The sequence below is a fragment of the Nitrobacter sp. 62-13 genome (assembly GCF_001896955.1).
Classification (GTDB): domain Bacteria; phylum Pseudomonadota; class Alphaproteobacteria; order Rhizobiales; family Xanthobacteraceae; genus Nitrobacter.
In genome coordinates, this window is sequence record NZ_MKRN01000189.1 from 400 (window position 1) to 44,353 (window position 43,954).

Genomic DNA, 43,954 nt, shown 5'->3' on the forward strand with positions numbered 1-43,954 from the left:
GCCGCCAGCGTCACCAAGGGAGTGCCGACCAATGGCCGCATCGCCAACGGCGCCATCGTCGAACGCGAGATCGAGTTCGCGCTGAACAGAATGCCGAACGTCCGGCTGGCGCTACGCAATGCCGACTTCACCACCGCCAAGCGCATCGCCGCAGCGGTGAACGATTTCCTGGGCACGAAGACCGCCGAGCCGATCGATCCCTCCACCGTGCAACTTTCCATCCCGTCGGAGTTCAAGGGCAACGTCGTTGCGCTTTTGACGGAGATCGAACAGTTGCAGGTCGAACCCGACATCGCGGCAAAAATCATCATCGACGAGCGCTCCGGCATCATCGTGATGGGGCGCGATGTTCGCGTCGCCACCGTCGCGGTGGCGCAAGGCAACCTCACGGTGTCAATCTCCGAAAGTCCGCAAGTCAGCCAGCCCAATCCGCTGTCGCGCGGACGCACGGTGGTGACGCCGCGTAGCGCCGTCGGCGTCAGCGAGGACGGCAAGAAACTCGCGCTGGTCAAGAACGGGGTTTCCCTCCAGGAACTGGTCGATGGCCTCAATGGCCTCGGCATCGGGCCGCGCGACCTGATCGGCATTCTGCAGGCGATCAAGGCGGCCGGCGCGATCGAAGCCGATATCGAGGTGATGTGATGCAACTTCAAATCGACAGCAGCCTGATCGCGAGCGCCTATCGCAGCATCCCGCGCAAGGCGATGATGCCCATGCTGAACGGCCGCCCCGACCCGCAACTCCAGCAGGCGCTGGAGAAGGTTTCTCCGCAAGCCATTCAAAAGGCCACGACGACGTCGCAGGATTTCGAAGCGATGTTCCTCAATTCGATGTTCTCGCAGATGACCTCCGGTCTGAAGGGCGAAGGTCCGTTCGGCGACACGCCAGGCACCGGGGTGTGGCGCTCGATGCTGACCGAGCAGTACTCCAAATCATTCGCCAAGGCCGGCGGCGTCGGCGTATCCGACGCGGTGTTCCGCGCACTCATCATGCAACAGGCCAGCGAAGCCAAGCCGGCGCCGAAGGAGGCCGCATGAAGCCGAGATCCCAGGAGTCGCAAGCGTCCCCGGTTCCGCCGCCCGTCGCGACGCCGGCCGACGCCCGCAGACTCGCCGACGGCATGCTCGACACCATGAATGCGCTGCTCGCCGTTATCGAGCGCGAAACCGAACTGGTGCGCGCCGGCAAGATTCGCGAGGGCATGGCGCTCGAGAAACAGAAGAGTGAGTTGTCTCGCCGTTACGCCGGCGCGATCAGCCAATTCAAGGGCAGCCAGGCCTACATGATGCAGTCGACGCCGGAGTTGCTCGCCGCCCTGCAACGCCACCACGACATGTTCCGCGCCATACTGCAGGTGAACCTGACGGTGCTTGCGACTGCGCACGCAGTCTCCGAAGGCATTGTACGCGGCGTCAGCGCCGAGGCGCAGCGCCGCTCCATGCCGCAAACCTACACGGCGAGCGGAGCGCGCAGCGCGCCGCCGCGCCAGCACACAAGCCCGATCGCCGTCAGCCGCTCGCTGTAGAGTCTTTCTGCTTTGATGGACTCAATGATCCGCCATGCGCGGACTTGATCCGCACATGGCCCTCGCCCCATCCCGCCCTCCTCGGACGCGAGGGAGAGATAAAGGACAAGCGAGCGTAAGCGACGCAGTTCTTCGTCCTGCGGCTATGTCCGGGCAATGACGACGACAGAGACGTTTCCATCATAAACGATGCAATGCCAGACGGACGCTGATGCGGCTTCGCAGTCGAGCGCCTTCGGTGCGCTGCTCTCGCTCTCCAAATCCAATTTGATTCAAATTGCTGCGTTCACATCAGCAGACCATTGAACACGTTCTCTAACCCAACGTTGAGAGACGGACGCTAGACTTGCGATCAAAAGGGGGTTGGGATTTGACTCGAAGGTAGCCCGGAGGAGGCGACCATGGGTACGGATTTTAGCATCAAGCCGGTCGGTGCACCGGTCGCAGCGCCAGCCGTTCAGCCGGCGCCCAGCGCCACTGTCGACGCGGTAGCGACTCAACTTCCGCCGAGCCAGAGCGTCACGGCGGCCGACGTGAGCGCGCGCGTCCGCAACGAACCACACGCCACGACCGATACCCTGTCCCATCAGGTGATCGTCGATCGGGACGCTGCATCGATGGTCTACCAGGTCGTCGACAACCGGACCAGTCTGGTCGTGAAGCAATTCCCCGACGAGGCGATGCTGCGGCGGCGCGCCTATTTCCGTACGCTCGATATGGTGAAAGCCGAACGCGAGCAGTCGATGGCCACCGACCGTCGGGCGTAACCTCCGCCGATCAATTTTGATGGACGTACGCGGTCTCGAGCGTGCTCGCACCCGTCGCCGGATTGGTCATGACGGTGTTGACCTGCGCGGTTCCGGCTTTTGTCAGCGTGAATTTTGAATCGCCGACCCGGAACGCGTTGTTCTTGATCAGAACGTCCTGATACTTGATCGTGCTGCCGTACTGATACTTGGCCTTGGCGCGGAAACCGTTGACGTTCGAGATCGTCACCGAAAACGGCTTCTGGTTGGCGTACTTGCCGCTCCAGGTGCCTTCAAACGCCTTGGGATCGACGTCGACGTACTTTCCGGTGTTCAGATTGACGTTCTGTCCGACCGTCGTGTAGTTCGATGCCAGGATGCTGAAGACGTCGGCCATGTCACGGCTCCGTCATTGACGCTCGGCGTTATGCCCGCCCGGACAGACCTGCCGCGATATTACAGTTGATGTCGATCAGCGGCTTCAGTTTCGCGGGATCGGGATTGACCTGCATGTCGACCGTCTGCTTCATCACGAAGACGCCGATATTGGCGATGTTCTGGCGAACCTCCAGCGGTTGCTGGTTATTGTCGCTATCCGCCGCGCTCATGAAGATCGACCACAGACGGCGGTTGAACAGCAGAGCGCTATGCATGTTCTTGTCCGGGCCGTTCCAGTTGTCGTGGATTTCCTGAAGCTGCCGCGCCGCCTTTAGCAATGCCTGAGCTTCGATTTCACGGGGAGAAGACGAGGTATGAGCCGTGCGGGCGTAGGCTTGAGCAGCATTCGACATTCAAAACCTCGGGGAAAACAGCGAGCGCGCGGGCTTCGGCGCCGCTCATATCTCTAGCAGCACTGCCTTTAAAATAGGTTACCCCGCGTTTTCATATGCGTCTAAAAAATGGCGGGCGAACGTTGCGGATCGTGTCGCCGCGCAACAGACGCCACGCTGTCTCTGGCCTCTTGCGGCTATCGCTAACGCCGCGCGCGCCGCCTTCAGCGGAGCAATTGCAGGACGCTCTGCTGCGACTGGTTCGCCAGCGCCAGCGCGGACACCGCGATCGACTGGCGAGTAGCCAGCGCCTGGCTGTTCGCAGCCTCCTCGTTGGTATCGGCAAGCGTCAAGTTCGACGAGCCGGTCTGCAGCACGTTGATCAGGTTCTTCGAGAAGTCCTGACGGATCTGCACGATTGACAGATTCGAGCCGAGCGTCGAGGCCTGCGCGCGCAGCGTGCTTGACGCCGTGTCGAGGCTTGCGATCACGTTGTTGGCCGAACCGTTGTCCAGGAAGTCGGTGCCCACCGCCAGGGTCGACAACCCGAGGCCGGCTGCATTCATGTTGGTGCCGTTGATGGTGAGGACGGATTTTCCTGTCTCGTTGAAGATCAGCTTCAGCGTGTCGCCATTGAGCAGGTTGATGCCGTTAAAGGACGAGTCCTGCGCGGTCGTGTTAATCTGCTGAATGATGTTGTTGTACTGATTGACGAGACCGGCGCGCGACGCCTGGACTCCGGCATCCTGAACCGGTGCCGCCGCGACAAGACCGTTGAAGGCATAGCCTGCGCCGGCCGCGGTCCCGCCGATCGCCCCGATGGTCGAGGCGGCGGCTTCGTTCGTGGTCGAGATCGTGATCACACCCGCCGAGTTGATCGTGGCCTGAAGATTATTGGTGGCGAGCTGCGCGTTCAGGTCATTAAGGGTCCTGACGGTTCCGTTGGTGCCGTCGCCGAACGTGATGTTGGTGGCGACGCCGCCGCCGGTCGATCCGATCGTCAGCGTCTTGCCGTCGAGGTTCCCCGCGCCGCCGCCGCGCGCCGTCGTCCCGGCGGTCAAGCCGAGCTTCGCGAGCACACCGGCCGGCGTGGAGTCCGTCAGCGTCAGATCTTGAGCGATGCCGGTATTGAGCGCGATCTGGCCGCTTCCGTCGACGGCCGACGCTGCGGCCGTATTGCCGTGCAGAGTGTCGATCACGCCTACCAGCGCGCTCAGGGTCTGATCGATGCCGATGGTGACGTTGCCGCTTGGATCGGTTGTTGCCGCGCCGGACGCGGCGAATGTGATGGTCTTGCCGTTGACGGAAAAGCTGTCGCCAGCCACCGGGCCGGTCGGCGTCGCGGCCGCACCATCAGTCAGCGCGCTGATGAGGGTCGCGCCGGTTGCGAGGGCATTGGCGGTTCCGGTCTTCAGGGCGGTGCCGGGCGTGGCTGCGGCACTCGTAAATGCCGTCGTGCCCCTCAGGTCCAGCGCGGTGGCACCCGTGACCGGCAGAGTATCGACCGACGATTTCTGCGAATAGCCGACCTGGGACTGCAGAACCTGATTGGCGACCGACTTGGCGGTGTCGACCAGTTTCTGCAGCGAGGTCAGGCCGGTGTTGGCCGCCTGCAGCACCTGCACGCCGTTGCCGATGCCATCGAGCAGGCTGCTGATGTCATTGGCGCGGTTGTCGAGGGCGGCGGCGGTGAAATAATTGGTCGGATTGTCGAGCGCCGTGTTCACCTTCTTGCCGGTGGAGAGCCGGTTCTGGGTTCTTGCCAGCAGGTCGGCGGTTGACTGCAGCGAGAGCAGATTCTGGCGAACGGATGCCGAAAGAACGATGTCGGTCATGTCTGGCCCTTCCATACCGTGGACGGTCGCCGACTCCGGGGCGAGCGCCGGTCCTGGCCGGAAAGGTGAACGAGACGTTTTAATTTATGGTTAACAGGAGATTAACCGATCGATCCTCGCAGCCTTCGCCTCCGCTTGGTGCATCTACGGCGCTACCTGAAGTCGAGCGGCGAAACGGAAGGCAGCCGAATGCTTTGGCGCAGTGTGCTCGGTACCGGATCAGGGAATTCGAAATCGCGTCTCGGGACGGTTCTGGCTCGCTCCATCAATGGCTTGCCTGCCATCGCTGACACTCCGGCTCAGGGCAAGGTTTTGGTATCAGGAAACGCAAAACGGCGGGGTTTCCCCCGCCGTTTCCGTCTGATGATGTGGCTGGATCAGCGGAGCAGCTGCAGCACGCTCTGCTGCGACTGGTTCGCCAGCGCCAAGGCGGACACCGCGATCGACTGGCGGGTGGCCAGCGCCTGGCTGTTCGCCGCTTCCTCGTTGGTGTCGGCGAGCGTCAGGTTCGACGAACCGGTCTGCAGCACGTTGATCAGGTTCTTCGAGAAATCCTGACGGATCTGCACGATCGACAGGTTCGAACCGAAGGCCGAAGCCTGCGAGCGCAGCGTGCTGGACGCATCGTTCAACGAGTTCAAGACTGTGTTGATGTTGCTGTTGTCCAGGAAGTCCGTGCCCTTGGTCAGCGATGACAGGCCGAGGCCGGCCGGATCGAAGGTCACGCCCTGGATGGTCAGGGTGGACTTGCCGGTTTCGTTGAACACCAGCTTGAGCTGGTCGCCGTTGAGCAGGTTGACACCGTTGAAGGACGAATCCTGCGCCGTTGTCTTGATCTGATCGATCACCTGGTTGTACTGGGCAATCAGGCTTGCGCGGGTGTTCTGCGAATTGGCGTCCGCAACCGGGGCGGACCCCGCACCGGCCGTGAACAGCCCCGAACCCGTCGCCGTGCCGCTGAGCGCGCCGATGGTCGCCGAGGCATGGTCGTTGGTCGTGGTGATCGTGATCTTGCCGGTCGAATCGACCGACGCGGTCAGGTTGCTGGTGGCGAGCGCTGTGTTCAGTTGGTCGAGCGTCGAAACCTGGCCAGAGCCTGTACCGAAGTTGATGGTGGCCGCCGGGATCGCACCGTCGGACGACGCGGCAATGCTCAGGGTCGTTCCGGACAGACCGCCGGTGGTGCCGGCGTCGGCGCCGTTCGTCGTGGTGACGGCAGACGAACCGAAGCCGCCGTCAGCGCCGCTGGTGGTGCTGGACGCATCGACGGTGAAGTTCGATGCCGTGCCAGTTGCCGAGTTGGTCAGCACGATCTTGCCTGCATCGGCGCCCGTGCCCACGGCTGCCGTTACCGTGGAACTGGTGGCGCCGAGGTCGTGGTTGATCTTGGCGACGGCTTCCGCGACCGTATATTTGTGGTTGGTGCTATCGGCAATGGCCGTCGTGCCATCGGTGGTGCCGTCGAACGTGACGGTTTGGCCGTCGATCGTGATGGTGTCGTTATTGGTTCCGTCGCCGACAAATTCGTTGCCGGCATAAGCGCTCGCCGCCACGGTCGAGGCCGCGACTGCCGCGGTCGCCGTTCCGCCGAGCAGGTTCGACGAGGTTGCGCCGGTGATGGTGGCGGCGGCTTCGGACTTCGTGGAATAGCCCGTCGGCGTCTGCAGCGCCTGGTTGGCGATGGACTTGGCGGTATCGACCAGCTTCTGGATCGAGGTGATGCCGGTGTTGGCGGCCTGCAGCACCTGCACGCCGTTGCCGATCGAGTCGAGCAGGTTGTTGATGTCGCTGGCGCGGTTGTTGAGGCCCTGCGCCGTGAAGAAGTTGGTCGGATTGTCGAGCGCCGTGTTCACCTTGTTGCCGGTGGCAAGGCGGTTCTGCGTGGTCGAGAGCAGGTCGGCGGTGGACTGGAGGGAGAGCAGATTCTGGCGGACCGATGCGGAGAGAACGATATCGGACATTTTTCATACCTTTCTGGTGTGAATACACTGACGCGCATACGCCGAAGTTATTCCTTCGGACGAGGCGCCACAGTGATGCGAAGACTCTAAGAAAGCATGAAGCCGATAGTGGACTTCCGAGCCTTTCCAGGCGCGGGCGCACGGCCGGATTGCGACGTCGTGGCCGTGGCTTAGACGAATCTGGCAGCGGAGGTCGCAGGCGCCATTTACCAATCGTTAACCACAATGGGAAAGGATCGCGGCAAGAACGTACCGCGGTGCTCGCGCCGGCTCGGCCGTCCGCCACATTTTGCGCGGCGAACGGCGCTACCGTCCGTCCGGCACGCTCCTTTTCACGGCAGGAAAACCGCCATGGCGCTGAAAGTCGAACTGAAGCCGCACGAACGCATCATCATCGGCGCCTGCGTCGTCACCAACACCGATCAACGTGCGCGGCTCCTGATCGAGGGCGACAAGATTCCGATCCTTCGCGAGAAGGACATCCTGACGCCTGAAACGGCGGACACGCCCGCCAAGCTGGTCTATCTCGCGGTGCAATTGATGTATCTGTCGCCGGAGCCGCAGATCAACCACGGCACCTATTTCAGCCTGCTGCGCGACGTCATCACGACGATGCCAGGCGCGTGGCCGATCATCGAAGGCGTCAACAACGACATCCTTAACGGCGACCTCTACAAGGCGCTCAAGGAAGTCAAGAAGCTGATCGCCTACGAAAAAAAGCTGATGGAGATGGACGAAGCCACCGCGCCCCGCGTCGACGTCCGGCAGAAGCGCTCAGCCTGATACCACGCGCAGCGCGGGGCGTATCGCCTCAGCTTCCGGTTTTGCGGGCTTTGGTTTCGCGCGCGCCGAATTCAAGCACCGCCGCCACCAGAGCATCGATGTCGCGCGTTCCCGTGCGATGGTTGACGATCGCCGCGCGGATCGCCAGCCGGCCATCGAGGATCGTGGTGGACGGCGCTGCGATTCCCGACTCGTGCAGTGATGCGACGATCGCCGCGTTGATCCGGTCGGCGTCATTGGCGCGATAGCGGAAGCACACGATGTTCAGTTGCACCGGCGCAAGCAGTTCGAGCTTCGGCTCGGCGGTGATTTTCGCTTCCAGATAGCGCGCCAGCGCGCAGGTGCGGGCGATCATCGCGCCAAGCTTTTCGGTGCCGTAGGCCTTCAACGTGAACCACGTCTTCAGCGCACGGAAGCCGCGCGACATGTCAGGTCCGTACTCGCAGGGCCACGGCGAGCCGGCCGCGAGCCCGCGCGTCTCCCGGCGCAGATAGGCCGCAGGCGCCGCGAAGGTCCTGCGGTGCTGCTCGCCGTCGCGAACAAGGAGAAAGCCAGCGTCGTAAGGTACTTGTCCCCATTTGTGAAAGTCGAAAGCGATCGAGTCGGCGCGTTCGAGACCGGCGAGACGCGGCGCGATCTCCGGCGACAGCACGCCGAGCGCGCCGTATGCGCCATCGACATGCAGCCACAGATTCTCCTCGCGGCACACCGCATGCACCGCCGCCAGATCGTCGATCGCGCCGATGTCGACCGTGCCGGCCGAACCGATCACGAGAAACGGTTCAAGACCGGCGGCACGATCGGCAGCGACCTGCGCACGCAACGCGTCGATCTCGATGCGATGACACCGATCGACCGGAATCCGCCGCAGCGCGTCGGTGCCGAATCCGGCGAGATCCATGGCCTGCGCGACGCAGCCGTGCGTTACGACAGACGTATAGGCGGTCAGACCGCCGCCGCGATCAGGCAGCCCCCGCTCGCGCACAGACGGTCCGAGCCGCGCGGAGCGGGCCACCAGAACGCCCATCAGGTTGGCCATCGACGTTCCCGTGACAAAGATGCCGCTCGCGGTGTCGGGAAATCCGAACATCTGCCGCATCCACAGAACGATCTGGCGTTCGACCTCGATCGGAATATGATCGCGGCCGCCGAGATTGGCGTTCAGCCCCGCAGCCAGCATTTCGGCAAGCATCCCGACTGCGGTGCCTCCCCCGTTCACCCATCCCATGAAGCCGGGATGAACGTTGCCGGCGGCGTACGGTGCAATGGAGTCGGAAAATTCCCGATAGATTTCGTCGAGGTCGCCGCCTGAGCGCGGCAGTTCCTCGCGAAAACGCGCGCGCACGTTTGCGGGAATCGGTCGCCATACCGGGCGCTCGCGAACGCCGGCGATGTAATCGAACATATCGTCGAGCATCCGGTGCCCCTGCGCGCGCAGTGCGTCCCAGTCGTCGGGATCGAGCGTCTCGCTGGCGTCCCGCGGCGAGTCGGATGGCGCTTGGGTCATGCCGAGAACTCCGGGCGGCTGCATGCATGCAACCGCGGCACGCCTCCGAGCGCGCCGAACCTTCCCCGCGGCGCAGCGCGGCAACCCAGCGCGCGTGAAATATCGAAACGGAGCATGAAATGGTCTTCCTCGCAGCGCGCAGCGGTCGCTGGCGTCCAGCATTTCCGTACGTCTGATGGTGTTGGCGGTGTCCCTGCGCCGTTTCACTCAAAGGAGCGCGCGCGGCAGCATAGCCGAATTTCCTGCCCATCGCAGGCCGCCATGATTAGCGTAACGCAGCCCGTTTTGGAACGGCTATTGCCGCTCCTTCGCCATCACGCATTGCCGGTCAGCGCCCGGCCTGCCCGCACCATCAGAGGAATTTCACCAGGCTGAGCTGGGACAGCAAGGCGGTGGTCTGGTAGGAGGCCTGCAGATCGGTCTGCAACGCCAGCAACTGGCTTGCGACCTCATCGGTAGAAACGTTCTCGGCCTGATCGACGACGTTCTGCATCGTCGCCTGCGTCAGTTTCTGCCGCGCAGTGGCATCCTGCATCACCGTCTGCGCATTGGCGAGATCGGACTGGATGTCCTGGATGCTCTGCTTGCCGGGCGTGACCGTCAGATTCTGCGCCACGCGCGAATTAAGAGCCGAGATCTGCCCCGCACCGTTCGGATCGGTCGGCGATGTCGTCACAGCCGCGAGAAGCGCAACCGATTCCATCAGCGAACGGATGGCGTCCTCGTTGGCGCGGATGCCGTATTGCACCGTCGCCGAGGGATCGATCCGCACCGTCGAAGTCGCACGTGCCGACCCCGTTCCGGCATCGCCGGTGTACCACTGCACCGTGTTTGCAGCCGTGCCGTTCACCGCGGCCGTTGCCGTGGCCAGCGTCACCGGCGGCGTGAGGTCGACGCGCTGCGGCGGCTGGTCGAAGAAATCATGCGTCGCGCGGATGGCGGAGGCCGCCACCAGCGAGGTCTTGGCCAGCGTTCCGATCGAGCTCGTCAGCGCGGCATTGAGATTGGCTGCGGTCGCCGTCGGCGTCGCACCGATCGCGAAGCTGCCGGCCGGCGTCGGCACCGCGCTCGAGGCCGTCAGTTGCACGGTTTCGCTGGAGCCGTCCGGCAGGTTGAAGGTGAAACTCACCGTGTCGCCGTCGGCCGGATTGGCGGCGAGGTCGATGGAGGCTTGCGCCGGCGTGATCGTGACGCCTGCCGCACTCGAACTGACCCCGGTCAGTTGCGCGCCGAAAGGAGACGCACTCGCTTCGGCGGCGGTCAGCGCCGCATTCAGGTTGGTGGCGGTCACCGCGGCCGATCCGCCGATCTCGAACGATCCCGCGGGCGCCGGCACCGTGGTCGTCGCCGTCAATTGAACGGTCGTGCTGGTGCCGTCCGGCTGCAAAAAGGTGAAATTGAAGGTGTCGCCGTCCGCCGGATTGGTTGCGAGATTGACCGTCGCCGGTGTGTTGGAGACTGTCGCGCCCGTCAGCGTCGAGGTGACGTTGCTGAGCTTCATGCCGTAGATCGAGGGCGACGCATCTTCGGCGACCGATACCGACGTCGCGGTCGGCGAGGAAACGATAAGGCGGCCGAGGCCGCTGGCGCCAAGGTCGGCCTGGTTGCGCTCGGAGATGACCTGGTTCAACCCGGCCTGCCCTGCTCCATTGCCGTTCAGGATCAGGTCGGACGAAGCGACCGGCTGGGTGTAGATCGTGCTGCCGGAAAAGATGTAGCGGTCGCCGGCCTGCGTATTCAGGATGCCGACGACCGACGAGAACTCGGCCACCGCGGTCTGCTGACCAGCGGTCTGTCCGGCGCTGTTCAGCGCCTGCGATCCGCTGTTCGCCGCGTTCTGCAACTGCGTGCCGATATCGGACAGCGCCTGCAACGCGGTATTGGCGACCCCGATATTGGTGTTGATCTTGGTCATGGTGTCGGTATACGCGGCGATGTTCGACAGTTGCGCGCGCGCAGCGATCGCAAAACCTTCGTTGGCGCCCATACCCGAATAGGTCGTCGACTTCTTTCCGCTCGTGAGCTGGTTCTGCAGATCGGCCATCTGCGCCTTGAGATTCTGGACCGAGCTGCCGAGGATGGTGTTGCCGAAGCTGATGCCGTTGATCGCCATGCGAACCGCCCTTACACGTTACATTTGAGCCTGCAGCAGAGTCTGCATCATGGTCTGCACCACTGACATCACATGCGCGTTCGCCGCGTAGGAATTCTGCAGCGCGATCAGATTTGTCATCTCGGTGTCGATGTTCACGCTCGCCTTGGCGTTGAACTTCTCCTGCAGTGTATTGACGACGATGTCCTGCCCCTGCGCCACCTGTTTCGCCGTCGTCGCCGCGCTGCTCTGCACGCTGACGAACTGCTGCAGGAACGATGGCAGGGTGCCGGTGAACGGCGAAGCCGCGGACCCGAGGCCGGTATTCGGCGCGTAGCTGAATGTGGCCGAGGTCAGTTGATCGAACAGGAAATCGGAGCGCGTGGTGTCGCCTGCGGGCGTCACGGGCGACGTATTGTAGACCGTCAGCTTGGAGGGATCGGCAAGCAGCGCGGCGTTGACCTGGATTCGTCCCGCCAGTCCCGTGATCTGCGACGCGGTGCCGGTGATCGCACCGGTGTAGAGCGAGGCGCGGTCGGTGAAGAACGGCAGTTGCGGATTGCCCGACGTCAGCGACTGCATGGTTGTCGTGGTTGAGGCCGCGGTCACCGTCGATGTGCCCGAGCCGTCGCCGGTGACGCGGAGCAGCGCACCCGACGCGGAAAATGTCAGATGCGCCGGGCCGCCGACTTGCGCATTCAATTGCGCCAGGATCGAACCGAGCCCACCCGAGAAATTGACGCCGATCACCTTGTCGTTCGGATTCGAGGCCGTGTTCGGAATCGGCAGCGCCGCGGGGTCGTCCACCCGCACGACAGTTATTGTATGAGAGACGTTGCTCGAGTCGGTGTAGGTGACGTTGAACGAGTTGCCCGGCAGCACATTCGACAGATCAAGGTCGAAACCCGATGGAGGGCCGGCGACAGGCGTGCCGCCGGTCGTGACATCGGACAAGGCGCTGGCGAGCGTCGCCGCCATCTGGTCGATCTGGTTCTGCGCCTGCACCAGCGTCTTGTCGCGCAACTGCACGTCGGCGGCGATCTGGCCCGAGTTGATGCCTTGCGAGGCGATCATGTCGATCTTGGCGCCGTTCGGAAGCTGGCACATGATGGTGCCGACGCTCGACTTGCCCGGATCGGCGTTCCATTGCGAATTCGCAGTCAGCGACGACTGCGCGTTGAATGACAGCGTCGAAGCCTGCACACCACCGACGAGCTGGATTCCCGAGGTCGTGAACACCGACGTCTGATTGGAGCCGTCGGTGACGGCGCGAACGTCCATCAATCTGGAGAGCTGATCGATCGCGCTGTCGCGCTGATCCATCAGCGTCGCGGCGGCCGGATCCTGGGCGCTCATGCCCTGCAGCTTCTGATTGATCGCGGCGATCTGTTGCATCGCCGCGTTCGCCTGCGACACCGATACCGAGAGATCCTGCTCGGCGTTGGAGCGCAGCGTCTGGATGCCGCTGGTGGTGGCGTTGAGCTGCTGCGCCAGCGCCTGCGCGGCGTTCAGCACCGAGGATTGCGCCGCCGTGTTGCCCGAACTCGCGGACAGCGCCTGCAACGCCGATGTGAAGTTATTGTAGGCCGCTTCCAGTGTTCCGTCGTTGCCGGGCGTTCCATAGACATTCTGCAACTGGCCGAGCACGTTCGCGATCTGGTCGGCATAGGCGCCGCCGGCGTTTTCCGTGCGCAGTTGCGACTGCACATAGGTATCGAGCGTGCGGTTGACGCCGATGACACGAACACCGGCGCCGGTACCGCCGGTGATGATCTCGTCCTGCACCAGCGTCTGGGCGACGTAACCGGACGTGTTCGCGTTGGCGACGTTGCCCGAGACGATCGACAGCGCCGCCTGGTTGGCGCGCAGGCCTGACATCGCGATGGAGAGGGCCGAACTCAAACTCATCTTATTGCCCGCCTCGAAAGAGCATCAATCCGCTCAGCGACCCCGCTTTTCGGGGATCATGCTCTAGCGCAGCACGTTCAGGAGATCCTGAACCATGCTGTTCGCCGTGGTGATGACCTTGGTGTTCGCCGAGTAAGCCTGCTGGGTCACGATCAGCTTGGTGAACTCGTCGGCAATGTCGGTGTTGGAGCCCTCGAGCGAGGAACCGCTGATGTGTCCGGCCGCGCCGGCGATCGCAGGTCCCGACTCGTCGGTCACGGCATAGGCCCCGCCGTCGAGCGCTTTCAGGTAGTTGGTGCCGTTGAAGTGCGACAGCGACACCTGCGCGAGCGAGAGGTTCTGCCCGTTCGAGAAGGTGCCGACCACGATGCCGTCATTGTTGACGGCGACCGACTGCAACTGGCCGGCGGCGTAGCCGTTCTGGTTGATCGCATTGACGGTCGCGTTGCCGCCGCTGCTGGCATACTGGGTGAGACCGCCGCTGCCGAGATTCAGCGTGAGGTTGCCGAGCGACTGGGTTCCGACGCTGACGCTGGGAATGGTGATGGACGTCCCTACCGGGCTGGAAAGCTGGCCGTTGGTGCCGAAGGTGAAGTTGGTGCCGACGTTGACCCACGCCGCTTGCGTGCCGGTGGCGTTCGGATTGGCCTGATAGAACAGGTTCCAGGTATCGGAATGGCCCGCGCCGAGCGAGGCGCTGTCGGTCTTGGCCCAGCGCAGTTGCAGGTTCACCGCGGTGCCGGTCGCGTCGTAGACCGTGACCGCGCCGCCGCTGATCGATTCCTGCTGGAACATGGTCTGGTCGTTGGCGATCACCACGCCGGCTCCGGGCGTGCCGCCGCCGCCGCGCGCGACGTTGGTCGTCGCGCCGAAGCCCATCGAGGTCCACCCGCCCGATGAACTCGTCACCGTCAGGTCCTGCGCGGTGCCGCTATGCAGCGTGATCGCCCCGGTGCTGGCGTCGATCGTCGGGGCCTGACCGGTGATCGCGCCGATCTTGCCCAGAAGATCGCCGACGGTGTCGTCGATGCGAACATGGGTCGCGTCCTGCGCGCCGGGCGGCAACGCGGTGCTGGCGTCGGTAAACGTGATGGTGGTGCCATCGACGGTGATGGTGTCGCCGACCGCAAAACCGGTGGGCAGCGAGTCGCTCGGCGCAGTACCGGACAAAAGCGTCGCGCTGGTGATCGCGACCGGCGGCGTCTGCTGGTTGTTGGCCGCCGAGCCCGTGGTGGTGCTGTCGGTATAGGCCGGCGCCGGCGTTCCGACCACCAGCGGATTGAAGCCGTTGGTGAAGTCCGACGGATTCAATCCGCCCGCCGCGGTGATGGTGCCGGCGGTCGCGGTCGAACTCGCCAGCGTCGTCGGCACGGACGGAAGATTGGCGGCGTATTGCAGCGTCGTGGTGGCCTGCGCGGGAATGAAGTTGTTCTGGAACTGCAGCACCTGCGGCACATTGCCCAGAGGGTTGCCGGTCTTGGGATCGACCGGCACGCCCATCAGGTAGTAGCCGGCGCTGTTGACGAGATTGCCGTTGGCGTTGACCTGGAAATCGCCGCGCCGCGTGTAGTAGGTCACGCCGGAAAACTGAGGTTGATTGTCAACCACGCCGGTCGGCGACTGGACATTGAAGAAACCATCGCCGGTGATCGCCATGTAGGTGCCGATCGTCGAGGCCGACACCGTTCCCTGGCTGCTGATGGTCGCGACCGCATAGGCCGTCACGCCGCCGGCCACCTGACGGTTCGGCGTGGTCGAGTCGGGGATCAGATCGCAGAAGGCGGTGGCGATGCCCTTGTAGCCGGTGGTCTGGGCATTCGCGATGTTGCCGGAGATGTTTTGCAGCGCAAAGGACTGCGCCTGCAGACCGCCGACAGACGTATTCAGTGCGTCGAAAATACCCATCCCATCGTCTCCAACTCGATCCGGGCGGCCAACCGGAGGTCAGCGAGAACCACAGCCGCGGTCGGAAACGACGTCGCAAGCTCCGTGCCAACGTGAAAGATAAGCTATTTCAGTAAGTTGGGATTAGACCCCGGCCCGCGCTCCGGGGCATTCTTGCCCGAGAGAGGCAACTCTTGCCGGGAGGATGGGGGATTTTCGAGCGAGGAAAAACTCGTCAACTTCCGGAATCCATACCCCTGACATCAACATTTCGAACAAAAACAGCCACAGGGGCCATGGATTCCGGGCTCGGCACTTCGCGCCGCTCCGGAATGACGCCAAGATTTTACGGGAGCGTCGCCTAAAGCGGCGAAAGTCCTACGTAGTCGACGATGCCGGATGGAAGACGAGCGCCAGCCCGTCCATGCAGTAGCGCAGGCCCGTCGGCTTCGGGCCATCGTCGAAGACATGGCCGAGATGCCCGCCGCAGCGGCGGCAGTGGATCTCGGTGCGGGCCATGCCGAACGTCGTATCCCGGGTTTCGCCGACCGCGTTGTCGAGCGGCTTCCAGAAGCTCGGCCAGCCGGTGCCGCTTTCGAATTTCGTTTCCGACGAATAGAGCGGAAGGTCGCAGCCGGCGCAGGCGAAGATGCCCTTGCGATGCTCCTTGAGCAGCGGGCTGGTGAAAGGCGGCTCGGTGCCTTGCTGACGCAGGATGCGGTACTGTTGCGGCGTGAGCTGCGCCCGCCATTCGGCGTCGGTCTTTTCGATCTCGAACCTCTCGGCGGCTTTTGTCTCGGCCGCCCGGACAGGCTCTCCGCGCAACCAGCGAAAGCCGAACAGGGCTGCCAGGCCGGCGGCGGATGCGAGCAGGGTACGGCGGTCGATCATGGCTATCTCCGGGGTCGAGCGGGCTGCGCGGTTCAGATCAGATATGCGGCAGCCTGCCCTGAGGTTACCCTGATCTTGCGGAGCTCCGCTCACTTTGTCGCGATAGATTTTGCTGAAGGATGCATATCCGCTCAACCCTACGCCTGCGGAGACCGAAGGGTCAGGCGCCCTCCTGGTCCGGCGGCGCGCGGCGAGCGGCGGAGCGCGGCGGCCGCGTTCCCGCCAGACGGTTGGCCTCGGCGAACCTGGCCTCGCGCGCCCGCGCCCGGATGCGCGCCTGTTCGCGATAGCGCGCCAGCGTGCCGGCGGCGGCTGAACGCGCCTGCTCCGCCAGGCCGATGGCGTAGCCGGCGGCGCGGCCGGTCGTTCCGCCGGCCCACACCAGTTCGAACGGCGAAAACAGCCGCCAGCGGTCGTCGCCTTCCAGCATGCCGCCGGCGATCAGTTGGCCGGCCATCGCCGAGGTGTTCAGTCCCTGCCGCCCGAATCCGCTCGCGACCCACAATCCGGGCGACAGCCGGCCGATCTGCGGCATGCCGTGCACGGTCTGCCCGATCGCGCCGGAAAACATCGTCGCGATCTCGACCGCACCGAGTTGCGGAAAGATCGTGCGGATTCGCCTGCGGATCGCCGCGGCCTGGCCCTCGGATCGGGCATCCCAGGTGGTTTCCGGGCTGGCCCATATCAGCCTGTCGCCGCCGACGATGCGGAAATGGTCGATGCCGTCGGTGTCGATGACGGAGCCATGAAACGTCACCGCCTCGGCAAGCCGCTCGCCCAGCGGCGCGGTGACGGCGGCATGACGCCAAACCGGCACCAGCGTATCGGACAGCCGCTGCATCGCCTTGCCGAGATGGATGTTGCCGGCAAGCACGACGTGAGATGCCCGCAGCCGCGCTCGCGGCGTCACGATACGCTTCCGAATCCCGAACGGATCGATGCCCACCACCGGCGTGTCCTCGAAGATGCGCGCGCCGGCGTTGCGCGCAAGCTCCGCGAGACCATGGACGTATTTGCGTCCGTCGATCTGGAAAGCGCGCGGATAATGCACCGCATGAAAATACCGGCCGGTGCGCAGGGTGTCGCGGACGCGGTCGACCTGCCATCCCTCCGCCTCGGTCGCGAAATCCTCGGACAGCATTTGCAAGCGGCTGATCAGCCGGTCGCCAGCGTCGACATTGGAGACTTCCAGGACACCTTCGGTCAGTCCAAGGCCGGAAATGACGTGTTCGGCGGCATGGGCCCGAACATAGTCGGCGCCCGCTCGCGACAACGACCAGAGTTCGCATGCGTCGTCAAAACCCACGCGCGCGATCAGATCGGAAAGCGGAAGCGCAAAGCCCGGCATCACCGTGCCGAGATGATGGCCAGAGGCGCTCCAGCCGGCCTGGCGTCCTTCGAGAACGACGACATTCGCGCCTGCCCGCGCCGCCTCCAGCGCCACGGTAAGACCGGCGAGACCTGCCCCCACCACGCAAATCTCGACGTCGAGATCGACGGTCAGACCGGCGCGTTGCGGCGCAGCAGCGGCGGCGGACGCCGTATCGCCGGGACCATCGGCCGCACCTGTGCTCTCCGAAGTCATCGCGTTTCCTTGCGGAGTTCTGGATTTGACATTCGCGTCCGGTGACTTTGCGGCGAAGCGGGCCCCCTCCACTACCTCCGTCGCCTTGTCCGGCGCAAGGTTGTGGATTAAGCCGCAAGAATCGGAACCTGTATCCCGCGTTCCGGGTCATGCTTCAACGCTGAACCGAGACTGCGTCATGCGCCGCCTGCTGCTGCTTCGACACGCCAAGACCGAAAGCGATGCCCCGAGCGGCAGTGACCGGGATCGCCCGCTCGCCGCGCGGGGGCGCAAGGATGCCGCCGAACTCGGCGCATGGCTCGCCGGACAGCAGCCTCTCCTGCCCGATCTGGCGTTCGTTTCGACCGCCGTGCGGGCGCGCGCGACCTGGGACATCATCCAGAAACAGATGTCGGACGAGGTGCCTCAAGAGCTTGCTTCACATCTGCCGGAGCTTTACGGCGCCCAGCCGACGCAACTATTGGCGCTCATTCGTTCCGCTGCCGCGCGGAATTCCAAGCGATTGATGATCGTCGGACACAATCCCGGCCTGCACGAATTCGCGCTCGGGTTGATCGGTGGCGGCGACGCAGCCGGGCGCGCGGCGTTGACCCGCAACCTGCCGACATCGGGACTTGTGGTGATCGATTTTCCCATCGAGAGGTGGGATGGCATCGCGTTCGGAGGCGGACAACTCGCACAATTCGTCAGCCCGAAACTGCTGAAAGAGGCTTAGTACAGAACGCTCGCGAGCGCCGCTCATGGCAGCAAATCCTGCGGCAGCGCATCGAAGGTGTAGACGCGCGGCCGGTTGCGACGCATGAAGCCGCCGATCTGCCAGCCGAACAACGCCGACAGTCCGGCGATGAACAACGCACCCGCCCATTCGCCGGTGACCAGAGCCCGCCCCAGCAGAGCGGCCATCGATACAACCAGCAATGCCAGTACGCCCGCGCCGGCAAAATAAAGCGCGGGATTGAGGCCGGCAACGAGCGAAGCGTGACCGCCATGCTCGGCCAGCCGCCGGTGCAGTTCGACGATAAAGGCGCGGTAGTCGTTGTCCTGTGCGGCCATCAGCGCCAGCGTCTGCCAGGTGGTGGACATCGCCACGATACGGCCGCCGTCGCGATGCTCGATGTCGGCGCGGAATCGCCGCGATTGCATCGACATCGGCCGGTACGACATCCGCACCACGGCGACGTCCGCATAACGCCATGTCCCCGATCGGCGGCCAACCTGCCAGGATATCCCATCGTCCTCGAGCGCGAACCGATGCGCCGACCCGATCAGCGACGCCCTGTAGGCGTAGCTGAGACCTGTCTGCGCAATCTCTGGCGGCGGCACGATCGCGATCCTTCGTTCAATTTCCCGCCTACAATTTCTTGCTCGCGGCGCGGGTTCTATCCTACAAATCCTTTATGGCTGAAACGGCTTATTTTCCGCGCCACTTGATTCTCGGCGGCGCGATCGTATCCGGCATATTGCTCGCGCTTGCGGTACACATGCTCGCCGCGCAGATCGGCCTCGACCTCGGCGGCCTCTGGCGCGCCGATTCAAAGGATTTCATGCCGGCGGGCGCCGCGATCGCATGGTGGCTGGTGGCAACGGCCGGTTTCTCCGGCAGCTATTTTATCGCGACGCTGATGCACAGCGCGCCGTCCGGCCGCATTCAGCAACGGTTGCGGCAGTTTCTGATCGCCATTGCCGTGTTGTTCCTGGCGGGTGCGGGACAGGCCGCCTCGGCGCCGAGCGCAGTGCCGACGCTCGCAAGCCTCATAACCGGGCTCGCCGTGCTCGGCCTTGGCGCGGCGATGGCTTTCTGCGGCGCGTATTTCGCGCTACGCAAGACATGACGCGCAGAAACTTCACGGATTGTGTCCGGCGCAACAAGCTAATGTCATGCAACCCATGCATCAATACGGCGGACCTTGTATGTCTCCGGAACAAGGTTCAAATCGGCCATGGAACCGGCGAGGTTTTATGCGTATATGCTCACGATAATCATTTGCTGGCACTCCGCAGCAAGTGCATGTCCTGATGATTTCGATCGTGAAGGCGCATGGACCGCCTTCGAACCATGACCAAGCCTCGTTAGGCCAACCCGCCGTTTTGCCTTATGGATTTTTCGCGTATGAGTAACCGAGCAGCCGCTTGCCATCCCTCTCCCCAATCGGCTCGAAACGTGTCGTGATTTTAGGTTTCGACGGTTCGGACGTTCGCTTCATCGTCGAGCGAACCGCAAACCGCTCCGGAACGATGGGGTTACCGAGAATGACGAGGTGCCTGGTGTCGCTGGATTTCCAAGTTCGCATGAGGGGTTTTCGCAAGGACAAGCGAACTTCGAATTCGGGGCGTCAGCGGGAGGACGAATGCATCGGCTGCTGACCGCGCTTCAGCGCGGCTTCAAGGAACGGATCGGCTGGAAACGGCTTGGCGTTGTTGCAAGCATCGTCATCATCGCTTTCGCGATTGCGACTCTCATCCGCACCCTCAAGGGCGTCGACACCGGCGCCATCCTGATCGCGCTGACCGATAAGTCGCCGCATGAGATCGCCATGGCTGCGCTTTGCGTGGTCGGCGCATTCTGTACGCTGACATTCTACGATTTCTTCGCGCTGCGGACGATCGGCAAGGATCACATCCCCTACCGCGTCGCCGCGCTTTCGGCGTTCACGAGCTACACGATCGGCCACAACATCGGCGCCACCGTCTTCACCGGCGGCGCGATCCGCTTCCGCATCTATTCGGATCACGGGCTCAATGCGCTGGACGTCGCCAAGGTCTGCTTCATCTCCGGGCTGACGTTCTGGCTCGGCAACCTGTTCGTGCTCGGGATCGGCATGGCCTGGCATCCATCTGCCGCGAGCGCGATGGACCTGCTGCCCCCCTCCATCAACCGCCTGATCGCGCTCGGCTGCCTCGCCGGCATCGTGATCTACCTGATCTGGATCATCACCGGCCGCAACCGCCGCGAGCTTGGGCAGAACGGCTGGAAAGTCGTGATGCCGTCGGCGCCGCTGACCTTCGTGCAGATCCTGATCGGCGTCGTCGATCTGGGCTTCTGTGCTTCGGCGATGTACCTGCTGATGCCCGCGCAGCCGCCGATCGATTTCGTCTCGGTATCGGTCGTCTTCATCCTGGCAACCCTGCTCGGCTTTGCCAGCCACGCCCCCGGAAGCCTGGGCGTGTTCGACGCGGCGATGCTGGTGGCCCTGCCGCAGTTCGGCAAGGAGGAGTTGCTGGCTACGCTCCTCGTTTACCGCATGCTGTATTTCATGATTCCCTTCGCCCTCGCGATCACCATCATGGGTGCGCGCGAGCTTTGGCTCAACGTCGTGCAGCCCTGGCAACGGCGCCGCTTGATCAATGGCAACGGCGGCGACAGCACCGTCAGCCACGATAGCGACAGCCGCTGCGACACTGTTCCGGACAGCACGGCAGCGCCGCCGCCCGCGGTCAAGACACGGGTCTCGCAGGACTGATCCCGCCGCTGCATGAATCTGCCAGCCGCAACGCCGCTCCCGGCCGTGACCGGCCATCTTTCACCCGTCACATTCGCTTCATCCACCACCACCATCGACGGACCTCTCTTATTTCCGCCAAAACTATCGCGTCAAAACCCTCCATGGCTCGCACTTCCGTCTCCTCCCTCGTCCGGATTGTCCTGATTTCGCTCGGCGTGCTCGCCGCACAGCAGGCAATCGCGCAGTCCGCGCCCGATGAGCCCGACCCATACCGTCCGTCCGCATCGATCCAGAGCCAGCCTGCCAGCGGAATGGAGATTTCGTGGGAGGTCCGCAACCGTTTCCGGCTGTTCCGCGAGGAGCGTGACTTCCAGATCCACGTTGCCACCGAACGCAACCAGAGCATTCTCGCAGCCGAGCAGGCGCTTGAATTGCAAAGCGACGGCCGCGGCTGGGCCCGCAACGCCGTCAATCGTCTTTGCATCGACCTCGGCGGCCATGTCAGCGAGCCCTGCACCCGGGACAAGATCAAGGAAGGCTATCTGACGCCGACGGAACATCCGGTCACCGTGCGTCTGACCGGCGCGATCCCGGTCGGTGCGGTATGCGCCTGGTCGTTCGACGACGGCGACGGCCCGCGCACCACGACGCAGGACTGCGCCGAGCCGATCGATTTCCGCGCCCGCTACGGCCGCGCCACCAACGCCACGGTCGATGTCACGAGCGGCAGCGACGCACCGCAGCGCCTGATGACCCAGATCAAGGTGCGCGACATCCTCATCGCCGGTCTCGGCGATTCCATCGCCTCGGGCGAAGGCAATCCGGACCGCGCCATTGCGCTGTCGGACGAGGGCTTCTGCTTCCGCTCCTATCTCGGCGGCGCGGCGGACGAGTATTACCGGCCGAGCCGCGCCGGATACAAGGGTGGCCGTGCCTGCGGCACCGCCGGCTCGCTCCAGACCTGGCAGCACTACGGCGCGCTATGGCTGAACGCGGCCTGCCATCGCTCGCTCTACAGCTACCAGACCCGCACCGCGCTTGCGCTCGCGGTGCGGTATCCGCACATCGCGGTGACCTACCTGCCGCTCGCCTGCACCGGCGCCAGCATTCCCGACGGGCTGCTCGGTTCGCAGCGGGCGCGCGAATGCCTGTCCTCGGCCAAGTGTCAGGGCACCGTCAGCGGCCAGGTCGCCGAACTGCGTGACGCGCTTGCGGCAGCGAAGCGCCGGCAGCCCGACCGCAAGCTCGATCTCCTGCTACTGACCATCGGCGCCAACGATATCAACTTCTCCGGCCTGGTATCCGACGTCATCGTCGACGCGCCGACCGAGCGCGCGCTGTTCAAGCGCGGCGGACTGATCGAATCGGTCGACGATTCCCGGTCGAGCCTGGTGCGCGACCTGCCGCAGTCCTTCGGCAAGCTGCGCGCCGCATTGAAGCCGCTGGTGGGCAACGACCTGTCGCGTGTGGTGTTCGTGTCCTACGCCAACCCGGCGCTGGCCAACGGCGGCGCACCCTGTACCGGCGGCAAGGCCGGCTTCGATGTGCATCCGTCGTTCAACGCCGATCCGCGGCGGCTCGCCGAAGTCACAAGCTATGTCCAGAACGAATTTCTGCCGCGGCTGAAGGCGATCGCGCTCTGCCAATCCGGCGTGATCTGCCGCGATCCCGACAGCGACCGGATGACGTTCGTCGCAGCGCATCAGGCGGCGTTCGCCGATCACGGATTTTGCGCGCGCTCCGGCAACGATCCCGAATTCGATCGCGCCTGTTTCTCGGCCAGGGGCGACAGCTTCGTCAGCGATATCGTGGTGGCGCCGCAACAGCCGATGACCTGCGGGCAGCCGGCGGGCGACTTCCGCGCCTATCTGCCGCGCGCGCGCTGGATCCGCGACGCCAACGACAGCTACTTCACGGCGATGACCTATCCGCAGGCGCTGCCCTCATCGATGCAGCCGTCCGACATCCATGACGCGACATGGGGCCTGCTCTCGGCAGTCTACGGCGGCGCGATCCACCCGACAGCGGAGGGCCATGCCGCAATGGCGGACGCGGCGCTGCCAGCGGTCGAGGCCGAACTGCATCTCAATGCAGCGGATGGCAGCGAGGTAACGGGCGAACCGCTGGCGCCGCTTGCGCTGCCCCCCGCGCCGATGACTCCGGCCCCGCCTGCGCCGATGCAGCCGCAGCAATAACGGCATCCGAGCGCCGGACTGCCAGCCGCAGATTTTAGAGCATGATCCCGAAAAGCGGAAACCGGTTTTCGGAAAAGATCATGCTCAAACAAAAGGACAAGCGACGAGTCTGATTCAACTCAGTTGAAGCAGACTCTAGAATATTGGGAAACGGATGATCACCGGGTCCAAGCCCGGTGACGACACTCAATTCGCGGCGCTGAAAACAATGCCGCACACCTCAGCCAGCCTCAATTCACCCCGAGCTTCTTCTGCAGGCTCGACGACGAAGTGGTGTACTGGAACACCAGCCGCTTGTCAGGATAGACGTAGCGATGCGCCTTCTGCGCCATCAGCGCGCCCTCATGGAAGCCGGAGAGGATCAGTTTCAGCTTGCCGGGATAGGTATTGATGTCGCCGATCGCGAAGATGCCGGGCACGTTGGTCTCGAACGACGCGGTCTCCACCGGGATCAGGTTGTTCTCAAGCTGAAGCCCCCAGTTCGCGACCGGCCCGAGTTTCATCGTCAGTCCGAAGAACGGCAGCATGGTATCGCAACTGATCGTCGACATCGCGTTGTCGCTGCCCTTCACCTGCGCGGCGGAGAGTTTGCCGTCCGCGCCTTCCAGCGCCGTGACCTGACCGATCTTCAGATCCATCTTGCCGTCGGCGACCAGCTTGCGCATCTGCTCGACGCTGTGGGGCGCCGCGCGAAAATCGTCGCGGCGATGCAGAAGCGTGATCCGCTTCGCCAGTGGATGCAGGTTGAGCGTCCAGTCCAGCGCGGAGTCGCCGCCGCCGACGATCAGGATCTCCCTGTCGCGGAACTGCTCCATCTTGCGCACCGCATAGAACACGGAGGTGTTTTCATAGGCCTCGATGCCGGGCACCGGCGGCCGCTTCGGCTGGAACGAGCCGCCGCCCGCCGAGACCACGACGACCTTGCACTCGAACACCTTGCCGGCATCGGTGGTGACGCGGAATCCGGGATCGCCGATCTTCTCGATGCTTTCCACCATCTCGTTGAGGTGGAATGTCGGGTCGAACGGCTTGATCTGCTCGAGCAGCGCCTCGGTGAGACCCTGGCCGGTCACCAGCGGAATGCCCGGAATGTCGTAGATCGGCTTTTCCGGATAAAGCTCGGCGCACTGCCCGCCGATCTTGTCGAGGATGTCGACAAGATGCACCTTCATATCGAGCAGCCCCAGTTCGAATACGGCAAACAGTCCGCAGGGACCCGCACCAATAATCAGCACATCCGTCTTGATCGCTTCGCTCATGTCAAAAATCTTTTCCGTTGAAATCGTCAGGCCGCACCATGCGGTGCCGGCCGCGTCCCGCTGATGGGAGGTGTCTACGCCTGCCGTTCCGGTACCGTGACCACCAGCCCGTCGAGTTCGTCGCTTACCTTGATCTGGCACGACAGCCTCGAATTCGGCCGCACATCATAGCCGAAGTCGAGCATGTCCTCCTCCATCGGAGTCGGCTTGCCGACCTTCTCGGTCCAGGCTTCGTCGACATAGACGTGACAGGTGGCGCAGGCGCAGGCGCCGCCGCATTCGGCCTCGATGCCCGGAACGGCGTTGCGAATCGCCGCCTCCATGACGGTTGCGCCGTTCTCGACGTCAACAGTACGGGTTTCGCCGGAATGGTCGACAAAGTTGATCTTGGTCATGGGTGCAGTGCTGCCGAACGTAGATCTCATGAGGGACGGTTCGGCTGTCCTATAACGAAACGATCCGGCCAGCGCCAGCGTTCGGCGCAAAAAGGCGGGCTATTCGTCAGAGATCGCCGGCCATATCAGGAGCGGCGCAGGATTGCGTCGATCGCTTCACCGGCCTGGCTGATGGCATGATCCAGCGCCGTCCGCGGCCCCGCCGCATCAGTGCCGTTGCGCAGGGCGGTCTCCAGATCGGCGGCGGCGGCCGCGACATGAACCGCGCCGACCGCCCGCGCCGAGCCCTTCAGCTTATGGACAAGGGCCGCCGCATCCGGCGGAAGCTGCGCCAGAGCGGCTGCCAGCGACGCAGCCTGACCCGCGAACATCGCCAAAACCTCGCGTTCGAGGCCGCCGTCGCCGAGCGTCATGCGGCGGAGATGGTCGAAATCGATCGGGCCATCGTCTGGAACCAGTGGCGGCGACGGCATCCAGGCGACCTGCTCGAGGGAATATGGCATGCTGCGATCCGGGGTCCGCTGCAAAGGGGGGATGGTTGCCGCGTGACCTTCCCGCAAGCCAATCACGGAACTGGTTAACGGAACGTTTCGCGTACGAACCGCGAGGTAGCCGCCGCGGCCGGCGGAATCCGCTGCCCGCTCAATAATTTCGAACAACTCGAAGCGGTTAGCTCAGCCGGCCGTTAACGATGATTAAGATTGTATTAATCACGCCCATTTCATTCGAGACGCCAAGCCAATAGGATGTTGGAAGAAGTGACCGACAAGACGGGCGATGGCGACGGCCACGCCCGGAAAACCGGCTTGGGGCTCGGGGTCGGCGACCGGGACTGCGGCGGCGACGCGAACTTGCGGGTTGCTAAACACGAGGGCGTGGACTGACATGGCGAACAATCCCAAGAAGGTCAAAGATCCGACGGAAGTCGCTCTTTCCGCCATTCAGGAGGCGCTGAACGTCGGCGAGGCCTCCGCGGGCAGTCCGGACCAGGGCCGCCCGGACGTCGCGCCGCCGTTCTCCCCCGCGGCAGGGCATGGCGAGGATGGGTTTGACGTCCGCGGCACCGCCGACCGGCCCTCATTCGATACCTCCGAGACACCGGTCTTCACGCGGCGTCCCGCCAACGACGATCGCGAAACGATCGGACAGATTCTTCAAGCTATCCAGAACAACCGCCCGGCCCGAAATATTTATACGCTCGCCTCGCTTTTCGCTGGCGTCTGGATTCTCGGCGCCGGCTTTCTGACCATCAGCTTCCTGCCCTCGCTGCAGGCCGCAATGGGTCAGGGCAGCGGCGGCACGCTTGCCCTCACCGGCCTGATCGCCCTGTTTTTCGCCCCCGTTCTGCTGTTCTATTTCTTGGCGAGCCTGGCCTGGCGCGGACAGGAACTGCGCATGATCGCGCAGTCGATGGCGCAGGTAGCGATCCGGTTTTCCGAACCGGAGGGGCTGGCCAGCGACTCGGTGGTGACGGTCGGCCAGGCGATCCGGCGTGAAGTCGCCGCGATGGGCGATGGCGTCGAACGCGCCATCGCGCGCGCCGGCGAACTGGAAGCCCTGGTCGCCAACGAGGTCGCCGCGCTGGAACGAGCCTATTCCGACAACGAGGTTCGGATTCGGGCATTGCTTCAGGATATCGCGCTCCAGCGCGACAATCTCGTCGGCCAGGCCGAGCAGGTTCGCAGCGCCATCTCGGGTGTCCAGATCGACCTGCGACACGACATCGCACTGATCAGCGATGCCATCGCCTCGCGCGTCGACGAGGTCGCAAAAGGCATCACCGGTGCGCTGGAAGAGCGCGGCGAGCACATCACGACGGCGCTCAGCAACGCCGGCGACAATATGATCCTCGCTCTCGGCGAACGTGGCGGCGACCTGCTCGACCGGCTCGAGGAAGCCAGCGCCGAGACCGCGCGCGCCGTGCTCGATGCGAGCGAGCGCCTGACCAGCAGCCTCAACTTCAAGACCGGTCACGTCCACGACGAGTTCGCCGATCTGGCCGACCGCGTCCATGAGATGCTCAACGAGCGGGTCGACCGGATTACGAACGAATTCGAGCAGAAGTCGGCCTCCATCGTCGAAGGCATTTCCGACCGCACCGAACAGGTCCACGACTCGCTGAAGAATTCCAGCGACTCCTTGCTGGTGGAACTCGAGCTTCGCGGCGCCGACCTCGCCAGCAAGATCGACGATGCCGGCAACCGGCTGGCAACCCGGATTCTTTCATCCGGCGACAAGGCCGGCGAAGCGCTCGACGTCACGGTCAATACGCTGGTCGCCAAGGTCGCCACTCAGACCGAAACCGCGCACGATACGCTCAGCCTCCAGATGAGCGCGTTCGATCAGCTCATGAAGGACCAGGGCAGCGAGCTTGCGGAAAAGTTCGCACGCGACAGCGGTACGCTCGGCGCGCTCATAACCCGCCACATCTCTGAATTCGACCGTACCGTGAAGACGTTCGGCGGCGAGATCGTCGATCGCCTCGGCCAGCGCACCGAAGATATTGCCCGGAGCATGAAGGCCTATGTCGATACCTTCGATTCGCGCCTGGCGTCCAATGGCGGCGAGATCAGCGCCGCGCTGGATCAGCGTCTGCTGCAGTTCGAAACCACACTCCAGTCGGGCGTCAGCAATCTCGACGCTTCGTTCGATGCCAAAATCAAGTCCTTCGACGAGTCCGTCAACGGCCGCCTCGCCGTGCTCGAACAAGCCTTCGACTCGCGCGCGAAGTCGGTCACGGCGACGATCGAGAACCGGCTTGTCACCCTCACCTCGTCGCTGTCCGACGGCGCCGCTCATGCGATCGGCTCGATCGAGAGCCGCCTCGCCCACTTCGCAACCTCGCTGAGCGACGGCGCAACTGAGGCCGTTGCGGCGCTCGAAGGGCGCATCTCGGGAGTGACCGAAACCATCGACGATCGCAGCGCGATGCTTGCGAACACGATCACGGCGCGATTCCAGGAAATTCACCAGGGTCTCGACGAGCGCGTCGGCCTCGTCGCGACCACGATCGAAACGCGCGTCGCCCAGTTCGAAGACCTGCTTGGATCGCGGGTCGAAGCCGTGGCCGGCCGCTTTGAATCCAGCGGACGGCAGGCCAGCGAGGCTCTGCTGGTGCGCGCCGAGGAGCTGTCGCACGGCATCAAGTCCCATGTCGACGACGCGGAGCGCTCGCTGACCAATCTGGTGGTCAATACCAGCGAAACCATTCAGACCGGCGCGCGTGCCGCCCAGCAATCCCTGCTTTCGGTTTCGACCGAAGTGGGCGCCCAGTTGCAATTGACCTCGACCGAAGTGGAGCGCGCACTGACCTCGGCCGGAACCGCCGCCGCCAACTCCATCGTCAACAGCGCCCGCGATGCGCAGACGACGCTGATCAACTCGTCGGCCGAAACGGCGAGCCGGGTCAAATCCCTGTCGGCGGAAATCGAGCAGGCGCTGTCGGCCGCCGGCACCAACACGGCGGACGTCGTTCTCGCCGGCGCGCGCGCGGCGCAGACCACGCTGGTCTCCGCTTCCTCGGATGCCGCGACGCACGTCAAATCGCTCGCGAGCGACATCGAGCGGACGATGACGGCGGTCGGCACCAACACGGCCGCCGCCATTCTGGGCAGCGCACGCGAGGCCCAGACCACGCTCACCACCGCCTCGGCCGATGCGGTCGGTCACGTCAAATCGCTGGCGAGCGACGTCGAGCGGACATTGACTGCGGTTGGCGCCGACTCCGCCGCCGCCATTCTCGGCAGCGCACGCGAGGCCCAGACCACGCTCACCACCGCCTCCGCCGACTCCGCCAGCCAGATCAAGGCGATCTCTCTGGATATCGAGCGCTCCCTCCACGCGGCGGCGGCGAATACCACGGAGATCATTCAGGCGAGCGCGCAGAATGCGCAGGCCGCCCTCGTCTCCGCGTCGAATGAAGTCAGCACCAAGGTCAAGTCGGTATCGACCGACGCCGAGCGCCTGATCTTTGCCGCCAGCGGCAGCTTCAGCACGACGATCACGGGTAAAACCGACGAAGTCGTCAACTATGTCCAGCAGCAGACCGACCGTCTCTCGCAGATGATCGACAGCAAGCGGGGAGCTCTGGTCGAAGCTCTCGGCGGCAAGGCCGATCAGCTCAACTCCGATATCAGCCGCGTCACCGCCGATGCCCTCAAGTCGATCGAGGTCAAGGGCCAGGCATTCTCGCAATCGATCGCTGCGAACGGCTCCGACGTCGTCCGCACCATCACCAACGCGGGTGAGCTGGCGACAAGCGCGGTCACCAAGTCGATGAAGGATCTCGAGCAGGCGTCCCGCTCGGCCATCGAGCAGTCGCGGCAGGCGTCCATCACGGCCGTCACCGACATGCAGGAGACCAGCAAGATCCTCCGCACCGATACCGTCGCGCTGTTCGAGCGGTTGCGAGAAGGCAACATCCTTCTTCAGGAGGTCCTCACCGGCGCGCACGAAAATCTCAATTCGCTGGAGCGTGCGCTCGTCACGCGCGTCGCCGATTTCGTATCGACCATGAAGGATGTCACCTCGCAAAACGGTCTCGCGACGCAGACGCTCGAAGATCAATTGGCGGTGTTCAACGCCAAGGCTTCCAAGGCCCTTGACGACTTGAGCACGCTGTCCAACCAGTTCGAGACGCATGGCCACATTCTGGTCGAAGCTGCGGCGCGGGTCGAGCAGAGCAACCAAAGCGCCGCATTGTCGGTCGAGGAACGCAAGTCCGTGCTTGAATCGCTCGTGACGACGATTGACTTGCGGACGACCGACTTCGATCAGCGTTTGACGCGGTTTACGAGCCTGCTTGATGAATCGCTTGCCGCCGCCGAAGAGCGCGCGCGCGATATCGCACGGGTGGTGGCCGAGACCGCCGGCGTCGGATCGGCGGCGATCAGCCGCCAGTTCGAAGCCGTTCGCACGACGGCCGAGGAAGAACGCCGCCTGACCTCCGAATCCATGAGCGAGATTTGCCAGCAGGCGACGGAGGAAGCCGACGCCATGCTCCGACGGTCCGCCGACAAGTTCGCGGCCCTGGTTCAGGACATGAAGCAGATGACCGCGGAGATGCACACGGAACTCGAAGCAACGCGCAACGAGCTTCGTCGCGGCGTGCTCGAGATGCCGCAGGAAGCGGCCGAGAGCACCTCCCAGATGCGCAAGGTGATCGTCGATCAGATCGAAGCGCTCGCCGAGCTCAACCGGATCGTCGCCCGCCATGGTCATGGGTTCGACGTTGTCAGCAACGGACGATCGGCTTCGCAGCGCGAGGAAGAACCGGTGGCGGCGGCGGCCAGCAGCCGCGCCACGACGACGACACGCTCCGCGTCTCGCATGCGTGACAGCGGCAGCGCGTCGAACCTACCGCCGCCCGACCTCGGCGCTCCGTCATCCCGCCGCACGGACACGCCTCCCCCCGGCCCCGCGAACGAAGACCACGGGGGCGACGACTGGCTCTCGGATCTCCTGAACCGAGCCGACACCGGCAACGACCGGCGTGGGCGACCCGCGCAGCAGGCTGCCGCGAACCCGCTGGATTCGCTGTCGCTCGATATCGGCCGCCTGATGGATCGCAACCTTGCCGGGGAGATGTGGGACCGCTACCAGCGCGGCGAACGCAAGGCCTTCAGCAAACGTCTCTATACGCCCGCCGGCCAAAAGACGTTCGACGAGGTCGCCCGCAAATACCGGACCGACCGCACGTTCAAACAGACGGCCGATCGCTACATCGCCGAATTCGAGCGCCTTCTGGACGAAGTCGCGCGCGACGAGCGCGAGCCCAGCGCGATCCGGGACCATCTGATGTCGGAGACCGGGCTGGTCTATACGTTGCTCGCCCATGCGGCGGGACGGCTCGGATAAGGCCCAGCTTTATCGGTTTCGTAGCGGTACCGCGGTCGACGATCCGAAGATCGCGCGTGACGAGTCTGTTTCAACTGCGTTGAATCAGACTCGTCGCTTATCTTTGTGTTTAAGCCCGATCCTTCCCGAAGACCGGTTCCCCTTTTCAGGACCATGCTCTAGTGTGGTGGTTCAGAAATTCGCTTCATTTCTCTGCAAGCGCTCCAAGCGAACTTCTGAACCTAAACCACACTAGAATTATAAATTCGCTAGTGCCCTTTCGAATCAGAAGTTCGCTCCGGGAGGCGCTGCATAATGAGGCGAACTTCAGATTCAGGGCACTAGTTTCTTGATTTGACGCGTTGCCTTCGTGCGAACCGAAGTCCACTTCGCTCGGAAACGCTAGGCAGCCCTACGGCCGCCTCGGAGGGCGGGCGGGCGTCGCCGGAGCCGGCGAACTGCCGGTCGCCGCGCTGCCGCTGGCGCTCGCACCGAACAGCAAGCGGGTGGGGTTGCGATCGAGATTATTGACCGCCCGGCTGATGTCGCCAAGGGTGCGGCGGCCGTCGGCCATCAGCGCGCCCGAGCGCTTGTTGAAGTCCTCGGCAAGTTCGCGAATCGATTTCACCGCCGGAAGCAATTCGCCCCCCGCCTTGCCGCCTGCGATGGCGTCGAGGCCGAGCATCAGGTCATCGGTCTTGGCCATGACCCCGTCGGCCTTGCTCATGACATCGTTGAACTTCTGCACCAGGTCGCCGATTTTCTCGGCGTTGTGAGCGAGCGAGGCCGTGAAGGTCTCGACATTCTGCAACGTGTTTTTTACCGCCGTTTCGTTCTCGGCGACGACGCGATTGACGTTCTGCAACGCCGCGCGGATCGACTCGGTCACGTCCTGCAGGCCCGCCGGATCGGCGGTGAGGATCGGAACGCCGTCCTGATCGAGCGGCACCGGCGGCGCCGCCTCCTCGCCGCCCTTCAGAGAGATCGCAGCAACGCCGGTCAGTCCCTGGAATTCGAGCCCGACCCGGGTGTCCTTCCGAACCGGAGCAGCGTTTTCGACCATCGCAAGCGCAACGACGCGGCGCGGATCGTCGAGCTTGACCGACACCACTTCGCCGACGCGGATGCCGTTGAAATTCACGCTGCCGCCGTTGCGCAGGCCCGAAGCCGAACCCTCGAACACGATGCGAAGCGGGCTGCGCGCCTTGGTGGTGTGAAGACTCTGGAACCAGAGAACGAAACCGAAGGCCGCCGCGATCACCGCAAGCGTGAACGACCCGATCAGGACGAAGTTCGCCCGCGTTTCCATCAAATCCGCTCCGGTACCGCTCAACCTACGACGGCGCGGGCGCGCTTGCCGTGAAAATAGGCTTTCAGCCAGGGATGCTGGGAGGCCAGCATATCGGCCATCGACCCTGCCGCAATGATCTTACCGTTCCCTAAAACGGCGATGCGATCGCAAGCTGTATGAAGGCTGTCCAGGTCATGGGTTACCATGAAAACCGTCAGCCCCAAAGTTCGCTGCAGCGTCCGCACCAGGTCGTCGAAGTCCCCTGCCCCGATAGGATCAAGGCCCGATGTCGGCTCATCGAGGAAAACCAGCTCGGGATCGAGCGCCAGCGCGCGGGCCAGCGCCACCCGCTTGATCATCCCGCCGGACAGTTCGGACGGATAGCGGTCCGCAACCTCCGGCCGCAGTCCGACCATGCCGAGTTTGGCGACGGTGATCTCGTCGAGCAGGCGTTGCGAAACGTGGAGATATTCCCGCACCGGGAACTGGATGTTCTGGCGGACGTTCAGCGACGAAAACAGCGCGCCCTGCTGAAACAGCACGCCCCAACGGCGCTCGACCGCCCGCCGTGCCGTTACGTTCGCGGTTTCCAGATCGACGCCGAAAACCTCGATGCTGCCGCCGACCTTCGGCACGAGCCCGATGATGGTTCGCGTCAGCACGGATTTTCCGGCGCCCGACGGGCCGACGAAGCCGAGGATCTCGCCGCGCTTCACATCGAGACTCAAGCCATCCAGCACCTTCGTGGCGCCGAACCGGACGGAGACGTCGCGGACGCGGATGATGGGATCGGATGCGTCGCCAACCATTCCTACATCCCGATCGAGGCGAAGAAGATCGCAAACAAGCCATCCATCACGATGACGAAGAATATTCCTTTCACGACCGACGACGTGGTGCGCCGGCCGAGCGATTCCGCGCTGCCCTGTACGGCGAGTCCCTCGACGCAGGCGACGATCCCGATCACGGCTGCCATCACCGGCGCCTTGATCATGCCGACGACGAAGTGATCGATCGAGATCGCGTCGCGCAACCTGATGAGAAACGCCTCGGGCTGAACGCCGCCGTAAAGCCACGTCACCAGGCCGCCCCCATAGAGCGCGGCGATCGCGCCGAGAAACGCCAGGATCGGCAGCGCGATCACAAGCGCAAGCATCCGCGGCAGGACCAGCACCTCGATCGGATCGAATCCCATGGTGCGCAGCGCGTCGATTTCCTCGCGCATCTTCATGGAGCCGAGTTCGGCGGCGTAGGCGCTGCCGGAGCGACCGGCCACCATGATCGCAACGAGCAGCACGCCGATTTCCCGCAGCACGAGGACACCGAGCATGTCGACGACAAAAATATCCGCGCCGAATTTCCGGAAATGAAAGATGCCCTGCTGCGAGATGATGCAGCCGATCAGGAAGGTGATGAGAACGATGATCGGAACCGCGCGCCAGCAAACCTGTTCGAGATGATGAACGGTCGAGGTCAGGCGAAACGACCGCGGATGGCGAATGACCCGGCCGCCGGCGGCCAGCACCGCGCCCAGCATGCCGATGAGGCCGGTCAGCGTCGTTCCGAACCCGACAACATTGCGCCCGACGTCTTCGAGCAGGCCGGTCAACGCGCTTTGGCGAACCGCCGGCGAAACTGCGGAGGCGGGAACGCGGCGGACCTCGTCGACCAGGCTTGAATAATTCAGCGAAAGCCCCGCGATCGTTGCCTCGATGCCGCCTTGCGTCAGATTGCGGCGCAGGCGTTCGATCAACCATGCACCGAACGTATCCAGTCCCGAGATCTGCGACACATCGATGAAGATACCGGACCGGCTGCCGGCCAGCTTTTCTGCATCCGCCACCATCCGCTCAAGCGCCGGCGCGAAGCGCGCCGTCCAGGGGCCGGCCGCACTGAGCCCCAGCGCGTCGCCTCGCGCAATCTGCTGCAGTGTGGGGCTATCACCCAAAACCAGCTCCCGGCCCGAATCTCTGCTATTATTAAGGCGAAGCTTTTAACATGACGTCAGCAGCTCGTGGTGCGATATCCTTCCCGCTCACAGCCGTCTGCATGCATTCGGACCTGCCCAATTTCGGACTTGCCCAATTTGAAAACGTCGCTGAACGACGCAACCACGCTGCGATGCCGCATCGAGCGTTGGCCGATCGCGGGCAGTTTCACGATCAGCCGCGGGGCGAAGACCGAAGCCGTCGTGGTCGTCGCCGAGATCAGCCGGAGCGGGCGCACCGGCCACGGGGAATGCGTTCCCTACGCACGCTACGGGGAAACCCCCGAAGGCGTTCTCGCCTGCCTTCTCGCGATGCAGGAGCCCCTCGCCGCTGGCCTGGATCGCCGATCCCTCGCGTCCATCATGCCGGCAGGCGCGGCACGCAATGCGCTGGATTGCGCGCTGTGCGACCTCGAGGCCAAATGCAGTGGCCAACGCATTTGGACATTGCTGGATCGCCCTGCTCCGGTCCCTCGTTCCACCGCCTACACAATCTCGCTCGGGTCTCCGGAAGTCATGGCGGCGGCGACCGCAAAGGCCGCCCATCGCCCTCTTCTCAAGATCAAGCTTGGTGGCGACGGCGATGCCGAACGCATCGCCGCCGTGCGCAAGCAGGCTCCGGAATCGGAACTGATCGTCGACGCCAACGAGGCATGGACGCTTGACAATCTGGAGGGGAACCTGGCGGCGTGCGAGGCGGCCGGCGTCACGCTCGTCGAGCAACCGCTTCCCGCGGGCAACGACGAAGCGCTGGCGCAGATCCGCAGGGTCATCAGCATCTGCGCCGATGAAAGCGTCCATGACCGCTCCTCGCTCGGCGGCCTTCGCGAACGTTACGACGCCATCAACATCAAGCTCGACAAGACCGGCGGCCTGACCGAAGCCCTCGCCATGGCCGATGCGGCGCAAGCGCTGGGTTTCGAGATCATGGTCGGCTGCATGGTCGCGACCTCGCTGTCGATGGCGCCCGCCATGCTGATCGCGCAGCAGGCCCGTTTCGTCGATCTCGACGGTCCGCTGTTGCTCGCCAAGGATCGCAGCGACGGTCTCCGCTACGACGGCAGCACGGTCTATCCGCCCGACGCCGCGCTCTGGGGCTGATCCCTCCGGCCGGCATGAGCGTCCGGACGAGGCGCGACGGCCGAATCACGGGACCGGCATACGACGAATCACTGACCGTCCCGACACGACGGAGTCGGGGATTTCTGATTCGGATCGCGTCAATTCAATTGCGATTTGCGGCGGATCATGGTGATCGTTACAGTTGCGCACAATGATTTGCGCGACGAGTTCGCCATGGCCGATGAAGCTTTTGCCCTGTCGCCGATTTCCGCCAGCGCTGCTCCGCCCAGCGCTGCGGATTTCGACGCCATTCGCGAAGCCTTCATGGAGACCTCGCGGGGCCGATGGTTTCTGACCGAATACGCCAAGCGCAACCGAAATGCGGATACCGCCATGGTGCTCGATGCGGTTGCACGCATCGAGCAGACCGTCGCCGCCCAACAGCAGGCGGCGGCCAGCGACGCGCTGCCGAAGGCCCTCGCCGCGATCAAGGCTAGCATCGCCGAAGCGAAAGCCGCCGCAGCCGCCTCGTTCGACAAGCGGATCATGAACGATGCGCTCGCCCCCATCGAGAAGGGCGCTCGCATCATCCGCGAAATCTCGTGGAGGTGGCGCGAGATCGGCGGCGACAGCCGGATTTGCGATATTCTCGATTCACAGGCCGGCGCGATCGACGCGGTTCACGAGCAACTCGCCGCCAGAGACGATTCCGCGGCGCTGCAGGTTGTGTTCGGGTTGATCGAGTCGACGCTCGACGAGTTGTCGGACTCACCTGCCGCGACGACTTCACCGTCGCGCGCGGAAACCGCGTCCCCGCCCTCGGCAGCAGCCGATGAAGCTCCCGCCCCGCCTGAGAACATCGCGCCGCCGGAGCAAGCAACGGCCGATACCGTTATAGCGTCATCGAGCGACGTGGAAACCGGTTCGCATGACGACAACGCGTCGGATCGAGAACCTGGTGTCGCTCCCGGCTTCCATGAAACGGAGAGAGACTCCAGCGTTGAATCGGGAAACGCGGCGTCCGCGTCCGAAGCGCGGGTCGATACCGTCGATGCTGCGAGCACGGAAACCCGTTGCGAACAACCGGCCGCCGCTGTGAGCGAACAGGACATGGCGCATGACGACGCCGTGCTGGATATGATCGCACTCGAGATGGGCGCGCCCGACTTCGAAGAACCGGAAACCATCGCCGTCGCTATCGGCGATCCGGTGATTGCCGAACCGGAGCAGACTCCCGAACCTGCTGCGAATAGCTTCGATGCAAGTCCGGTTTCGGGGTCCGAGACCGTTCCGGAGATCGCAGCACCGCCTTCGCTCGGCGCATCGCTGCTGGAGAGCGGCATTGTCTCGCGCGCCGCGCCCCGCTCCGATCCGCTGGCTCCGATCCGGCGTATGACTCAGGCCGAAAAGATCGCGTTCTTTTCCTGACCGCGTGTCTCCATCGCGAACCGGCGCGGATCAGGCAACGAGCTGCGGCGTGACGAGACATGCCTTGCATCCCACCTCGGCCGCGCAAGCCTCTGCGATATTGCTGACGAAAGTGCGGGCCGATTTCTCCCATGTGAGACTTGCGGCGAAGTCAAGGCAAGCCGCGGGAGCGATTTTCAGCGCGGCCAGACATGCCGACCGCAAGTCTTCGTCGAGAACGGCGACCGGAGCATGGCCGATGACATCACGGGGACCGGCCACGGGAAAGGCCGCGACCGGCACGCCGCTCGCCAGCGCCTCGAGAAGAACCAGGCCGAAGGTATCGGTGCGGCTCGGAAACACGAAGACATCGGCGGCGGCATAAGTCTCCGCAAGTTGTTCGCCCGTGCGCGCGCCGAGAAAGACCGCATCCGGATAGGCCCGCTCGAGAGTCGCGCGCGCCGGTCCGTCGCCGACGACAACCTTGGTCCCGGGAAGATCGAGACTGAGAAAGGCATCGAGATTCTTCTCGACCGCGACGCGACCGACCGAGAGGAAGATAGGGCGCGGCAGGCGGAGATCAGTCGGGCGCGGATGAAACAGGCCGGGGTCGACGCCGCGCGGCCATAACACCACATTGCGAAAACCACGCTGACGCAATTCGTCCGCAAGCGCCGGAGTTGCCGCCATGACCGCTCTGCTGGCGCCATGAAACCAATTCAACGCGCTCCATACCCATGCTTCCGGAATCGGTGCCCGCGCCGAAACGTAATCCGGAAAGCGGGTATGGAAACTGGTGGTGAACGGCCGCCCGTGCTTGCGGCAATAGCGGCGCACCTGAAGACCGATCGGGCCCTCGGTCGCAATGTGGATGCTGTCGGGATCGGCCCCCGCAATCAGTGCTGCGATCTTGCGGGGCGCCGGCAGCGCGACGCGCAGGCCGGAGTAACCCGGAAGAGCAACTGTCCGAAACGACTGCGGAGTAAGAAAGTGTATGTCGGCGCCGAGAGGCTTCGCCGCGGCGGCGGTCATCGCCAGCGTCCGCACCACACCGTTGATCTGCGGAAGCCAGGCGTCGGTTGCGATCAGGATGCGCATTCAGGCGGCACGCGCGCTGGTCAGCACGAGGGGCGACGATCGCCGCAGCGTGTCGGCCCAGGTGATGATCTCAAACCGCCCGTCCTCGTGCTCCGCCAGCGCGGTGCAGCTCTCCACCCAGTCGCCGCAGTTCATGTAACGTATGTCATGCTCGTCGCGGATCGCGGCATGATGGATATGACCGCAGATCACGCCGTCGGCATTGTAACGACGCGCCTCGCCCGCCAGCGTCCGCTCGAACGCGCCGATGTAGTTCACCGCGTTCTTGACCTTGAATTTCGCCCATTTCGACAGCGACCAGTACGGAAATCCGAACGAGCGGCGGAACGCGTTGACGAAGCGGTTGAGGCGGATCGCGACGTCGTAGGCTTTATCGCCGAGGTGGGCGAGCCAGCGCGCGTTCTGGATCACGAGATCGAAGATATCGCCGTGGATGACCAGATAGCGCCGCCCGTCGGCGCCCTCGTGGATCGCGCTCTCGACGACTTCGATGCCGCCGAAATGCGTTCCATAGTAGGATCGCAGGAATTCATCATGATTGCCGGGCACGTAGATAATCGTCGCGCCCTTGCGCGCCTTGCGCAGCATCTTCTGGACGAAGTCGTTATGCGACTGCGGCCAGTGCCAACTCGATTTCAGCGCCCAGCCATCGACGATATCGCCGACGAGGTAGATCGTCTCGGCATCGTGATGCTTGAGAAAATCCAGCAACTGGTCCGCCTGAGAGCCGCCTGCGCCGAGATGGACGTCGGAGATGAACAGGGTTCGGAAACGATGATCCGGATTGCCTTCATTCATCTCGTCGTTCCCCATGGCGGAGCAGCTAACACGCCGTCATGACAACGCAATGACAGGCGTCTCCCGATGGCGACGCCGTCAGTCGTGGTCGTGATCCAGCCTGTGGAAATGATGGATCGGGCCATGGCCGTGACCGACGCCGAGCCGGTCCGCCGCCGCGATTGCTTCAGTGATGTAAGCCTTCGCGCCCCGCACGGCGGTTTCCATGTCGTCGCCCCTGGCGAGGCCGGCCGCGATGGCCGACGACAGCGAGCAGCCGGTGCCGTGAGTGTTTTTGGTGGCGATGCGCGGAGCGGCAAGCGCCAGCACCCCGTCGTGGGTGACGAGATAGTCGATGCTCTCCGCGCCGCGGCCATGCCCGCCCTTGATCAGGACCGCCGCGCAACCGAGCGTCAGCAAACGCCGGCCCTGCCGCACGATGTCGCTTTCGCTTTCGGCAACGGCCTCATCGAGCAGCCCTGCCGCCTCCGGCAGGTTCGGCGTTATCAATTGCGCGCGCGGGACAAGTCCGCTCCGTAACGCCTCCACCGCATCGCGCTCCAGCAGGCGAGCCCCCGACGTCGCGACCATCACCGGATCGAGCACCACATGCGCGGGCGACCAGTGCAACAGGCCGTCGGCGATGGCATCGGTCACGGCGGCGTCCGCGACCATGCCGATCTTGACGGCTCCGACGTCGAGATCGCCGAACACCGCATCGAGCTGCGCGGTCACGAAATCCGCCGGCACATGGTGGATCCCCGAGACGCCTCGCGTGTTCTGCGCCGTCAGCGCCGTGACGACGGAGGCGCCATAAACTCCGAATGCCGCGAATGTCTTGAGGTCTGCCTGGAGTCCCGCACCCCCGCTGGAGTCGGATCCGGCGATGGTCAAGGCAATGGGGATTGTCATCGGTATTCTCGCGCCAGGGCCGTCGGATCGACGCCAGCATAGTTATTCATTCGCGGCAGGCATAGGCGCGAGCCGCAACCGGAGAGTCCGTCGAATCACCGGTCGACCGGATTTTTCGGCGCATCTCGGTGTCCACGCGGCTCGAACGCGCTATATTGAAGCCTGACGCCCTCCGGAGATACGCGATGGTACCTTTCTTCGTGCAATTCAAGTGCAAGCTCGGCCAATCCTATGCCGTCGCCAACGCTCTCGCGGAGGCCGAGATCGCCTCGGAAATCTATTCCACCGCCGGCGACTACGATCTGCTGGCGAAATTCTACGTCGGTAACGACACCGATATCGGGCACTTCGTGAACGAGAAGGTGCAGGTCATTCCGGGCATTCAGGACACCCACACCATCATTACTTTCAAGGCGTTCGGAACCAACTAGTGTCCCGATTCCGAAGTTCGCATACCCTTGCAGCAACCTTTGATGCGAACTTCGGAATCAAAGGGACACTAGCAACTTTATGATTCTAGTGTGGTTTAGGTTCAGAAGTTCGCTTGACGGACTCGATTGGGCAATGAAGCGAACTTCTGAACCACCACACTAGCCACTCCTGCATCTGGAACAAATGGTGGTACGCGCTGTTAAAGCTCGCGCCAACCCGAACATGACAGGAGAAAACGATGAAAGCCGCCAAGATTTCTCTCATCACACTCGCCTTCGCTGCCGCCGTCGGGTTGGCAGGCCAGGCGTCCGCCGAAACGCTGAAAGCAACCCTGAACGGCGCATCCGAAGTGCCCGCCAATACCAGCAAGGGCACCGGGACAGTCGAGGCGAATTACGATCCCGCGTCCAAAAAACTGACCTGGAAGCTGACCTATTCCGGTCTGACCGGCCCGGCGACGGCCGCCCATTTCCATGGCCCGGCAGCCGCAGGCCAGAATGCAGGCGTTGCGGTTGCAATCCCGAATGCCACGTCCAGCCCGGCCGAAGGCAGCGCCACGCTGACCGATGCGCAGGCCGCCGACCTTTTGGCCGGCAAGTACTATGTCAACGTTCATACTGCCGCCCATCCGGGCGGCGAAATCCGCGGGCAGGTCACGAAGTAGCCCTCGGCCCAATCGCAAGACATTCGACAAAGGGGCGAACCGCCGGTTCGCCCTTTTTTGTTTGTCAGGGCGGGGACGAGCCCGGCCATGACGGAAAGTGGACATGGGTCTCCAAGCCAGACCTCCTCACTGGCGATTCTGGCGCTGAGCTTCCCGAATCGCCGTCCAGACCCGCTCCGGCGTGGCCGGCATGTCGATGTGGTCGATTCGATATTCGCGCCAGAGGCCGCCGACGATGGCGTTGACCACCGCCGGGCAGGAGCCGATGGCGCCCGCTTCGCCCGCCCCCTTCACACCGAGAGGATTGGTGGCGCAGGGGACATTGCGGGTTTCGAAGGTGATCGAGGCGCCGTCGGCGGCGCGCGGCAGCGCATAATCCATGAACGTGCCGGTGACGAGCTGCCCGTCCGCGGCATCGTAGACCGCCTGCTCCATCAGCGCCTGACCGATGCCCTGCATGGTGCCGCCATGGATCTGCCCCGCCAGCAGAAGCGGATTCAACGTCATGCCGAAATCGTCGACGACGACATAGTTGACCAACCCGATCTTTCCGGTCGCCGGGTCGATCTCGACCTCCACGACATGGGTGCCGTTCGGATAGGTGCCGTCGGCGCTGCTGAAACTCTCATTGGCCGTCAGCTTCGAGGGATCGGCGACGCGCTTTGCGAGATCGGCGAAGGAAATGGAACGGTCGGTGCCCGCGATACGGACTGAACCGTCGCTGATTTCGAGATCGGCCGAACTGGTTTCAAGCGCCTCGGACGCGATCTCGCAGAGCTGGGCGCCGAGCTTGCGGGTTGCCCGCTCGACGCTGACGCCGCCGGAGGGAATCGAACTCGATCCGCCGGTGCCGAGACCGGAGACGACCAGGTCGGTATCGCCCTGGATCATATGGATTCGTTCCGGCGGCAGTCCGAACTGATCGGCGATGATCTGCGCATAGGCGGTGGCATGGCCCTGCCCGCTGGACTGCGTGCCGATCAGCACCGTGACGTCGCCGTCTGCGTCGAGTCGCACGTCGGCCCGCTCCCGTCCCATCGTGCCGCAAACCTCGACATAGGTCGCCAACCCGATGCCCCGAACCAGACCCCGCCTTTTCGCAGCCTTCGCCCGCTTCGGAAATTCCTTCCAGTTTGCAATTTCCATGGCGCGCTTCATATGCCCTGCGAAATCGCCGGAGTCGTAGATCTTGCCGGTCGCCGTCCGGTACGGCATCGCCTTCGGCGGAATGAAATTCTTGCGCCGGATGGCGTCCGGCGTCATGCCGAGCTTGCGCGCCGCGGCGTCGACCAGCCGCTCCACCACATAGGCGGCCTCGGGGCGGCCCGCGCCGCGATAGGCATCCACCGGCACGGTGTTGGTGAACACGGCGCGGACGCGGCAATGAAATGCCTGGATATCGTAAAGGCCGGGCAGCATCCCGGCTCCGCCATAGGGAATGTAGGGACCGAATGTCGAGAGATAGGCTCCCATGTCGCCCATCAGGTCGACATCCATGCCGAGGAACCTGCCGTCTTGCGCCAGCGCCATGCGCGCGGTGGTGACATTGTCGCGTCCCTGCGAGTCACCGACGAAATGATCCGACCTCTCGGCCGTCCATTTGACGGCCTTGCGAAGTTTTTTCGAGGCGACCGCGATCAGCGCGTATTCGCGATAGGGGAACAGCTTGGTGCCGAATCCGCCGCCGACGTCGGGGCAGATCACGCGCATCTTTTCCATCGGAATCTTCAGCACGGAGCGGCAGAGAATCTCGCGCAGCCGATGGCTGCCCTGACTGCCGACCGTCAGCGTCAGGCGATCGTGCCTGGCATCGTATTCGCAGACGGCGGCGCGCGTCTCCATGTAGTTGGTGACGACGCGCGGATTGACGATCGAGATTTCCGCCACCGCATGCGCAGCGGCGAATGCGGCGTCGGCCGCATCCTTGTCGCCGATCGAAGCATCGAACAGGAGATTGCCCGCGTGATCGGACCAGACCTGAGGCGCTCCCTTCTTCACGGCATTGGCAACACCAACGACCGAGGCAAGCGGCGTCCACTCCACATCGATCGCCTCAAGCGCGTCGCGCGCGTGCTCGATCGTGTCGGCGACCACGAAAGCAACGGCATCGCCGACGTGCCGCACCTCGTCGCGGGGAAGGATCGGATACGGCGGCGCGGTGAAGGGCTGGTCCGGCAGGTTGAACTGGCAGGGCAAGTCGCCGAGGTCGGCGACGTCGGCTGCGGTGAGGATCAGGGCGACGCCCGGCAAACCAGCGGCGCGCGACGCATCGATCCTGTATGTCGCGTGGGCGTGCGGCGAGCGCAGCATCAGCGCATGCAACGCACCGGGCGGCGCATGGTCGTCGGTATAGCGGCCCTTGCCGCGAATAAGCGCGTCGTCTTCCTTGCGCCGGACGCTCTGGCCGATGCCGAATTTCACGGGAGCCATATGATCTCCGCCGTTGCGGGATCGTTATACCGCAGCGGAGCCTCGCCCGACTAGAGTCTTTCACCGTTTCATGGAAACGATGAAAGACTCCAGCTTCTTGATTTAACGCGTTTTCTTCACGCGAACCGGATTCCACTTCGCTCGAAAACGCTTTATCCCCGCACCAGCGACCGCAGCCAGCGCGGGCCGAACAGCAGCAGGATCGCGCCCGCATAGACGAGCGCGCCGACGACGATCAGGAGTCCAAGAGCCGCCTCGTCGCGCATCGTGCTCCACCGTGCGAACTGCGCCGAGGCGACGTGCGCGGTCAGCCACAGCGCCGCCGCGAGCACCACGCCCGCGATCAGGAATTTGCCGAGCGAGACGCGCAACGAACGGTCGATCTCGAAGTGGCCCGCCCGGACCGCAAATCCGATCACGAGCAGAAGATTGACCCAGGCGCCGACGGCGGTGGCCAACGCCAGGCCGACCTGCGCCAGCGAGCCCATCAACGCGACCTTGAGCGCGAGATTGACCCCGATCCCGGTGAGCGAGGCTTTCACCGGCGTCGCGGTGTTCTTGCGCGCGTAGAACGTGGCGACCGCGCTGCGGATCAGCACAAAGGGAATGAGGCCCACCGCATAGGCTGACAGCGTCGCTCCGGCGGCCGCGGCATCGGCTGCGGAAAACGCGCCGCGCGCGAACATCGCCCGCATGATGACATCCGGCACGGTGAGGAACGCCGCGACGAACGGCATCGAAAACAACAGCGTGAACTCGAACGCCCGGCGCTGCGACGCCATCGCGCCCGCGTGATCGCCGCCCGTGATCCGCCGCGACATTTCCGGCAGCAGCACGGTGCCGATGGCGATGCCGATCACTCCGATCGGCAGTTGGTTGAGCCGGTCGGCGTAATACAGCGCCGACAGCGCCCCGGTCGGGAGAAACGTCGCGATGATGGTGTCGGCGAACATGGCCAGTTGCGTGCCCATCGATCCCACGGTGGCGGGCGCGAGCGCGCGAAAAAACGATCTGATGTCATCGCTCAGTTCGAGCGGCGAGAACCGCGGCAATCCGCCATGCCGGCCGAGATCGCCGGCCAGCAGAAAAACCTGAAGGAAGCCGGAGATCAGCACGCCCCACGCCGCCGCATGCCCGGCGCTCGGGAAGAAGGCGGCGAGCGCCAGCGCCATGATCATCGACAGATTGAGGAAGATCGGGGCCGCCGCCGCGCTCGCGAAGCGATGCATGACGTTCAGCATGCCGCCGTACAGCGTCACCAGCGTGATCAGCAGCAGATA

At 64.0% G+C, this 43,954-nt stretch carries 37 protein-coding genes; 15 read left to right on the top strand and 22 right to left on the bottom strand.

The genetic code is table 11. The features are described from left to right. The 4 genes from BGN91_RS14105 to BGN91_RS14120 all read left to right on the top strand — a co-directional run. On the top strand, window positions 1–642 hold a 642-nt coding region (locus tag BGN91_RS14105; RefSeq protein ID WP_292614155.1), incomplete at its 5' end, for a flagellar basal body P-ring protein FlgI. Next, the gene (gene flgJ / locus BGN91_RS14110; RefSeq protein ID WP_292614156.1) at window positions 642–1,037 is read left to right on the top strand and encodes a flagellar assembly peptidoglycan hydrolase FlgJ; all 396 of its coding nucleotides are present in this window, start codon (window positions 642–644) and stop codon (window positions 1,035–1,037) included. The genes BGN91_RS14105 and flgJ, both read left to right, overlap by 1 nt. Then, window positions 1,034–1,525 carry a hypothetical protein gene (locus tag BGN91_RS14115; RefSeq protein WP_292614158.1) on the top strand — a complete coding sequence of 164 codons (492 nt, stop codon included), beginning with the start codon at window positions 1,034–1,036 and terminating at the stop codon, window positions 1,523–1,525. The genes flgJ and BGN91_RS14115 overlap by 4 nt, the downstream gene beginning before the upstream one ends. Before the next feature lie 401 nt (window positions 1,526–1,926). Further along, window positions 1,927–2,292 (top strand): hypothetical protein, encoded by a 366-nt coding sequence (locus BGN91_RS14120; RefSeq protein ID WP_292614159.1) that lies wholly within the window; start codon window positions 1,927–1,929, stop codon window positions 2,290–2,292. A 10-nt stretch (window positions 2,293–2,302) separates the two neighbouring features. Here BGN91_RS14120 and BGN91_RS14125 read toward each other — a convergent pair whose 3' ends face one another. The 4 genes from BGN91_RS14125 to BGN91_RS14140 all read right to left on the bottom strand — a co-directional run bounded on the left by BGN91_RS14125 (window position 2,303) and on the right by BGN91_RS14140 (window position 6,837). After that, entirely contained in the window at window positions 2,303–2,668 is a 366-nt protein-coding gene (locus BGN91_RS14125; protein ID WP_292614161.1) for a hypothetical protein, read from the bottom strand. 28 nt (window positions 2,669–2,696) lie between these two features. After that, a complete protein-coding gene (gene flaF, locus BGN91_RS14130; RefSeq protein WP_292614163.1) occupies window positions 2,697–3,062 on the bottom strand; it encodes a flagellar biosynthesis regulator FlaF in 366 nt (121 codons plus the stop codon). 203 nt (window positions 3,063–3,265) lie between these two features. After that, window positions 3,266–4,876 (bottom strand): flagellin, encoded by a 1,611-nt coding sequence (locus tag BGN91_RS14135; protein WP_292614166.1) that lies wholly within the window; start codon window positions 4,874–4,876, stop codon window positions 3,266–3,268. Between the two features lie 377 nt (window positions 4,877–5,253). After that, a complete protein-coding gene (locus BGN91_RS14140) occupies window positions 5,254–6,837 on the bottom strand; it encodes a flagellin (RefSeq protein ID WP_292614168.1) in 1,584 nt (527 codons plus the stop codon). Window positions 6,838–7,188: 351 nt separating this feature from the next. Between BGN91_RS14140 and flbT the strand changes: the two genes are divergently transcribed. Then, window positions 7,189–7,620: a flagellar biosynthesis repressor FlbT gene (gene flbT / locus BGN91_RS14145; protein WP_292614171.1), complete on the top strand. Its 432-nt coding sequence runs from the start codon at window positions 7,189–7,191 to the stop codon at window positions 7,618–7,620. Between the two features lie 28 nt (window positions 7,621–7,648). Here the strand turns inward: flbT and BGN91_RS14150 are convergent, their stop codons facing one another. The 6 genes from BGN91_RS14150 to BGN91_RS14175 all read right to left on the bottom strand — a co-directional run bounded on the left by BGN91_RS14150 (window position 7,649) and on the right by BGN91_RS14175 (window position 17,487). Next, window positions 7,649–9,127: an aspartate aminotransferase family protein gene (locus tag BGN91_RS14150; protein WP_292614173.1), complete on the bottom strand. Its 1,479-nt coding sequence runs from the start codon at window positions 9,125–9,127 to the stop codon at window positions 7,649–7,651. Between the two features lie 352 nt (window positions 9,128–9,479). Continuing rightward, window positions 9,480–11,240, bottom strand: coding sequence for a flagellar biosynthesis protein FlgL (locus BGN91_RS14155; RefSeq protein ID WP_292614175.1), 1,761 nt, complete (start codon window positions 11,238–11,240; stop codon window positions 9,480–9,482). A gap of 18 nt (window positions 11,241–11,258) precedes the next feature. Next, on the bottom strand, window positions 11,259–13,127 hold the full coding sequence (gene flgK / locus BGN91_RS14160) for a flagellar hook-associated protein FlgK (protein WP_292614176.1): 1,869 nt from the start codon (window positions 13,125–13,127) through the stop codon (window positions 11,259–11,261). Window positions 13,128–13,190: 63 nt separating this feature from the next. Beyond that, on the bottom strand, window positions 13,191–15,032 hold the full coding sequence (locus tag BGN91_RS14165) for a flagellar hook-basal body complex protein (RefSeq protein ID WP_292614177.1): 1,842 nt from the start codon (window positions 15,030–15,032) through the stop codon (window positions 13,191–13,193). Window positions 15,033–15,389: 357 nt separating this feature from the next. Beyond that, on the bottom strand, window positions 15,390–15,902 hold the full coding sequence (gene msrB / locus BGN91_RS14170; protein WP_292614180.1) for a peptide-methionine (R)-S-oxide reductase MsrB: 513 nt from the start codon (window positions 15,900–15,902) through the stop codon (window positions 15,390–15,392). Window positions 15,903–16,062: 160 nt separating this feature from the next. Further along, window positions 16,063–17,487 (bottom strand): FAD-binding oxidoreductase, encoded by a 1,425-nt coding sequence (locus BGN91_RS14175; protein WP_292614182.1) that lies wholly within the window; start codon window positions 17,485–17,487, stop codon window positions 16,063–16,065. Window positions 17,488–17,665: 178 nt separating this feature from the next. Between BGN91_RS14175 and BGN91_RS14180 the strand changes: the two genes are divergently transcribed. Continuing rightward, window positions 17,666–18,202, top strand: a complete 537-nt coding sequence (locus tag BGN91_RS14180; protein WP_292614184.1) for a histidine phosphatase family protein — start codon at window positions 17,666–17,668, stop codon at window positions 18,200–18,202. 23 nt (window positions 18,203–18,225) lie between these two features. Here BGN91_RS14180 and BGN91_RS14185 read toward each other — a convergent pair whose 3' ends face one another. Then, window positions 18,226–18,819: a hypothetical protein gene (locus BGN91_RS14185; protein WP_292614224.1), complete on the bottom strand. Its 594-nt coding sequence runs from the start codon at window positions 18,817–18,819 to the stop codon at window positions 18,226–18,228. Window positions 18,820–18,884: 65 nt separating this feature from the next. Between BGN91_RS14185 and BGN91_RS14190 the strand changes: the two genes are divergently transcribed. The 3 genes from BGN91_RS14190 to BGN91_RS14200 all read left to right on the top strand — a co-directional run bounded on the left by BGN91_RS14190 (window position 18,885) and on the right by BGN91_RS14200 (window position 23,125). Then, on the top strand, window positions 18,885–19,319 hold the full coding sequence (locus BGN91_RS14190) for a hypothetical protein (protein ID WP_292614186.1): 435 nt from the start codon (window positions 18,885–18,887) through the stop codon (window positions 19,317–19,319). A 516-nt stretch (window positions 19,320–19,835) separates the two neighbouring features. After that, a complete protein-coding gene (locus BGN91_RS14195) occupies window positions 19,836–20,948 on the top strand; it encodes a YbhN family protein (protein ID WP_292614187.1) in 1,113 nt (370 codons plus the stop codon). A gap of 143 nt (window positions 20,949–21,091) precedes the next feature. Then, window positions 21,092–23,125, top strand: a complete 2,034-nt coding sequence (locus tag BGN91_RS14200) for a hypothetical protein (RefSeq protein WP_292614189.1) — start codon at window positions 21,092–21,094, stop codon at window positions 23,123–23,125. A 230-nt stretch (window positions 23,126–23,355) separates the two neighbouring features. On the opposite strand, the gene BGN91_RS14205 is transcribed toward BGN91_RS14200, so the two are convergent. The 3 genes from BGN91_RS14205 to BGN91_RS14215 all read right to left on the bottom strand — a co-directional run bounded on the left by BGN91_RS14205 (window position 23,356) and on the right by BGN91_RS14215 (window position 25,282). Further along, window positions 23,356–24,384 (bottom strand): NAD(P)/FAD-dependent oxidoreductase, encoded by a 1,029-nt coding sequence (locus tag BGN91_RS14205; protein ID WP_292614191.1) that lies wholly within the window; start codon window positions 24,382–24,384, stop codon window positions 23,356–23,358. 74 nt (window positions 24,385–24,458) lie between these two features. Continuing rightward, window positions 24,459–24,779, bottom strand: a complete 321-nt coding sequence (locus BGN91_RS14210) for a 2Fe-2S iron-sulfur cluster-binding protein (RefSeq protein WP_292614193.1) — start codon at window positions 24,777–24,779, stop codon at window positions 24,459–24,461. Window positions 24,780–24,904: 125 nt separating this feature from the next. Continuing rightward, window positions 24,905–25,282, bottom strand: coding sequence for an Hpt domain-containing protein (locus BGN91_RS14215; RefSeq protein ID WP_292614195.1), 378 nt, complete (start codon window positions 25,280–25,282; stop codon window positions 24,905–24,907). Window positions 25,283–25,525: 243 nt separating this feature from the next. On the opposite strand from BGN91_RS14215, the gene BGN91_RS14220 reads away from it, so the two are divergent. Together BGN91_RS14220 and BGN91_RS14225 are read left to right on the top strand one after the other, a co-directional pair. Beyond that, entirely contained in the window at window positions 25,526–25,663 is a 138-nt protein-coding gene (locus tag BGN91_RS14220; RefSeq protein WP_292614197.1) for a hypothetical protein, read from the top strand. Between the two features lies 1 nt (window position 25,664). Next, window positions 25,665–30,635 carry a methyl-accepting chemotaxis protein gene (locus BGN91_RS14225; protein WP_292614199.1) on the top strand — a complete coding sequence of 1,657 codons (4,971 nt, stop codon included), beginning with the start codon at window positions 25,665–25,667 and terminating at the stop codon, window positions 30,633–30,635. Between the two features lie 391 nt (window positions 30,636–31,026). Here BGN91_RS14225 and BGN91_RS14230 read toward each other — a convergent pair whose 3' ends face one another. From BGN91_RS14230 to BGN91_RS14240, 3 genes are read right to left on the bottom strand one after another with little or no spacing between them, the layout of a single operon-like run. After that, window positions 31,027–31,923, bottom strand: coding sequence for an MlaD family protein (locus tag BGN91_RS14230; protein ID WP_292614200.1), 897 nt, complete (start codon window positions 31,921–31,923; stop codon window positions 31,027–31,029). 20 nt (window positions 31,924–31,943) lie between these two features. Continuing rightward, entirely contained in the window at window positions 31,944–32,714 is a 771-nt protein-coding gene (locus BGN91_RS14235; protein WP_292614202.1) for an ABC transporter ATP-binding protein, read from the bottom strand. A gap of 2 nt (window positions 32,715–32,716) precedes the next feature. Next, entirely contained in the window at window positions 32,717–33,853 is a 1,137-nt protein-coding gene (locus BGN91_RS14240; RefSeq protein ID WP_292614204.1) for an ABC transporter permease, read from the bottom strand. Window positions 33,854–33,991: 138 nt separating this feature from the next. On the opposite strand from BGN91_RS14240, the gene dgcA reads away from it, so the two are divergent. Both dgcA and BGN91_RS14250 read left to right on the top strand, forming a co-directional pair. Beyond that, a complete protein-coding gene (dgcA, locus tag BGN91_RS14245) occupies window positions 33,992–34,993 on the top strand; it encodes an N-acetyl-D-Glu racemase DgcA (RefSeq protein ID WP_292614206.1) in 1,002 nt (333 codons plus the stop codon). Window positions 34,994–35,140: 147 nt separating this feature from the next. Further along, window positions 35,141–36,382, top strand: a complete 1,242-nt coding sequence (locus BGN91_RS14250; RefSeq protein ID WP_292614208.1) for a hypothetical protein — start codon at window positions 35,141–35,143, stop codon at window positions 36,380–36,382. 30 nt (window positions 36,383–36,412) lie between these two features. Here the strand turns inward: BGN91_RS14250 and BGN91_RS14255 are convergent, their stop codons facing one another. The 3 genes from BGN91_RS14255 to thiD form a co-directional block, all read right to left on the bottom strand. Beyond that, complete coding sequence (locus BGN91_RS14255) at window positions 36,413–37,459, bottom strand: glycosyltransferase family 1 protein (RefSeq protein ID WP_292614209.1); 1,047 nt, start codon at window positions 37,457–37,459, stop codon at window positions 36,413–36,415. Further along, a complete protein-coding gene (locus BGN91_RS14260) occupies window positions 37,460–38,272 on the bottom strand; it encodes a UDP-2,3-diacylglucosamine diphosphatase (RefSeq protein WP_292614211.1) in 813 nt (270 codons plus the stop codon). Between the two features lie 63 nt (window positions 38,273–38,335). Beyond that, on the bottom strand, window positions 38,336–39,148 hold the full coding sequence (gene thiD, locus BGN91_RS14265; protein WP_292614213.1) for a bifunctional hydroxymethylpyrimidine kinase/phosphomethylpyrimidine kinase: 813 nt from the start codon (window positions 39,146–39,148) through the stop codon (window positions 38,336–38,338). A gap of 185 nt (window positions 39,149–39,333) precedes the next feature. Here thiD and BGN91_RS14270 point away from each other — a divergent pair, with 185 nt between their 5' ends. Both BGN91_RS14270 and BGN91_RS14275 read left to right on the top strand, forming a co-directional pair. After that, on the top strand, window positions 39,334–39,579 hold the full coding sequence (locus BGN91_RS14270) for an Lrp/AsnC ligand binding domain-containing protein (RefSeq protein WP_292614215.1): 246 nt from the start codon (window positions 39,334–39,336) through the stop codon (window positions 39,577–39,579). A gap of 239 nt (window positions 39,580–39,818) precedes the next feature. After that, on the top strand, window positions 39,819–40,244 hold the full coding sequence (locus BGN91_RS14275) for a CHRD domain-containing protein (protein WP_292614217.1): 426 nt from the start codon (window positions 39,819–39,821) through the stop codon (window positions 40,242–40,244). Window positions 40,245–40,370: 126 nt separating this feature from the next. Here BGN91_RS14275 and BGN91_RS14280 read toward each other — a convergent pair whose 3' ends face one another. Then, window positions 40,371–42,674 carry a xanthine dehydrogenase family protein molybdopterin-binding subunit gene (locus BGN91_RS14280; RefSeq protein WP_292614220.1) on the bottom strand — a complete coding sequence of 768 codons (2,304 nt, stop codon included), beginning with the start codon at window positions 42,672–42,674 and terminating at the stop codon, window positions 40,371–40,373. Between the two features lie 152 nt (window positions 42,675–42,826). Then, on the bottom strand, window positions 42,827–43,954 hold a 1,128-nt coding region (locus tag BGN91_RS14285), incomplete at its 5' end, for a lipid II flippase MurJ (protein ID WP_292614222.1).

What these genes read in the sequence shown, in the direction of transcription:
- flgJ (WP_292614156.1), top strand. Translation starts at nt 642, where the DNA reads ATGCAACTTCAAATCGACAGCAGCCTGATCGCGAGCGCCTATCGCAGC.
- BGN91_RS14115 (WP_292614158.1), top strand. Translation starts at nt 1,034, where the DNA reads ATGAAGCCGAGATCCCAGGAGTCGCAAGCGTCCCCGGTTCCGCCGCCC.
- BGN91_RS14120 (WP_292614159.1), top strand. Translation starts at nt 1,927, where the DNA reads ATGGGTACGGATTTTAGCATCAAGCCGGTCGGTGCACCGGTCGCAGCG.
- BGN91_RS14125 (WP_292614161.1), bottom strand. Translation starts at nt 2,668, where the DNA reads ATGGCCGACGTCTTCAGCATCCTGGCATCGAACTACACGACGGTCGGA.
- flaF (WP_292614163.1), bottom strand. Translation starts at nt 3,062, where the DNA reads ATGTCGAATGCTGCTCAAGCCTACGCCCGCACGGCTCATACCTCGTCT.
- BGN91_RS14135 (WP_292614166.1), bottom strand. Translation starts at nt 4,876, where the DNA reads ATGACCGACATCGTTCTTTCGGCATCCGTTCGCCAGAATCTGCTCTCG.
- BGN91_RS14140 (WP_292614168.1), bottom strand. Translation starts at nt 6,837, where the DNA reads ATGTCCGATATCGTTCTCTCCGCATCGGTCCGCCAGAATCTGCTCTCC.
- flbT (WP_292614171.1), top strand. Translation starts at nt 7,189, where the DNA reads ATGGCGCTGAAAGTCGAACTGAAGCCGCACGAACGCATCATCATCGGC.
- BGN91_RS14150 (WP_292614173.1), bottom strand. Translation starts at nt 9,127, where the DNA reads ATGACCCAAGCGCCATCCGACTCGCCGCGGGACGCCAGCGAGACGCTC.
- BGN91_RS14155 (WP_292614175.1), bottom strand. Translation starts at nt 11,240, where the DNA reads ATGGCGATCAACGGCATCAGCTTCGGCAACACCATCCTCGGCAGCTCG.
- flgK (WP_292614176.1), bottom strand. Translation starts at nt 13,127, where the DNA reads ATGAGTTTGAGTTCGGCCCTCTCCATCGCGATGTCAGGCCTGCGCGCC.
- BGN91_RS14165 (WP_292614177.1), bottom strand. Translation starts at nt 15,032, where the DNA reads ATGGGTATTTTCGACGCACTGAATACGTCTGTCGGCGGTCTGCAGGCG.
- msrB (WP_292614180.1), bottom strand. Translation starts at nt 15,902, where the DNA reads ATGATCGACCGCCGTACCCTGCTCGCATCCGCCGCCGGCCTGGCAGCC.
- BGN91_RS14175 (WP_292614182.1), bottom strand. Translation starts at nt 17,487, where the DNA reads ATGACTTCGGAGAGCACAGGTGCGGCCGATGGTCCCGGCGATACGGCG.
- BGN91_RS14180 (WP_292614184.1), top strand. Translation starts at nt 17,666, where the DNA reads ATGCGCCGCCTGCTGCTGCTTCGACACGCCAAGACCGAAAGCGATGCC.
- BGN91_RS14190 (WP_292614186.1), top strand. Translation starts at nt 18,885, where the DNA reads ATGGCTGAAACGGCTTATTTTCCGCGCCACTTGATTCTCGGCGGCGCG.
- BGN91_RS14195 (WP_292614187.1), top strand. Translation starts at nt 19,836, where the DNA reads ATGCATCGGCTGCTGACCGCGCTTCAGCGCGGCTTCAAGGAACGGATC.
- BGN91_RS14200 (WP_292614189.1), top strand. Translation starts at nt 21,092, where the DNA reads ATGGCTCGCACTTCCGTCTCCTCCCTCGTCCGGATTGTCCTGATTTCG.
- BGN91_RS14205 (WP_292614191.1), bottom strand. Translation starts at nt 24,384, where the DNA reads ATGAGCGAAGCGATCAAGACGGATGTGCTGATTATTGGTGCGGGTCCC.
- BGN91_RS14210 (WP_292614193.1), bottom strand. Translation starts at nt 24,779, where the DNA reads ATGACCAAGATCAACTTTGTCGACCATTCCGGCGAAACCCGTACTGTT.
- BGN91_RS14215 (WP_292614195.1), bottom strand. Translation starts at nt 25,282, where the DNA reads ATGCCATATTCCCTCGAGCAGGTCGCCTGGATGCCGTCGCCGCCACTG.
- BGN91_RS14220 (WP_292614197.1), top strand. Translation starts at nt 25,526, where the DNA reads ATGTTGGAAGAAGTGACCGACAAGACGGGCGATGGCGACGGCCACGCC.
- BGN91_RS14225 (WP_292614199.1), top strand. Translation starts at nt 25,665, where the DNA reads ATGGCGAACAATCCCAAGAAGGTCAAAGATCCGACGGAAGTCGCTCTT.
- BGN91_RS14230 (WP_292614200.1), bottom strand. Translation starts at nt 31,923, where the DNA reads ATGGAAACGCGGGCGAACTTCGTCCTGATCGGGTCGTTCACGCTTGCG.
- BGN91_RS14235 (WP_292614202.1), bottom strand. Translation starts at nt 32,714, where the DNA reads ATGGTTGGCGACGCATCCGATCCCATCATCCGCGTCCGCGACGTCTCC.
- BGN91_RS14250 (WP_292614208.1), top strand. Translation starts at nt 35,141, where the DNA reads ATGGTGATCGTTACAGTTGCGCACAATGATTTGCGCGACGAGTTCGCC.
- BGN91_RS14255 (WP_292614209.1), bottom strand. Translation starts at nt 37,459, where the DNA reads ATGCGCATCCTGATCGCAACCGACGCCTGGCTTCCGCAGATCAACGGT.
- BGN91_RS14260 (WP_292614211.1), bottom strand. Translation starts at nt 38,272, where the DNA reads ATGGGGAACGACGAGATGAATGAAGGCAATCCGGATCATCGTTTCCGA.
- thiD (WP_292614213.1), bottom strand. Translation starts at nt 39,148, where the DNA reads ATGACAATCCCCATTGCCTTGACCATCGCCGGATCCGACTCCAGCGGG.
- BGN91_RS14270 (WP_292614215.1), top strand. Translation starts at nt 39,334, where the DNA reads ATGGTACCTTTCTTCGTGCAATTCAAGTGCAAGCTCGGCCAATCCTAT.
- BGN91_RS14275 (WP_292614217.1), top strand. Translation starts at nt 39,819, where the DNA reads ATGAAAGCCGCCAAGATTTCTCTCATCACACTCGCCTTCGCTGCCGCC.
- BGN91_RS14280 (WP_292614220.1), bottom strand. Translation starts at nt 42,674, where the DNA reads ATGGCTCCCGTGAAATTCGGCATCGGCCAGAGCGTCCGGCGCAAGGAA.